Below are 57,671 nucleotides of genomic sequence, written 5' to 3'. Positions count from 1 at the left end.
ATCGGGAGAAGTTCGGCGAATCGCCGTCGGAGACGCTCGACGGCAAGCGGTAGGCGGGGGCTGGTGCGTTGCGTTGCCGGCTGCCGGCTGCCGGCTGCCGGCTGGGTTGGGTTGGGTTGCTGGGTCAGCTGGTTGGCTGGTCCGCTGGTCCGCTGGTCCGCTGGTCCGCTGGTCGGCTGGTCGGCTGGTCGGCTGGTCGGCTGGCCAGCTCGCTGCCCGCCTGCGTCACCGGCGAACCACATCGCATCGCGACGCCGTCTCAACCTTCGGCGGGGCGCGCCAAAACAGACCGTTAGTTGCAGTCGACGCGCAAACGGTGCCGCCTTACACCGCCGGCACGATCATCTCCCGCGCGATCGCGCAGAACGCGGTCGTCGCGGCACTTTCCCCGTGCAGCCGGCGGCTCATGATGATCGGCGACGTCGCCGTGGGTTCCGGCAGCCGCCGGTAGACGACACCCCTCACGCGCACGCCCTCCACGCTTTCCGGCACCAGCGACACACCCACCTGCGCGGCGACGAGCCCGAGCGCCGTCTGCAGCTCGCGCACCTCGTGAACGGCCGCCGGCACCAGCGCGCCGTCGCGCAGCGCGGACAGTTGCTGATCCGCGAAGCTCGGCCGCGGCGTGCTCGGATAGACGATCAGCGTCTCGTTCGCGATGTCCGCCAGCGTCAGCGGCCGTTCCGGATCCGCGAGCGGATGCCCGACCGGCAGCGCCGCGATCAGCTTTTCCTCGATCAGCGCCTCGCGCACGAGCTGGTCGTCGTCGAAGCGCAGGCGGCCGAACCCGACGTCGATCCGCCCGCCCTTCAGCGCACCGAGCTGTTCGAGCGTGAACATTTCAATCAGCGACAGCTCGACGTTCGGCTGCGCCTCGCGAAACGCGCGGATCACGTCCGGCAGCGCGCCATAGAGCGTCGACGGGACAAAGCCGATCACGATCCGCTCCGACAACTGCGCGAGCCGCCGCGTCAGCGGGCCAAGCTCGTCAGCCTGCTCGACGACGCGCTTCGCCTGCGCATAGAACACCCGGCCCGCGTCGGTCAGTTTCAGCGGCCGCGCCCCGCGCTCGAACAGCGGCAACCCGACTTCGTCCTCGACCGCCTGAAGCTGGCGACTCAGCGGCGGCTGCGTCATATGCAGCCGCTCCGCCGCCCGCGTGATGTTCATTTCTTCCGCGACGGCGATGAAGTACCGGAGCTGACGCAATTCCATTTCATGCCTCAAAGGTATGGAAGTAGTCGGAAAGAGTGTTGGACGACGCCGGGCGGGAATTCCTACCATGTGCACCAACAGGAGGAATCGCATGATAGCAACTGCCGCCACCATCGAGCGCATCGAGACGCTGCTCGTCGACGTGCCGACAATCAGGCCCCACAAACTGTCCGTCGCCACGATGAATTGCCAGACCCTCGTGCTGGTCCGCGTTCGATGCACGGACGGTATCGAAGGCGTCGGCGAGGCGACCACGATCGGCGGTCTCGCGTATGGCGAGGAGAGCCCCGAGAGCATCAAGGTCAACATCGACACCTACTTCGCGCCGCTGCTGCAAGGCATGGACGCAACGCGCCCCGGCACCGCGATGGCGCGGGCGCGCAAGCTGTTCCAGGGCAACCGGTTCGCGAAATGCGCGATCGAAACCGCGCTGTTCGACGCGCAGGCGCGCCGCCTCGGCGTGCCGCTGTCGGAACTGTTCGGCGGCCGCACGACCGACGCGGTCGATGTCGCATGGACGCTCGCGAGCGGCAACACGCAGCGCGACATCGCGGAAGCCGAGGCGATGCTCGACGCGCGCCGCCATCGCGCATTCAAGCTGAAGATCGGGTCGAACGCGGTCGACGACGACGTTGCGCACGTGATCGCGATCAAGCGCGCGCTCGGCGAGCGCGGCGACGTCCGCGTCGACGTGAACCAGGCATGGAGCGAAACCGACGCGATCCGGGCCGGCGCACGACTCGCGGACGCCGGCGTGAGCCTCGTCGAGCAGCCCATCGCCGCGACCAATCGCGCGGGGCTGAAACGCCTCACGCAGCTCGCGCGGATTCCGATCATGGCCGACGAAGCGCTGCACGGCCCGGTCGATGCGTTCGCGCTCGCGCAGGACCGCGCGGCCGACGTGTTCGCGGTGAAGATCGCGCAATCGGGCGGCCTGCTCGGCGCGGCGAGTGTCGCATCGATCGCGTCGGCGGCCGGCATCGACCTTTACGGCGGCACGATGCTCGAGGGCGCGGCCGGCACGATGGCGTCCGCGCAGCTGTTCAGCACGTTCGGCTCGCTGAAATGGGGCACCGAGCTGTTCGGCCCGCTGCTGCTCACCGAGGAGATTCTCGTCGAGCCGCTGCGCTACCAGGATTTCAAGCTGCACCTGCCGGCGACGCCCGGCCTCGGCATCACCTTCGACTGGGCCCGCATCGAACGGATGCGACGCGACGCCCGCTGATCCCACTCCACACAACAACCGAAACCGGAGACACAGATGAACAAGCAAGCCATCGACGCCCTGCTGAAGACCTTCGACGACGCCGCGGAAAAGCCCGGCAACCCGCGCGTGCGCGCGATCGTCAACCGGATCGTGAAGGACATCTGCTACACGATCGAGGATTTCGACGTGCAGCCGAGCGAGTTCTGGACCGCGCTCAACTACCTGAACGAAGCCGGGCGTGAATTCGGGCTGATCGCCGCGGGCCTCGGCCTCGAGCGCTTCCTCGACGTGCGAATGAACGAGGCCGAGGAGAAGGCCGGCTTCCAGGGCGGCACGCCGCGCACGATCGAGGGGCCGCTGTATGTCGCGGGCGCACCGGAATCGGTCGGCCACGCGCGTCTCGACGACGGCACCGATCCGGGGCAGACGCTGATCATGCGCGGCCGGGTGCTCGGTCAGGACGGCGCGCCGATCGCGAATGCGCTCGTCGAGGTGTGGCACGCGAACCATCTCGGCAACTACTCGTACTTCGATCAATCGCAGCCCGCGTTCAATCTGCGCCGCTCGATCCGCACCGATGCCGACGGCCGCTACAGCTTCCGCAGCGTGCTGCCGGTCGGCTACAGCGTCCCGCCGGGCAGCAAGACCGAGCAGCTGCTCGACCAGCTCGGCCGCCACGGCCATCGTCCGGCGCACATCCACTTCTTCGTTTCCGCGGACGGATATCGTAAGCTGACGACGCAGATCAACATCGAAGGCGATCCGCATCTGTGGGACGACTTCGCCTTCGCGACGCGCGACGGGCTGATCCCGGCGGTCAAGCAGGCCGAAGGCGCGGAAGGCAAGCCGTATGGTGTCGACGGCCAGTTCGCGCTGATCGACTTCGATTTCTCGCTGCTCAAGGAAAAGCAGGACGTGCCGGGAAGCGAAGTCGAGCGGGCCCGCGCGCAAGCGTGAGCGGCCTTCCCGTTCGACGAATCGATAACGCAAGGAGTACAGGATGCTGTTTCATGTGGAAATGACCGTCCGTCTGCCGACGGACATGGATCCGGTCAAAGCGGCCACGCTGAAGGCCGAAGAGAAGGCAATGTGCCAGCGGTTGATGAACGAAGGAATCTGGCGACATCTGTGGCGGATCGCGGGGCAGTATGCGAACGTCAGCATTTTCGATGTCGAGAGCGTGCAGCAGTTGCATGATGTGCTGAGTCAGCTGCCGTTGTTTCCGTATATGGAGATGGAGGTGCGGGCGCTGTGCCGGCATCCGTCGTCCGTTCGGGACGACGATCGGTGATGCCTGTATGGTCCATGCACCGGTTATCCGGCGCATGGACCACGAAACATGGCGTCGTGGTGACGCCATTCACGCCTGCATTTACGACTATTCGACGCTCGGCAGCGACCGGGAAAACTCGAAGCCGTCACCAACCTGGTCCAGCGTCCAGCGACGCTGCGTATGCAGCTTTACCCATCGTGTACGTTCGCGGTCGTCGGACGCATTTCCGATCGATATCTTGGCCTTACCTGTCGAGTAGTTCACGCTGAGGTTTCGCACGGCGCCCGTATTGCGCATCACCGAGAAGTTGTCGTAACCGATCAGCATGAAATTCCGGTCCTGCCACCGGAATGTATAGGTGGTGGATCCCATTTCCCAACTCCCAGCACTGGCAAAGCGACTCAGCGTGACCCGCAACGCGCCCCGGTCGACAATCACGTTCCCCTCTTCCAGAGCATCCGCGAGACAGGGGGATTCCCGGACCGGTATGAGCGTATCGTTTCGCAACGCGACAGCGTACCGGCCATCCGGCTGCGCAAAGGCAACGACAAGAATGCGCGGATTCGCGTCGAACGGGTTCTCGCACATGCCATCATGCGATACCACGTTCGCCGGATCATTGTCACGTAAGACCAGCACAAGATCGTCGCGGCCATCGCCGTTCAGGTCGCCCTTCGTCTGAAATTCCAGCTTCCAGCCTTTGGGAACGAAACCGTCTGGCGTTCCAGCGAGCGGCGCAATGGATGGAGACGGCACATCTCGAGCCACCGCGTGAGCGGACACGATAACGCCAAGCAAAACTGCCAGCCTGAGTTGTTTAGACAGCGTGAATGGCTTATTCCCGCTCCGAATTGGTTGCATGACTTTCATTTCGACCTATCCCCCGTCATCCGTAATCCATTCGACGTCAAACCGAGACGTAGAGGCTTATCCGGATCAAGCTTCTTTTTCTCGACGACTCGTTTCCAGTCTTCGGCGGCTCCGGGGACGCGGTACAACGCGACGATCGCCACATACTCCGTCTCGCGTTGCATCGGTTGAGACAAGCTCGACGAAGCTCCGGGGTTCATCACAGCCGACATATCCGCTCGCAGATCCTGGGCCAGCACAGTTCGATCGTTCTTCAACAGATCGTCATACGACGCTGCATCGAACGCCTTGCGATCCTTCAGTTGATAGACGCGCACCGCAACCGACGTGGGCCGCCCTACGTCGTCCGGATTCAATGCAGCGCGTGCGGTCAGATCGACATCAAGCACCTTCACCTGCTTGAAAAACACGGCGCGATACGCATTCGACGACGCATCCGACACGGACTGCCAGGCACCACAGCCCGACAGCAGCAATACGGCGGCAGCGGCTGCCGCACTCATTCGATAGAACATGAAGACTCCGGAATCAGATCGTGCGCGGCACGAGATGCGGGTTGGGTTGCGGCGCGGGCAATGCCTCGTAGGCACCCAGGGCAATATCGATCAGCCGTTCGTCGGCAGACGGCAACACCGTCGTCCAGCCGAGACGCGGCGCCGGGCCGGCACGCGCGATCCCGACGGACGGATGCGGAACGAACCGTGACGACACCTCCATCCGCAAATACACATCGGCCTTGATGCCGACATACAGCTGGATGAATGCGATGACCTCTCGATGCAGCCATGCGCCCGGCAGCAGATCCTGAGCTTGCTGCGCATCAGCTGGCCGCAACGTCACGCGCACTGCCCGGCTGCGATACGCGAGACGCCTGCCGAGCACGTAACCGCCACCGAGCCCGGTGCGCTTGCCGTCCGGTAGCCCGCCTGCAGCCGGCTTCGTCGACGTCAACGGTTTCGGCCGACCGGTACTAGTCGTCACCGCCCAGAACTCGTCGACGCGAACCCCGGCCCTCGGCGCGGCAAGCGCCACCACCCCGGCCAGGCCTTCCGACGTACGCGTGCGCTGGATCAGCAGCCCCGACAACGTGAGCATCCGCGAATCCGGCAAGCCTGCCCGCAAAGGCTTGTCGCCCCATCCAAACCCCAGCAGACACAACAGGCTCTGCGAATAATCGTCCACACCGCCGGCCCGAAAACCCTCCGGATAGCGATACTTCTTCCATGCGCGATACAGCAACGTCGCGATGCGGTGATTGAACGGATCGAGAAATGCCTCGACCGCTTCATGCCCCTCTTCGCGCAACGCGATCTCGTCGATCGTATGCGACGGCATCGCGGCATCGACGCCGTAAAGCCCCATGAAGGTGGTGCGTACGGTCGGCGGCGCATCGGGATGCTCGTCGTCGAATTCGACAGCGGCCACCTCACCCGCCGGGAACCCCAGCCGAGGACGCGGCCTGAATCGCACCGGCTCGTGCTCCGGCGTATCGCGCGTACCGAACCCGGGACGTTCGGGCGCACATGCCTCCAAAAGACGACAGAACTGCATGAAAGTCATCTTCGGCGCCCGCTCGAACAGCTTCGCAATCACTGCCGACAGGCCCTGCGACTCCGTGGCTTCAGCACTCATCCAATCGATCGATGCACTCATAGCGGTGCCCGCTGAGCCTTGCTGCGCGGCCACTCCGTCCGCAACCGCGACGGCAGGCTGACGATCGCCAGCTTCGTGAACAGATTGATCTCCGCGTATGCGCCGAAGAACCGGTGCAGCAACTCGCCGAACAGCATCACGTCGCCTTCGCCCGAGAACGCATGCGCATCGAGCGTGACCTCGATCAGCACGCCGCGCTCGACCGCCCCGCCCGACACTTCCTCGATCATTTCCTGCGACACATGCAGGATGCCGGCGAGCCGCCGCCGGTTCAGTTCGTCGTTCGTCCAGTCGTACAGCGCCAAAGCGCCGCGCAGCACCTCCGCGTTCATCATCGACAGGAAGTTGGGCGCGAGATGCGACAGCACACGCCACTGGAAACGATCTTCCGTCGGCGGATGGAGCGGCAACGTCGGCGACACGAGATTGCGCACGCTCGCGACGTTCGGCGTGCTGGCCGCCAGTTCGTCGAGACTCGCCTCCCGCAGCCCCTTGCGCGGCAGCAGTCCGTTCGTGCCCGTCACGCGCAGCGACAGGCTTTCCTCCGGCAGCGTATCCATCGTTTCCCACGCATGACCGCCGAGAATCACCCACATTTCGTGCAGCCCCGATACGCCAGGACGCACGCGTGTATGGAAATAGCGCTCCGGCGCCTCATGCCGCAGCATGCCGCCGCGGTGCCGGAAAGTCGTGAACGGCACGTATTCGTATCGCTCAGCCGTATCGTGATCGAACGTCGCGATCGCATCGACCGAATACGTTTCGACATGCTCGCCCTGATGACCGGCCGGCACGACGCGATACTCGGTTTCGTGATGGTCGATCTCGATCGGCTCGGCATCCAGTTCGAACAGGTTGATCACCGGTGAACAGAACAGTCGCACGTTGTCCGCGCTGAATCGCTGATCCGACGGATAGGCATCCTTCAGAACGATCTCCAGTTCAAAGCGGGTCGATTTTTCAGGCAGCTTCGTGATGTCCAGGCCGCACAGATCGACGAACAGGAATTTCTCGCGGAACGTGAAGTATTCAAGCAGCAACTGATATCCGGAGAACGCCGCATCGGCTTTGGGCCACAGCCGTTCTTCCGTCGAAAATCCCGCCGGCTCGATCGTGACGCCCGGCAGCGGCACGGATTCGCCATCGCGTATTTCCGGAACGCGCCAGTGAATCGCGTCGACCTGACGCGTCAGCGCAAGATGCATCGCGAATGCAGTCGGCAAATCGGCGTTCAAATGCAGCCGCAGCCGCGACAGATCCGTCTCCTTGCGCAGCGCGGATCCTTGCAACGTGAAGCCGAAGCGGATCACTGATCGGCCGTCGTGTCGCACGGCCGGTCCGGCATGCGTGAGCGACACCGGCTGCAGCGCAACCTCCTGCGTGGTCCGGTACAGACATTGCACGGTCAGCGGTGCCGCGCCGCCCGCGCCGCCCGCGGACGGCACGTTGATTGGCGCGGAGCGCACCGGCACGCCAGCCGGTACGACTATCGTTTTCTGCAATTTCTCCGCGAACGGCGTCAGTTCGACGATCGACAGCGAAGGAATCATCCGCAGATAGTGAGGCCACAACAGGCTGACGAGCCCTTCGGTCAGTTCGGGTAGTTCGTCGTCGAGCTTTTGCCGGAGCCGGCCCGTCAGGAATGCAAAGCCTTCGAAAAGACGCTCGACGTACGGATCTCGATCGCCGACGCGGTCGAGATTGAGCAGGCGCGCGCGATCGGGATGCGCCTTCGCAAATTCCTTGCCGGATTCGCGCAAATAGCGCATTTCCGCTTCGTAGTAGCGCAGGATGGGATCGTTGTTGTCCATGGGAATCCGTTACGAAAGGGTCAACGCGCGGGCGGGATCGAGTACCGTGAGTTCCGCATGCAGCTCGCCGATGCGGCGTGCGAACGCCTGCTTGTCGGCGTCCTTGCGGCTGCTCATCGCTTTCAGTGCTTTGATCAGTTGCTGCTTGACCTCGAACGTCAGCGCCGGCTCCCAGCGCATCAACGGCAGCGAACGGGACGTTGCGTCGAGTTCTGCGAGGAGTGCGAGCGCCGCATCGTGACGGCCGGCATGGTCGGCCAGGCGGGCCATCACGAGCCGCTGTAAATAGCGATGTCGATCGGTTTTCATGCCGGGCAGCGCTTCGAGCCACGCAAAGGCCGTTTCGATACCGTCACGGGCAGCCAGTTCGCGAGCCTGGGTTTCGATCTCCGGCCAGTCGCCCGCCGCATCGCTCGCGCTATCCGCGGAAACGGGCAGCGGCGCAACCGTCTCGCCCGCTTCCAGATCGCGCACGACCGCATGCCGGGCAATCCATTCGAGCGTCGTGTCGTCGGCGAACGGCGTGCCGTCGCTGAATGCCAGCCGTTCGATACCCGGCAGTCGTTCGAGAAACAGCGCAAAGTCCGTACGCAGCAATTCGCGCCACGCGTTGTACGGTGTGCCGACGTGGTCGAGCCCAACGTGCTGGAAATACTGCAGGTCGAACCACAGGTGATTCACGCCCTCCATGAACGCACCCTCGACGCGCTCCAGCAACTCGTGCCAGTGCTTCTGCAGAACGAGGCGCTTCATCTGCTGTCGCAACTCGGCGCGCGGCGCCGCCAGACGCGTATGCGACGCGGCATCCGATGGCGGCACGTCGTGCACGGTGTCCCAGCGAATGCTTCGCACGAGCCGCACCGACGGCAAATAGCCGTTTTCCTGATCCCTGAGCCACGCCGACATCGCTCGCGCCTGATCGAGCAGATCGCGCGTTGACGCGATCGGTCCGGCCGAAGTCTTTCCCGCGGCCGTCACAGGCGGCATCGCGACGCCGACATCGACACTGCGTGCAGGCCCTTCCTTTTTCTCGAAGCGGGAAACGAGCGACTGCAGATTCGGGCGAGCGGCATCGGGCCATGCCGCCGTATGCGTCACGAGCACATCGAGCGCGGCCAACGCGCGTTCGAGATCAACCGGCGCAAAGTCACCACGACTATCCAGCGTCTCGATCACGCGCGCAGTCGCGAGCATTTCGAGCGCTGCCTTCTTCGCTTCGTGACGGGCGGGCAAAGCGGCTTCGCCAAACCGGTCGACGAGCGCGGCAGCCAGTTCAAGCCCGTCGGCGAACCCGGCCGGGCCGTCCTGCCGCAGGCGCGCGAACGCGTAGTAGCCGGCGACGCGCAAATCCTTGCCGGTCTCCTTGAGCAGGTGTTCGCACAAGCGGACGATCAGCCCGTCATCGATTCCCGACAGCTTGCCGGCTTCATCCTTCAGTTCGAAGAACGCGTCTTCGTAGCCGGGGTCGCGCCCGCATGCGCAATCGCCGGGTATCGGCGCGACCCATGCGGCCCAGGTATCCGTCCGTGCCTTCCGGAGCGAATCGATGCGGGGCCCCCCGACGAGTGTCTTCACAAAATTGGCAAGCGTCATGGCAGGTCTCAAAAAACGAATACGTCACTCGGCAGCCTGATGGCATGCCCAAACGGACGGGGGGAGGAATCGGAGCGCCCCGACGTGGTCGCCAACGGCGAAATCGCAGCCTTGGGCGTGCTCGTCTGTGTCGCCGGGCCAGGCTCGGCGGTTCGCGCTTTCGCCCGAGCAAGGCCGAGCGCAGTGCGTTGACCGGAGGCCTGCTCCGCCGACGCCCGCATGGTGTCGTCCGGCAAGGGGCTCCCGCCCGGAAGCCCCGGCGGCAACGGCACAGCCGCATGCTTCGCCGCCGCGATCGCCGACGCCGGCAACGGTGGCGGGCCGATCGTCGACACCCGAGGCCCTGCGCTCTGAGATCCCGTCACGAAAACGCGTGTCGGCAACGCGAAATTCCGCAACTGGAGAACGTCGAGCGGACCGCCGCCGGCTTCGCTGCGCAATTGCACCTTGAGCGGAATGCCCTGGCTCGTGTCGGGCGTCCAGGTCAGCAGATAGCGGGCGTTGTCCTGCTGTGTGATATTCGCGCGCTCCAGCAATCGAACGAGGCCGAAACGCCCCTGCGAATCGAGCGCGGTACGCAAGCCGCCCTGCTCCGTTTGCCATTCGATATGCGACAGGTTCTCGAGCGACTGTCCTGGCCATTCGAACGGTGTCCACTCCTGCTTCTGATTGAAGTAATGCAGTTCGCGGCCGGACAGCACGAATCTCATGTCGGTGACGCCCGGCGTCGGCTCGGCCCGCAGTTCATAGCGCACGCGCGCGTCGCCCGACGGAAACAGGACCGTCGATGTGCGCGTGAGCTTGTTCAGACCGTTGAGGAAAGCCGGATCGATCGTCAATGCGCCGGAATCGGCTCCCTGCGCGGCGACCCACCGGTCCCCCTGCCGTTCGACGACACCAGCCAGTTGCGACGTCACGAACTGCGCGATCACGCCGCTGTCCGGACGCATGAAGCGCGCCATCTCGGGTAGCGATGCGTCGTTGTCGGAATCCGCGAACGGATAGCGGCCGCCGAAGGTCTTGTTCCAGTCGGCGAGGATCGCGGTGCGCCACATCTCGTTCAGGCTCGATGCGGCCGGCTGCACGATGACCTGCCATGACTGATCGAACGGCGCGCGGAACAATGCGCCAAACCCGGACCATTGTTCACCGAGGCTCGCAGCGACACGACTCGCGTAATCGCGGCTGTCGGCGATATCGGACGTCTTGCCTTGCAGCACGGATTGCGCGGCCAGACGTGCGATCGCGTCCGGATCCGGGCTGGAGACGATCTGCGATGTCTTCAGGCGCATCGCCGTGATCCGCTCCAGATAGCGTGCCAGGCTCAGGTCGCCGGTTGCTGCCAGCGGGGTGTGCCCCTTGCTGCCGGACGGCGCCCCGGAAGCGAAATCGCTACCGGTCAGACGCAGGATCGGGCCGAATGCGGCGGCAAGCGGCGCCAGCTGAGGCTTGGCCTGCTTCGACGGATCCTTTTCGTCCGTACCGACCAGTTGCTGCGCCTTGCTGATCAGCGTGTCGGACAGCGACTGCGCGTTGGCTCCCGTTCCCGCCTGATACACGATCGCATTCATCAACGCGACGAGCGGCGAGCGTTGCGGATCGCCCAGCAGCGTCAACTGGTCGGCCGTAGCCGACAGCGTCGGTGCAGGTTGCCAGCGCAGGCTATTGAGGAAGAGCGCCCATGCCCGCGCGTAGTCGTCGAAATAGCGCTGACGCAGTTCGGCCTTCAATGTCGACGGAGATGCATTGGCAACCTTGGTGTCGGAGAGTACCCAATCGCTCGCCACATCGCGTTGCTCGCCGGCTTCGTCGATTGCCTTCGAGATTCGCTCTTCCCATGCTGCACGCGTGAATACGCCCGGTACCGTGGCAGTCGTGCCGAACAGGCCCCGGCTCGTTGCACCGCCGGCAGAGGATTGCGATGCCGCGTCCCCGAGCAACGTCGCGAGTGATAGCGGCGGGTATTTCGGCGTCGCTTCGTCGATGATCTGCTGGTAGATTGCATCCCCGGAGTTCTGAATACCTCGGACACCGATGATCGTCTGTCGGGTAGACGCGATCAGGTTGCTATCCGGAACAATCGCCAACGCGGCCTGACTGGATGCAGCGCCACGTCCAACGTGGTTGGCGAAGAACGCGATCGCTTGCTGACGCAGGTCTTCCCAGCTGCCCTTCGACAGCTGCGAATTAGTCGGGCGTTCGGGTGCAGACGTCGCGACAAGTTGCGGGATCAGGAATGCAGCTACTGCCCGCTCGGGTTTGGCGAGCATCATGTAGGCCTTGAGCGTATCGTAAGCGGCCTGTACCTGAGCATCGCCGCCGCTGGCGATTTCCGCGTCGGACAGGGACGCAAGCTGATGCAGCCTCGCGTCGAGCTTCTGGCGAATCGGGCCGACGAGGATGCGGTTCGCGGCACCGGCGTAGTAAGGCCAAAGGGCGTCGAGCAGCGCGTGGTCGCGGTTCAAGCCGAAACGGGCGATCAAAGGCGCACCGGTACGCTGGTGGATTTCGAGCGTATCCATTTCCCGGCCGAGGTCGGTGAGCGTTTGCAGCGACTGCGTCGGGTTCAGGGGCCCGGTGAGCTTCGCAGCCGTATCCGTTGCGCTTCCGATCGTTGCACGGTTGGCGAAACCGGACAGCATCGTGCCGACGAACCCGCAGCCGATCAGGGCGGCCGTTATCCAGGCTGCCGTGATCGACAGTGAAAAGCCGACGCGGCGGCCGTGAATCTTTCGGCTGTGCTCGGCGACGGTATGCCAGATCGTGCGGTGTGACGGGTCGGCCGGTTGCCCGCCATCATTCGCGTCGGCGGGTACTTGCGGTGCCAGTTCCCGTTCCGTGAACAGCGGCGCGAACAGGAGGCCGTGGACTGCGTGCCGCCATGTACGCGACCGCGAGGTTTGCAGCACCAGACCCGACAACACGTTGCGAAAGTTCGAAATGTGTTGGGACAGTTCCGCGGGATAACGGTCGCCTGCATCCTTCGTCACGCGCACGACACCGGAATCGGCCAGGTAGTCGGTGAGGTTCTGCAACGACGCGTCGATTGCTTCCATGCTGACGCGCGCGTTGGACCAGGTGAAACCGATCGCCTCATCGGGACTCGACGTGTCACGGCCGAAATCCGTCACATTGAGCAGATAGACCGGCGCGGCCCAGCGCAACGCGCGCGCGTGGCGCGCCAGCCGCTGCGACAGATTGTCGGTGTCGAACGGCGCATTGGACGAACCGCGTTTACGCGCTATCGCGACAATCGCGTCGACCGGACGACGACGGCGCAAGCGGCGAATCTGGTCGAGCCAGTCGGCATCGAGCATACTGCTCGTTTGCTTCGCGTACAGCAGGACCGTGTCGCCGGTGATCGCAAAGCCGGTGTCGACCAGACCCGGCGCCAGACGCTTCACGAGCGGTTCATCGCCGGCGATCAGCACCCATCGTTCGCGATAGCGCCAGCGCCGGCCGTGGCGATCCTGTAGAGCATTGCGGAGCGCAGCAGCACGGTCGGTTTGTTCCGGTAGTGGGTCTTGATCGTCGTGGTCTACAGACCCTGCGTGCCGGGCGGCGTCGTATCGGGCAAACCAACGGGAAGCTCTCAACGACGCGATCCACAGCAGTACCCCTTCTAAGTACTTGACCAGCAGGACCACCACCAGCATGGCCACACACAGCGAAAGCTCGACGATGATCCGGGTGTCGCGAGACCACCCGTAACGAGGGCCCTCCACCCATACCGCAATACCGAGCGCGAGGAACACGATGACGGCAGCAATACCAATGAAGAGGCCTGCCGGTCGTGTCTTGTTGTCGTTCTTGTCGTCGTTCATGTCTGTTTTCTGCAAACGAGGGCGATCAGATCCTGACCTTCACCGCACAGCACCATTTGCGTATCACCCGTCGTACCGGCACTTTCCGCGGCAAGGGCGACGGCCAGCCAGGGTCCCGCGCCCGAACAATCGCCCACTAACGTCTCAAGTACGTTCCAGCGCATCTCGTCCGAAAAAGATGCGGCTCGCCGAACCGCACCTACGCTGTCATCGGTCAGGCCGTGTGTCCACACCGTGCGCAAACGGTCACGCGAAGCGTGCCCCCAACGGGCAGCGAGTCCGAGCGTCCGGGTGGCAGCATCGAACGAGTCTTTGGCAGGACGATGCAGCCACAGCCCGAAGGAATTTACCTGTGACGCAAGTCGCGAGTGCCCCACGAGCAGGGCCACGCCCGCCTCTGCTACACCTCCTGACAGGACAGCACTAATGGCGTCGCGAAGTTCAACGGCGATGAGCAGGTGAACCGTATTGACGTCCGGCTTATCGAGCCACGTATCCGCTCTAAAAAGCGAGGACGCATGCTCACCCTGCTTCAGGTCGATCTTTAGAGAAGGCACCCGTTCAGCAATCGATTCCCGTATGCGCGTTTCGACCGCCTCGGATTTCAACCTGGATTGATGATGAAACTCGACCTGGAGCTTCGTTCGCTGCGGAAGAGCGCTGAGTTGCGGCAGGAGAGCGTCGAGCAGACGTTCAATCAGCCACGTACATACAGCATGATGGCGGGCATGTTCCGCAACTTCGTTGCCGGGGTGAAAAAGCTGATCGGGGATATCGAGCCAACGTGCATGGACTTCACTATCCGCGACTGCACCACTTGGCCGTGTCGAAAGTTCGGTGCCGTTCAGAATGCCCTTGAGCGAGTTCTCCGAATCATCCACGGCAAAACACCACGCATGACCCAGTATCGCCAATGGTCTGCTCGCTAATGCAAGTCGTGCGTGTTCTGCCTCATCGCTGACGCGGTTCGTCGCAATCGCCTGATTGCGACGGACGTAACCGTAGCCTAGCCAGGCGAAGAGCAAAAAAGCCCAAGCAAGAAGGGGATAACCTGCGATGCAAAACCAGAACCATAGCGTGTTGGTCGGAAGACCCGCAGGCCAAAGCATGATCGTCAGACCAGTTCCCGCGCCCAATACGAGCGCCAGCAGGATCGTCCAGACAATCATAGAGATCTGAGGTGGAGGCGGGACCTCCCCCCGTGGCGGCACGCGATTGAAATCGACAGGCATCGCTTACCGAACCCGGGCTCCGCTGGACGAGGCAATGAGTTTCGCCCCACACCGCGTGTGATCGCCGTCGCGCGACAGCGGCGTGGTGCCATCCCTCATTCCGCTGCCTTCGACGATTTCGTTGTCGCCGTGGATTGGGCATGAAACCTTGTCGCCGATACGGGCGGCCCGCCGACCCTTCACCTTGATGCGATCGGAGCCGGTCAGAATCGTGCCGCCGTGGCTCGTTGTGTCACCTTCATATGCGAGATTTTTCACCTTGAATACCTGGATAAGAAATTAAAAATCGAAGATTCAATTACCTGTGGAGCACGCATTCACATCTTCACAATGAATCCATCTCTCGATAATGTTTCCGTTCTTCTGACGACACCTTAACGCCATAAACCCCTGCGACAAGCTAGATTTATTCACCAATACTGAATCACCTTGCACAAGGTAGGATCTGGTAACTGATGATTTATCAGGTTTTCCATAGAGATATGCCGTCTTGGAAATCACTGCATGGACGGCCCAGGCGCCCGACTCAACTGGCGCTACGTGGATAGATGTGCCACTCCGGTCACCACTCAGGATCTTCTTCAGTTTGGCGGCGTTTTCGGCGTCTTCATCCCCTCGTAATTGGACAAGTAGTTTCGAATAAGCGCTTCTGTTACCTGCATTCGGTGGGTCGCACGCGAGCAGATTGTCAAATGTGGTACCTTCCGCCAGATAGGCTAGGATTGGCGGCTGTGAAACTTGGTATCCACTTTTATATTTCGATGCGTGCGCATCAATTGATCTATACTTCTCTCTAGTCATTGTTTGACAGGTTTGCCCAGTCTACTTCGCCAGTATTTCTTAACATCAGAAGCCGTTCTATATCTAAATTTCGACTCCGTGCCTTGGGCATATCCCTCAATTCCGGTCATTGAGTTGTCTTCAGAGATGCACCTATTTTCAACTAACATTCCATCGTTATTAAAGAAATAGGCGTACACCTGATAGAGTCGCCCATAAGTACCATCGCCGCGATTGTTTATATCCCATGCAACAATGGAGAACACATTAACGCGACCATGAATAGCCATAAAAAATATCGACTCAACTGTCGGCACCCCTCCTTCAATCGAATATCGAGCGAATTCAATTTTTCTACACCCACCCTTTATCGGTCGATAGAAATCAAGAACGAGCGGATATTCGGCCGTGCCGTTTTCGATGGAAACTCTCGAATTCCCTTCCAACACCGACGCATCAAACACATTTTTCTTAGTATTTGCCGGCGGGCAACCCGAGATAGCTTCAACTCCATATGCGTTAAGCGAGAGAAAGAGCGACATCACGCTCGCCACTAACAACCTAGAAATAAACATTTTACGCCACCTCCTTTTGTAGCCCAAGAATTGGCGCCACGTTGTTGTAGGCTGTTAAGCGCTCTGAATAGCCGATCTTCCCGCCGTTTACCGCTTTCGAAACCGCGAGGACATTCCCAGAATCCGCAATTCCGTTAACATTTTTAGTGACGGCCCAGTAAACAAAAGCAGATTCGATCCCATACTCCAAATCGCTAAGAACGAGATCTGGATTTTCCACGAAGTCACGTTGATCATCCGGGAAGCGGCGATTATGCTCATCCGTAAGCATCATGTAGTTGCTTTTAAATGTCGTCTGTATAAGACCTCTGCCGCGATATTTATACCCGTCTCCGGACTCCTCGTTTCCATTTTTATATCGATCAGCATAAACATAGCTGGCAAGATTTTTTGGATTACTTTCGTACTTGCTTGTTTCAGTCCACAATTTCTCCCGCCGCCGACCGAAATTGCAAACAATATCGCCTGATACTTCGCTATACACTTCCTTGCCTTTGGGAGCAGGATTGCATCCGAAAATCTCCTTCATTCGCTTTGAAGGATATGAAAGTCCTTCTTCGATATTCTTAAAACTACTCTCGACGGCGATTTGTGAGAGAAAATGAGCAATTCTCTTTGGCGTAGTGACCCGATATCCTTTCGCGTACTTATTGAGTGCAGGAAGGATCTGCCTATGATAATTTTGACTGCCACGTGGATCAACTGCCGCAAGCATCTCAAGTGTGATAATTTCCAGTTCGGGTGAAAAATTCGCGATTAAGCCAATTGGATTGACATGGAATACATCGGGGGCAGGAAAACCTGGGACATGGGCCTTCAAGTCATCCCACCATGCAAGCTTATCGATCCGCTTCTGCTCTTCCTCGTGCTGCGGCTTGAGGCCCGTCTGCTTCTCCAGTTCGGCGATCAGCTGCTTCCACTTCGACGGATTCGCCCACTCACTTTGGTGCTTGACGATCAGCCGGGATGCCGCCAGCATCAACCACGGATACCCGTCGCGCTCCGTTCGCGACAGCGTGCATAGTTCGTCAGCCGCTTTCTTGCCATCGCCTTTCGTGAACAAAGCGTCATACACCTTGAGCATCAATGGGCTAAGATTCGAACGCGAAGAGACGTCGGCAACGTTGGCGCCGCTCGCATAATCAACCCACTTCGGGGTTGTTGCAAAGATCGTATGCGCCGGATCATGGGCGTCCGCCAGGCACTCGAAGTCGATCCACTTCTGCGCAAATTCCCGCGTCACCCGGCCGCTCGGGTGGTTGAAGTCGCAAACCCAGCCGTCGATTTGTTGACCTTGAGCATTCACACCCTCGACGTGCCACCAGTTCACTGGGTAGCCTGGATTGGGGTTTGGCTTCGGCTCGGCGACTCGTCGTTCTGATTTGCGTGCCAGTTCGGCAAGCGAATACACCTGAACTGTGTCAGTCTTTCTTGACTGCGGGTCAACTCCAGGAACCAATTTCTTGTCCTGGCGTTGATATAGCACCGTACCCGGTGCAACCCGAAGAATCGTCGGCTCGGAGGGCAGGCCCAATACCGACCAGTCTTCCTTGTGCGAACCGTGTTGATTGACCCACGCTCGACCTTGCTCGAGGAACGACTCGATACCGTCGTCACAGAACACCTCGATGTGCGCCATCCTTGTGCCGGACGTGCATTCGTTCAGCGAATCGTAGCGACCGAGGTGGCCGATCGGGTCGCCAGCTTTGAGCGGGATCCCGCCTCTGATTCCTCGTGAATCTCCCGACTGACCAGTCTGTTCTATCGTGACGATCACCCGGTCGAACATCGAATCCTCGATGACCTCCTCGACGGTTGGTCCGCCGTTCTCTTGGCCCATAAAAACCCAGCCACCAACGGCGCGGACCAGCTCGGCATAGCCACCGGCTTCGGGTGGAACCAGTGATGCTCCGTGCAGATCGGTTACTTGGCCCCAGTTCTTCTCCCGCTTGCCGATGCTAACGCTTGCCCCCTGCGGCAGGATGCCAACGATCTCGCCACGTGGGTAGCTTTTACGAACCCGTAACCCTTGCTGCGACGAATCCGGAACCTGACCGTTTCGACCAGACGAAGGTTTGTCCTGCGCATGCTGAGTGACCCGCCACTGCCGCGGCCAGTACGCCGGCTTGCTCCGCTTCGGGAAATTGGCGTAGTCCTCCAATGACATCAGGTGCATGTACAGGCTGTAAAACGTCAGCTTCGCGCCCTGTGGGAACTCCATCGTGTGCTGCACGAGTGCGAAGCCGGTACTGTACGGTGCCTGAACCGGTGATTCACTTCCCGCCCCACCGATTTCGCTGATCGGATAGGTCTTGTTGGCGCGAAATGCAATCAGTGTGCCGTCGGCGATGCAGCGCAAGCCCGCGTCAAGATCGAGCGATTGTCCGGCGCACGCCTCCGTAACGTGAATGCCGCCATGCCACATTCCCTTACGGCTCACGAGATACGCCCCTGACGGCTCACGTTCGGCAAGCAGGCGATAGATTTCGTGCTCGCCTGTGAATTGCACGGAAGCGTCGGTCTTTCCCCTTCCCTTTCGCAGGAATGGAAAGGCGAACGGTAACGGCTTCAGCTTGGCCGGTGCCGGCGTGGGGGATTGTGGCTTCTTCGGTGGGGGTGGGTTTGCCATGGTTGTTCGTTATTCCGAAAATCCGAAGTTCGTTGCAGTCTGCACGTCGCTGACGGGCGCCGCGGCCCAAGTCGGAAATTTGAAACTACCGCCGTCAGGGTCGTCGATCGTCAGATTTCCCTTGGCCTCGATTTCTCCGGCCGGACTCCCGAGGATGATCTTGCCGCCCGACAACTTGATGTAAGCGCCCGATCCATCGCCGAGCGTGACACCTTTGCGGCCGGTGATGATTACTTCGCCATCCGACGAACTGACTGCCATGTCCTGCATCGACATCAGTTCCATCGCGTCGGACTGTGCCTGTACCTGGACCTTGCCCTTCGTGGCAAAGATTCGAATCCCGAGCTTTGCCGCAAAAAGCGAGATCGCCTCGCCGGCCGCTACCGCGATACGCTTCATCACGCCGATGTCGAGCCCGTCGCCGGCGGTCACGAACATTTGCTTGCGGGCGGCAAGCTGCATCTGCTGACCACTGACAATCCCGACGCCATCGGGAGCTGTCGCAACAATGACGGGTTTCTGAAGCTGCTTGAGCTTTTGCTGGATCAGTACGCGCTGTTGATCGATGTCAGCCTGCAGCGCTTTCGCAGCGTTCGCCGAGTCGTTAAGCGCATTCAGGATTTGTTCGGCCTGCTCGAGCGTCGTGTCGGCGTCCTGCATGTCGAGCTGCTGTCCCGCGGCGCCGGGCTGTCCCTCCGCAGTCACCAACACACCCTTCGATCCCCGAATTGCCGCTGGCCCGTCGGTGCGCAACTCGACACCCCGCCCGCGATCCTTGCGATCTCCGTCGACCATGTGACCGAGGTTCAGCTCACTCGCCTCAAACGGCGTCGTCAGATGGACGTGCTCTACACCTTCCTTGTCTTCCATCCGCAGTTCATTCTGCGCGGCGGTTCGGATCAGATTCCGGGTATGGTTCTGACTGGTGACGAGATCGGGATGCAGGCTGTCGTGCATGGCCCCGACGATCACGGGTCGGTCAGGATCCCCCTGCGTGAAGACAACCGCCACCTCCGCACCGTCAATCAGCGGGAAGTGATGCCCATAGTTGTCGCCGCAATACGGTTTCGCGAACCGCACCGGCCGGCTGGTTCCGCCCGGGCTCCACTCATCGAGATCGAACGGCAGCTTGATCACATACCAGCCCTGCTCGGTCAGGTACGCGTATTTGTAATCGCCAGGTGACGTAATCCGGGCCGGCAGGATACCGTCAATGATCGGTTGCTCGATCGATGCAACCGGCGTGCGCCATACGCGGTCTGACGGAATCCCCTCGAAGGTCACCCAGTACGATTGGTCGCGCCCGCCTTGCGACTCCACCGCCGTGACGAAAATCCCGTGCTTCGCATCGACCGAATGCGGCGCCAGCCGCATGACTTCGCCCGCCTCGAGCCAGAACGGATTTCCGGTACCTCTGAAGGTGATCTGGTTGGTCAGGTATTCCTCGTGGCGCCGACGGGCGACGCTCTTGCCCTCTTCCGGCGTCTCGTAGTGCTCGCCCCACTGGTAATCGATGCCGCTCGTCGTCTTGTCGTCGCGTGCGGCATTTTCCTCGACTAGCAGCGACACACCCGCCTCACGGTGCTTGTAATCGTGCAACCGTACGGCTTCCGGCACGCGCCGAGTCCGCTTCTCGAGCGTCTTGATCGCGTCCATGCCCGAACTCTCGAGCCCTGAGTCGCGCCGGTGCGACACGGTGCGCTGCTTGCGCGCATAGGCGTCCAGATCGTCGCCAAACACGAGCACCGCATAATCCTTCTGCTGCTCCCAGCGAAACCAGAGCCCTTCCTCGGCGCAGATTCGCTGAATAACGGAAAACGTCGTTTCGTGATACTGGGTCACGTACTCGCGGCGCTTGTACTGACCGCGCAACTGGAACTGGAAATCGACCCCGGCCCGGTAGCCATAATGGCGCAGCGTGTCGGTCACGATCTCCTCGATCGACTGCTTCTGGAACAACCGGCTCGTCACGCCCCTGTTCAAATCAGCGAGCTTGGGCTCCAGCCGGACCCGATAGTGTGTCTGATCGGCCGAGGTGTCGAGCTCGTCGAACTCCGTGATGACGCCGTGAATCGTATAGGCCGGCGGCATCTTGCTGAATTGCTCCGTGTTCTCGCCGAACATTCTGCGCAGATAGTCCATGTTCGGATCGACCGGCGCGACGATGAATTTTGCCGGGCGACCGACCACCTGATCCATTGGAATACCGACCACCGGGCTCGTGAATTCGATGTCGTAGCGGTACAACTCGCTCACGGCGTCCCGGCCCGTGAAGCTGAGCACGGACGTCGGCGCCGGGTGCGGCGCCAGCTTCAATTCATAAGCCTGCGTAGGCAAAATCATCGACATGGACTCTCTCGGTTGTGCAAACACGCGGCACCACCGGGGCAAACCTCACCACCCCGGCGGCTCGCAGAACAGCGTCAGATCAGTTCTTGGACTTAGGCATCTGCGACACGAGCGACAGCCCGATATCCATCCCTTCGACCTGGAAGTGCGGGACGATGAACAGCTTGATCCGGAAGAAGCCCGGGTTGTCCTCGATGTCCTCGACCGTGACCTTCGCCTCGCGCAGCGGATGCGACGCCTGCAGCTCGTCACCCGGATCCTTCATCTCGGTCACGAGCCCCTTGATCCAGTTGTTCAACTCGAGCTCGAGCAGACGACGATCCTTGGTCGTGCCGATGTTCTCCCGCTGGATCAGCTTCAGGTAATGCGCGATGCGCGACAGCAGGAAGATGTACGGCAGCCGTGCGTTGATGCGGCTGTTCGCGGTCGCCTCCCTGGTCTCGTACAGCGCCGGCTTCTGCGCCGAGTTCGCGGAGAAGAAGCACGCGAAGTCGTGGTTCTTGTAGAACGACAGCGGGATGAAGCCGAGATTCGCGAACTCGAATTCACGCGTTTCGGGGATCAGCACCTCGGTCGGGATCTTCGGCTGGTGGCCGGTGCCGAGGTCGTACAGGTGAACCGGCAGATCCTCGACCTTGCCGCCCGCCTGCGGACCGCGGATCTGCACGCACCAGCCGTTGCTCACGAAGCTGCGCACCATGTTCGCCGCGAACGCGAACGACGCATTCATCCACAGGTACTTGTCGTGGTCGGGGCCCTTGACGGCCTCCTCGTAGTTGAACGCCCGCACCGGCGCCGTATCCTTGCCGTACGGCAAACGGCCGAGCACACGCGGCATCGTCAGGCCGACGTAACGCGCATCGTCGGTATCGCGGAAGCTCTTCCACTTGATGTACTCGGCGCGATCGAAATAGTTGCCGATATCCTGGATCGCGGCGACTTCCTCCATCGACTGCTTGCCGAAAAACGCCGGCCCGACCGAGCCGATGAACGGCATGTGCGCGGCGGCCGCGACCTTCGAGATGTTGCGCAGCAGTGCGACGTCCATCGGCGAATTCGCGAACTCGAAGTCGCTGATCATCGCGCTGATCGGCTGACCGCCCGGCGTGTCGTATTCCTCGATGTACGTCAGGCGGTACAGGCCGCTCTGGATCAGTTCCGGCGTATCCTCGAAGTCGCGCTGCAGCGCGTCCTTCGACACGTCGAGCACTTCGATGCGTGCGTTCTTGCGGAAATCAGTACGACTCACGAGCATCTTCAGGCCGCGCCAGCGTGCCTCGAGCGCCTGGAATTCCTGCGTATGCATCACGGCGTCGAGCTGGCGGCTGATCTGCCGGTCGATCTGGCCGATATGGAAATCGAGCAGCGACTTGTCGAGGCGGTCCACCGGCTGGCTCGCGTTCGCAACGAGTTCGAGGAATGCGCCCATCCCGCGCGCGATGCGCTCGTCGGCCGACGCCTCGGACAGCATGTCGTTGTCGCGGAACGCCTCGAGCGGGCGCGCTTCGCTGACGGGCTTCAGGTTGATCTTGCTGCACAGCGACGCATAGACGCTGTCGATATCCCCGTGCGGGGCGTCCAGCACGACGGTCTCGCTCGCGCCGGCGTGCTGCGTTTCAGTGGATTTCATGGCGTGTCCTGTCTGCGATCGAATCGCTACGATGTTGCGGAATGCGCTGAACGCGCGTTTTGCCCAGCGCGTTTCACGCATGCCCTTCCGGCTGCGTCGCGGCGGTCGCGATCTGCGCGAGTTCACCTCGCAGCTTCGCGGACAGGCGATCGTCCTTCAGCACCTTCTCGAACTCGCGACGGAACGTGCCGTTGTCGAGCAGGTTCGATTTCAGGTCGCGCAGCAGATTGCGCATCGCGAGGAGCGCCTGCAACTCGGGAATCTGGCGCGCGACCTGCTCGGGCGCAAAATCCTTGATCGAGCGGAACGACAGGTTGACGGGCAGCTCCGAACCGTCGCCGGCCAGCGTGTTGTCCGCGGCGATCCTGAGATCCGGCGCATAGTCGGCCAGCACGGCATCGAAGTTGTTCTTGTCGATGTTCACCTTCTTGCGCTCGGCGAGCGGCGCCTGCTCACGGCCGGCACTGAAGTCGCCGGCGACCAGCAGCTTCAGGGGCAACTCGACCTTCTTCTGCGCTCCACCCGTATGCAGGTCAAGCGTGATCGACACCCGGCTCTTCGGGATCTCTCGCTGAAAGCTATCCAATTCGTTCTCCTTATCTCAGGAAGCTTGAAGACTCCGCGACACGCACCCGCAAGTCATGGGTGCATCGCCGTCCGTACCGCCCATGCCAACCCCGCAACGTGCATCGACGAACGGCCCATCCGGATATTCGCGGCCCGATATCCGACTCAGGCGGCAGAAAATATCACGCTCTTTGTCAGCGAGTAAACCAGAAACACGGAAAATTGAAAATTAACGACACAAGGTTTTTTCAAATAAGACTAGTCCGATTCTCTGACGCATTCCGGACACGCCGTCCGAATTCCACACGCCCAGCCATAAATCACTATCAAACAAATTCACAAAAATCTCACAACCAATTGATTTTCATGAGATTTCCACAAAAAAACACGGGGCACAAAATCTCAATAAAAACCCCACTCGACACCGCTGGCACCGAAGAAACACCCCACACCCAATAAATCTCAAAATAAACACCCCACTTATCTCAATTTATTAGAGACACTTCCCAACAAATTCGAATAAACCGGGGTATACGAAATCAGAAAACGATGTATAGAATCAGCGCCTCATAATTCCTACATCGGTATTGACCACACCATGCGGATCGACAAACCGCTCTGGCATGAAGGGCTGATTCTTACGCAGCAGCATTTCCAGCAGCATGAGCGCTGGAACGCGTTCGCGCTGCAACAACTGGCGTCGGCCGTCGCCGTATCGCCATGGGGAACGCTGAACGTCGACATCGACGAGGAGGCACTGCCCTCCGGCCGCCTGAAGCTCGCGCGGCTGCAACTGCGTTTCCCCGACGGCACGCCGATCGACACGGCCATCGCCGACGCGTTGCCGCCGGCGCGCGACCTCGTCGGCGAAATTCCCGCCGATGCCCAGACCGTCGACGTACTCGCCGCGCTCGCGCTACCCGACGCGAACGGCAGCAACTGTCGCTTCGACGAAACGGCGCTGGCCCGCCCGCGCCGCGCGTATCGCGAGTTCGTCAAGGTGACGGACCTGAACGGCTCGGCCGAGACCGAAATTGCCGCCGAGCGTCACGCCGTCCGGTTGCTGTTCGGCTTCGAATCGCACGCCGACGACACGGCATGCGCGATCGCACGCCTGACGCGCACGACGAGCGGGCAGTTCCAGGTCGATCGCCGATACGTCCCGCCCTGTCTGGCGCTATCCGGTCACACGCTGCATATCGAGCGCATTCGACGGATCGCCGACATCCTCGCCGCCAAAAGCGCGCTCCTCGGTGCGCGCCGCAGCGAGCGCATCGAGCAGGTGGCCGAGTACGGCGTCGCCGATGTCCAGCTCTTCTGGCTCCTGCATTGCATTCATCAGGCGTGGCCGCAACTGCGCTTCCTCGCGTCGCATCCGGGGCAGCCGACCGATCGCCTGTACCAGGTGCTCGCCCAGTTGGCCGGCTCGCTGATCACGTTCTCGACTCGCGTGTCGCTGACCGACATTCCGCCCTACGACCACGCGAGCGCCCATGACGTGTTCGCAGCGCTCGAATCGCTGATCCGCGATCTGCTCGACGCGATCATCCCGTCACGCGTCGTCTCGATCGGGCTCTCGCATACGACGCCGACGACCTGGGTCGGCCAGTTCCGCGACGAGCGCATCGTCGAAGATGCCGCGGACTGGTATCTGTCCGTCAATGCCGCGTTGCCGGCGTTCGAGCTGGTCGAACAGTTTCCGCGCCTCTGCAAGATCGGCGCACCGGACGACGTCGAGCACATCGTCAATTCCGCCGTGGCGGGAATTCCGCTCAAAGCCGTGCAGCGGGTACCCGGCGCCATACCGGTCCGGCTGGACAACCACTATTTCGCGCTTGATGCGCACGACGCCGCGCATGCACGGATGCTCGCCGCGCGCGCCTGCCAGATCTATCTGCCCGCGTCGATTCCCGACGCGTCGCTCGAACTTTATGCGGTGCTGCGCTGATGAATGCCGTCGCCTCCATGCGTCACGAAACCGCGCTGCTTGCGCACGATCCCTCATCCGGTCATGCACAGCGATCTTCGATGCGCGCGCTGCTGCGCGATACCGCGTTGCTCGTCACTCACCTGTCGAACGGCGGCGAGGTCGACAATGCCGCAAGCCTGCGTGAGCAGTGCCGCCTGCTGGTCGCACAGTTCGCGACCGCGCTCGATGCGCAAGGCATTGCCGTGGACGTACGGGACGACGCCATCGTCGCCCAGTGCGGGCTGATCGACGAAGCCGCACTGCGGCACCTGCCGGCTTCCGACAAGGCGAACTGGGAATCCACGCCGCTGCAGGTCGAGCGATTCGGCACGCACGATGCAGGCACGCGCATCTACGAGCGGCTCGACTACCGGATGCGCGAACCCGCGCCGAACGTCGACCTGCTCGAATGCTACGCGGCCGTTCTCGGCCTGGGATTCCGTGGCCGGTATGCCGCTCGCTCGGGGCCGTCCGCGGGCGCCCATGATGGTGAGGCGAAACGTCAGGCACTGATCGCCGCGCTGGTGGCGCAGATCGATCAATTGCGGCCGGCGGTCCGCCCGGGGTTCGTCACCGATCGCTCCAACACGCGACTGCTGGACCGGCTCAGGCATGTGTCGCCATGGGTTATCTCGGGCACGGCATGCGTCATCGCGATACTCGTCTGGTTCGCGTGGGATCGTATCCTCGATGCCGAACTGGCCCAACTCGTCCAGCAAGCGAAACGGCCGTGAGTTCGGGCACCATGCTCCCAACGGCGGCAACCCGCGCCGATTCCAATGCGGCACGCGCGGCGTTGTCGGGCCTGGGCTATCCGCTCCGCACGGTCGTGACGCTGTCCGCGGCACTGGCACTGGCCGTCGTCGGATGGGTTGTACCCGTCGAGCGCGGCGTCATGTGGGGATGGATGGCGATCGTCGTCACGCTTTCCGCGCTGATCGTCTGGCTGCATTCGCGCGGATTGACGCGCGCCCGGGAACGAAACGTTCATGTGATTGCACAACTGGGCGCGGCGACCGCCGACCTGCCCGTCACGCTGCGCACGAAAATGCCGCTCGCTCTCGTCACCGGCGACGATCTGTCCGCGTTGTTCGATCGCGATACGGCCATGTCGCGTTTCGTGCATGTCGGCGACGGCGCGATCTGGTTGCGAGCCAACCGCCCTCAGGATCTTCCCCGGCTTGCCGTCGCGGTCCGCCAGTGGCGGGACGGTCACGCGCCGGATTGTGTCGTGCTGGCGGTCGCGCCGGGCCTTCATGCGAACGACGACACGCTATCGCAGTCGCTGCGCGTGATCCGGCAGGCCGTTGCTGATGCGTCCCGCATGCTCGGCGCGGCGCTGCCGGGCTATGTCGCCATCTATCAGCGGCTCTCGAACGCAAACGCCGCGGCGACGCCGCCGGCCGTCGAATCGGCGGTCCGGTGGTATGGCATGTCGACCGGATCGGCCATCGTCGACATGCATCGCTTCGATACCGCGATCGACGCAGCCGAGTCGGATGCCCTCCATGCCGACGGGAGCCCGGCGGTCGCGGCACGCGCCGCCGGCGTCGCATCGATGATCGGATGGACTCGACGCGTCGTGTTCGACACGCTGACGGATCGACGCCAGCCCGCATCGCCCTGGCCGTTGTTCGGCGCCGGCTGGATCGACCACGGCCCGGCGAGCGGCCCCGGCCAACCGTGGGAACGTGAAGTCCGCAGCCTGACAGGTATCGCCCCGGCCGCACTGCCTGCGTCGTCGACGCCATGGCCATTGCCGCAACCGCTGATCGATGCGATGCCGCGCCGATCGTGGCGGTCGCCGCGCATCACCGCCGCCGCGCACGTCATCGCGATCGTCGCCTGCGCCGCAATCGCCGCCATCTGCGGAGCCGCAAAGAACAACGATGCGTTGATGACCCGCATCGGCGAGCACCTCCAACACTACAACCGTATCCCCGCCACGCACGACGCGGCCAAACGCGACGCCCTCCGCATCCTTGCGTCGGACCGCGATCAGCTCGACCGATACGCACGGGTCGGCGTGCCGCTCCGGCTGTCGTTCGGCACCTATCGCGGCGCACCGCTGCTGCCCATCCTCAACGACGCAATCGCGTCGTACGAACCGCCCCCGCCGCCGCCCGCCGTCGTCACACTGGACAGCATGTCGCTGTTCGACAGCGGCAAGGCAAGGCTCCGAACGGGCACCACGCGCGCGATGGTCGATGCGCTCGAACTGATCAAGGCCCATCCGGGCAAACGCGTGCTCGTTGCGGGCTACGCGGACGATCAGGGTCGGCCCGATCGCAATCTGAAACTATCGATCGATCGCGCGTCGGCCGTGCGCGACTGGCTCGTCGAAGCGTCCGGCATCCCGCCGACACGGTTCGCGATCCAGGGCTACGGCGATACGCGGCCGGTTGCCGACAACGCCACGCCGGAAGGGCGGGCGAAGAATCGTCGGGTCGAGATCACGCTCGTGCCCGATACACCGGTGCCTGTCGTCCCGACCGGCGCCGCGAAGTAACACGCGTTTGGGTTCCCGGGGCAGTCGCCCCGGGGTTATCAGCGCCGGAATCCGGTTCCGGCGATTCGCAGTACGAAGAAGAAGGAGTGAACAAATGGCAATTCCGGCCTACATGTGGCTCAAGGACGACGGTGGCGCGGACATCAAGGGTTCGGTAACCGTGCAGGATCGCGAGGGTAGCGTCGAACTGGTTGCGTTCGATCATGGCGTGCACATTCCGACCGACGGCAATACGGGCAAGCTGACCGGCACGCGCGTGCACAAGCCGATCACGCTGACGAAGGAGACCGACGCGTCGACGCCGTACCTGTACAAGGCCGTGACGAGCGGCCAGACGCTGAAGTCGGTCGAGATCAAGTGGTATCGGATCGACGACGCGGGCAAGGAAAAGGAATACTTCAACACCAAGCTCGACAACGTGAAGATCGTCGCGGTGAAGCCGAAGATGCTCGACATCAAGAACCCCGACTACGAGAAGCACAACCATCTCGAAGACGTGGAACTGCGTTACGAGACGATCACGTGGTCGTACAAGGACGGCAACATCATCCACAAGGACACCTGGAACGAACGTTCCTGATGGATTGACCGGCTGGCGGAATCCGTCGCGCTTGCGCGGCGGGATTCCGCTCCTCCGGGCGCCCGCCCCCTTCCTTTCCTGATCCGATACCGACATGACGCCGCCGCTCCGGGACGCTTCCCATCTCATTCGCCGCCTCAATCCCCACTGCACGCGCGCACTCGAAGCCGCGGCGAATCTTTGCCAGACCCGGCTCGCGGACGAAATCGCGGTCGAGCACTGGGTGCTGAAGCTGATCGAAGCCGACGACGGCGACATTCCCGCGCTGCTGCGCCACTACGACCTCGACATCGACGCCGTCTGGGATGCGATGATCGACGTGATCGAGCGCATGCCACGCACGTTGCGCGGCATGCCGGCACTGTCGCGACAACTCGCCACGGTGCTGGAGGATGCGTGGGCGCATGCGATGGCCGACGATCCCGACAACTTGATTCGTTCCGGGCACCTGCTGCAAGCGATCGTCGACGCCCCTCATGTCCTGCGCACCCAGCGTGCGTGGCCGCTGCTGTCCGTCTCCAGCGCGCAGATTCGTCGCGTGCTGCCCCGGCTCGGGCGGCGCTCGTGCGAAAACGCAGTTGACGAACCCATATCGGTACCCGAAGCCGACTCGGCCGGCGATCTGCGCGCAACTGGAACACCGACGTCGGCCGCCGCGGCACACCCTACCCCCACGCGCGCGATCGAGCACGACGCACTCGCGCGCTACACACTCGACCTGACCGAAAAGGCGCGTCGCGGCGAGATCGACCCCGTCTTCGGACGCGACCGCGAAATCCGGCAGATGATCGACGTGCTCGCGCGCCGCCGCAAGAACAATCCGATCCTGGTCGGCGAACCGGGCGTCGGCAAGACCGCGCTTGTCGAGGGGCTCGCGTTGCGCGTGATCGACGGCGGCGTTCCGGAAACGATCCGCGGCACCCGCATCCTGACGCTCGATCTCGGCTTGCTGCAGGCCGGCGCCGGTGTAAAGGGCGAATTCGAGCAACGGCTGAAGAACGTGATCGACGAGGTGCGAGCTTCGACGACACCGATCCTGTTGTTCATCGACGAGGCGCACACGTTGATCGGTGCCGGTAACGCGGCAGGCGGCGCCGATGCCGCCAACCTGCTCAAGCCGGCGCTCGCACGCGGCGAGTTGCGCACGATCGCGGCCACCACGTGGGCCGAATACAAGCAATACTTCGAACGCGATGCGGCACTCGAACGGCGCTTCCAGGTCGTCAAGGTCGACGAGCCGGACGATGAAGCAGCCTGCCTGATGCTGCGCGGGCTCGCCGGCCGCTATGCAGCCCATCACGAGGTTCACATCCGCGACGAGGCGATCGTCGCGGCCGTCCGCCTGTCGCGCCGCTACATTCCGGCGCGACAGTTGCCGGACAAGGCCGTGGATCTGATCGATACGGCAGCCGCGCGCGTGCGGATGGCACTCGACGTACCGCCGGCGGAACTGCAACAGGCGCATGCGGCGCTGGCGGCGCTCGAGCTGGAACGCGCGGCGCTCGATGCGGACGCCCGCGCCGGCATCACCGACATCGCGGAACGCCGTGCCGCGATCGATACGGAGCACGACGCGATGCGCGACACCGCCGACACGCTGCTCGGTCAGTACGCACGGGAGCGCGAACTCGTCGATGCAGTGCGCACGCTTCGTGGTGCGGCCGACCCCGCGCCTGATCCGGCTGACGTGATCAATGCGATCGATGCACTGGCGAACGCTCAAGGAAAGTCGCCGATGATCTCCCCCGACGTCGATGCGCAATCGATCGCGCGCGTGGTCGCCGAATGGACCGGCGTACCGGTCGGCAATCTCGTCGAGGACGAACTGCGGAGCCTGCTCGCGCTCGAGTCGACGCTCGCGACACGCGTGATCGGGCAGAACGATGCGATCGGCGCATTGGCGGAGAGCCTGCGCACCGCCAAAGCCGGCCTGAAAAGCGAGCACGCGCCGCTCGGCGTATTCCTGCTCGCCGGGCCGTCCGGTGTCGGCAAGACCGAGACGGCGCTCGCGCTCGCCGACGTGCTGTTCGGCGGCACTGCGGCGCTGACGACGATCAATCTGTCGGAGTACCAGGAAGCGCACACGGTATCGCAGCTCAAGGGTTCGCCGCCCGGCTATGTCGGTTACGGCCGCGGCGGCGTGCTGACCGAAGCCGTGCGCCAGCGTCCGTACAGCGTCGTGCTGCTGGACGAAGTGGAGAAGGCGCATCGCGACGTGCTCGATATTTTCTATCAGGTGTTCGACCGCGGCACGATGCGCGATGGCGAAGGGCGCGAGATTGATTTCCGCAACTGCGTGATCGTGATGACGTCCAATCTCGGCAGTGCGCAGATCGACGACGCGACGGCCGAAAACGCGTCGATCACGCAGGTCGCCCTGCGCGAAGCCATTCATCCGCAGCTGGTCGCGCATTTTCAGCCGGCGCTGCTCGCACGCTTCGAGACGCTCGTCTATCGGCCGCTCGATGCCGCGGCGCTTGCATCGATCGTGCGGATCAAACTGGACAAGATTGCCGAACGCCTGCATCGGCAACACGCCGTCACGCTAACGTGCGACGACGATCTGATCGAATCGATCGCGCAGCACTGCGTGTCGCGGGAATCCGGCGCACGCGGCGTCGATGCGTTCCTGAACCAGCGCGTGCTGCCCGTCGTATCCCGTGAGCTGCTTGCCCGGATGGCAACGGGTGTCACGACATCGACGATTTCTTTGACAGCCGGTATGGCCGGCACTCTGACAATTAGCTTCGATGATTCAACCACGCGATGATCTCTGACGTCTCAACGATAAGAGAGCACGATTATTCCGGTTCGCGTTCAACGGAAATATCCATGGAATTTCTTCTTATTTTAGTTTTGGTGTGGCTATACAATGCATTCAGACTAATAAACCTTCCCTGCAAAGTCGTTCGCAGGCGCTGGAATTCTCAAGATATCTGGACTTTCGTGTCGCTCGGTCGACTGTTCCGCTTAGCCCTGGTCTATTTCATTACGGCTCCGATTCCGCTTCTTATCCTCTGGTTAATTATGGCGGCCGGCGCCAGCGGCGGCCCGATTGGAGGCATTTCGGAATCTACTCAGTTGGCGGCATGGGTTGCACTCTGGATTTTCCTGTTTGCCGCATCGGTCGCGTTGCTGCTGTCCTTCTTTCGACTACTCCGCATCCTTGTCGTAAAAAGCATGTCTAAAGCCAGTAAAGAGAACTGACCATAACGGAAGAGATAGCGACACGATGACCGCCGGCCCCTCCCTCTACGACATGCTGCTCGGCCAGATCGGCGGCGAGCCGATCGGCGCCTACGACGACCGGACACTCGAATGCCTGAGCGTGCAGCAGAACGTGCGCCGCATTCTCAATACGCGGGCCGGTGCGCTCAAGCACCTGCCCGACTACGGGTTGCCCGACCTCACGAACATCTACAAGGCATTGCCCGCGTCGGCGCATCTGCTCAAGCAGCAGATGGAAGCCACGCTATTGAAGTACGAGCCGCGCATCCGTTCGATCCACGTCGGGATCGTCGACAACCGCGATCCCGGCATCCTGGTCAGCTTCGAAATGACCTGCCACCTGAAGAACACGGGACTCGTACGCTTCGGCACCTACTTCGAACCGCCGGGCCGCCTGCGCATCGAACGGCGCATCGACCGGCCGTGATCGCACACCCTCACTGCTCGTGCGCGAGGTGCGCGGCAAACCCCACCTTCTCCGGCGCGATCCCGGCCTTCAGCGTCAGCGCCGGAATTTCGTAGTCCCCTGCATTCTGCCGCCGGAACGGAATCGGCCGTGCGGTCCACAGTTCGTCGAGACGCTTGCCGAGCGCCGCGCGCGTTTCGTCGAAGCGCACGTCGTTCATCCGTCCCGTCCGATAGATCACGAACGGCGGCAGCACGTCGAACCCCGGGTAATACAAAATTCCGTGCTGGATCGGAAACAGCACGTCGTCGATCGGCCCGTTGATGCCGCGTGCGCTGTAGTGCGACTCCCAGCCGCCCGTCGTGACGATCACCATCGCACGCTTGCCCGCCAGCGAGCCCTCGCCGTAACGGTCGCCCCAATGCTGGTCGGAATGCTCGCCGACGCCGTACGCGAAGCCGTACGCATACACACGCTCGACCCAGCCCTTCATGATCGCCGGCATCGAGAACCACCACAGCGGAAACTGCAGGATCACCGCGTCGGCCCACTTCAGCTTGTCCTGTTCGCGCGCGATGTCGTCGCGCTGCGTGCCCGTCTCGAACGCACGCTTCGAATCGAGCGCGGGATCGAAGCGCGCGTCGGGCGCACGGTCGGTCACGTCATGCGCGTCGAACGCGGCCTTCCAGTTCATCGCGTACAGATCGGTCACCTGCACGGTATGGCCGGCCGCTTCGAGATGCTCGACCGCGAAGTCCCGCAACGCGCCGTTGAGCGAGCGCGGTTCGGGATGGGCATAGACGATCAGCACATTCATGTTCACTGCTCCGTTGATTGAATGACTGCAGGATGCCGGCGCCAACGGTATATTGGAAATGAATTCCCGATATTCCAGGTATAGCCATGAACAATCTCAGACGACTGGACCTGAACCTGCTGGTCACGCTCGACGTGCTGCTCGCCGAGCACAACGTCACGCGGGCGGCCGAAAAACTGAACATGTCGCAGCCGTCGGTCAGCGTGCAGTTGCAGAAACTGCGCGACCTGTTCGGCGATCCGCTGCTGCTGCCGGGGCCGCGCGGGATGCGGCCGACCGCCCGCGCCGAAACGCTGCGCGAGCCGCTGCGGGACGCGCTCGACGCGCTCGAGCGGGCGGTGCTGACGGCCACGCCGTTCGATCCGGCGACCGCGACGAACACGTGGCGCGTGGCCGCGACCGACTATGGCGAATCGACGATCGTCCTGCCCGCGCTGAACACGTTGCGCTCGGCCGCCCCCGCTGCGCGGCTCGCCGTCGTCGAACTCGTGCCGCCGCGCATCGAGCAGGACGCGGAGCGAAACGGCATCGACCTGGCCTTCCATATGACCGAAGCGTCGCCGGAAGGCATGCGGCGCCTGCCGCTGTTCGTCGAGCGATACGTGCTCGTCGGCCGCGCCGGTCATCCAAAGCTGAAGCGGCGCCCGACGCTCGCGCAGTTCGGCGCGCTGGAACACGTGATCGTGTCGCCCGACGGAGGCGGCTTTTTCGGCGTGACGGACGAAGCCCTCGCGAAAGCGGGCGCGGCGCGGCGTGTCGTGCTGTCGGTTCCGCATTTCCTGTTCGTGATGTCGGCCGTCGCCAGCACCGATCTCGTCGCCATGCTGCCGGAGCGGCTGGTCCGCAACACGCCCGCGTTACGCGTCGTGGAAGCGCCGGTCGAAGTCCCCGGCTACGAGATGTCGATGCTGTGGCACGAACGCGTGCATCGCGATCCCGCGCATCGATGGTTGCGCGAGACGATCGCCGCGTCGCTATGAATCGCTCGCGGCACGAGCGCAACCGCACTTTCCATCGTCCGAAACGGGCCGCGGCACACGCGTATTCATTCAGGACTTGAAACCGCCCCGAACACTGTATATATTTACAGTGCTTTTGCACCATTTGACCCGAATTCCGTCACCCATGACGGACGGACTTTTGTGAGGCGACCATGTTCCAGTCATCCGCATTCGATCCCGAGCAACCCGGCTTCAACCCCGGCCACTTCGAGCGTGCCGCGCAGCGCGCGGTCGTCGATCTGCAGCGTGTCGTCGGCGGCCCTGCGCAGCGCGCGCTCGGCCTGCGACGCCGCACGCATCCGGCCGCCGTCCGCACGATGAGCTGGCAGGCGCTGCTGAACGTCGAGGAACTCGCGTTCTCGAACGCCGGTTTCCTGAGCCGCAACGATCCGACCGTCGTCGACGCGTTCATCCGCCTGCGCGACAGCCGGCTGGTCGCGGCGGACGTCGAGGAGCCGGTCGACTGGCGTCGCGACGACGACGACCTGCCGGCCGTCTACCTGATCGTCAAGGCGATGCTGGAAGCGGAAGAGGAGGAACGGGCCGAAGCGGCCTGACGCACGCAGGCCGGTGGCCGGTGGCCGGTGGCCGGTGGCAGATGGCAGATGGCAGATGGCAGATGGCAGCGTGCCGGAATCGTCGCGTCGCATGGCGCGCGGCACATCGATTCCGCGCCGTCGGCGTGCCCCGGCCTGACGAATCATCGGGCGGAAAACCGCGCGCCGTCGCGCAGGCAAGGCACCGCCGCGCGACGCGCGCCGTCCCGAAACCCGGAACGATTGCCCGTTACAGCCGCGCGGCGAGACGCGAACCCTGATCGATCGCACGCTTCGCATCGAGTTCGGCCGGCAGCTCCGCGCCGCCGATCAGATGCACCGACCGTCCGGCTGCCTGCAGCGGCACCAGCAGCGCGCGCTGCGGTTCCTGCCCCGCGCACAGCACGATCGTGTCGGCTTCGATCAGTTCGTGATCGGTGCGCTGTTCGCCGTACGACACGTGCAACCCGCGCGCATCGATCAATTCGTAGTTCACGCCGCCGATCATCTTCACCTGCTTCATCTTCAGCGTCGCGCGGTGAATCCAGCCGGTCGTCTTGCCGAGCCCCTTGCCGAGCGGCGCGGCCTTGCGTTGCAGCAGCGTCACTTCGCGCGCGGGCGCCCCGACCTGCGCGCGCGTCACGCCGCCGCGCGTCGCGGCCGGATCGGTCACGCCCCACTCCGCTTTCCACTCTTCCAGATCGAGCGTCGGCGATTCGCCGTCCTGCACCAGATACTCGGCGACATCGAAGCCGATGCCGCCCGCGCCGACCACCGCGACACGCCGGCCGACCGGCTGCCTGCCGGCGAGCACGTCGATATAGCTGAGCACGTTCGGCCCGTCCTGCCCGGGAATCTTCGGGTCGCGCGGCGCCACGCCGGTGGCGAGCACGATCTCGTCATAGCCGCCCGCGATCAGGTCGCTCGCGTCGACGCGGCGGTTCAGGTGCAGGTTCACCCCGGTCAGCTCGACCTGGCGGCCGAAGTAACGCAGCGCTTCATCGAACTCTTCCTTGCCCGGGATCCGCTTCGCCATGTTGAACTGGCCGCCGATCTCCGCGGCCGCGTCGAACAGGTCGACGTGGTGGCCGCGCTGCGCGAGCACGGTCGAGCACGCGAGCCCGGCCGGCCCCGCCCCGACGACCGCGATGCGCTTCGGCTGCTGCACTCGCGTGTAGACCAGTTCCGTCTCGTGGCAGGCACGCGGGTTCAGCAGGCATGACGCGATCTTGTTCTTGAATGCGTGGTCGAGACACGCCTGGTTGCAGCCGATGCAGGTGTTGATCTCGTCGGCGCGGCCCTGCGCGGCCTTGACGACGAACTCGGCATCCGCGAGCAGCGGACGCGCCATCGACACCATGTCCGCGCAGCCGTCCGCGAGAATCTGCTCGGCCACTTCGGGCCGGTTGATCCGGTTGGTTGTCACGAGCGGGATGCCGACCTCGCCCTTCATCTTCTGGGTCACCCACGCGAACGCGCCGCGCGGCACCGACGTCGCGATGGTCGGCACGCGCGCCTCGTGCCAGCCGATCCCCGTGTTGATGATGGTCGCACCCGCGCGCTCGACGGCCTTCGCAAGCTGCACGGTCTCGCGCCAGTCGCTGCCGTCCGGAATCAGGTCGAGCATCGACAGCCGGTAGATCAGGATGAAGTCGCGCCCGACCGCTTCGCGCGTGCGCTCGATGATCTCGATCGGCAGGCGGATGCGGTTTTCATACGAGCCGCCCCACTGGTCGCTGCGCTTGTTCGTATGCATCGAGATGAACTGGTTGATCAGGTAGCCCTCGGAGCCCATGATCTCGACGCCGTCGTAGCCGGCCTCGCGCGCGAGTTGCGCGCAGCGGACGAACGCACGGATCTGCCGCTCGACGCCGCGCGCGCTGAGCTCATGCGGCGCGAACGGCGAGATCGGCGACTTGATCTTCGACGGCGCGACCGCGAACGGGTGGTAGCCGTAGCGGCCGGTATGCAGGATCTGCAGCGCGATCTTGCCGTCGTCCGCATGCACGGCGTCGGTGATCACGCGATGGCGCCGCGCGCCGGCGGACGTCATCAGCGTGCCGCCGAACGGCTTGGTCCAGCCGGCCACGTTCGGCGCGAAGCCGCCGGTCACGATCAGGCCGACGCCGCCGCGCGCACGTTCGGCGAAATAGTCGGCGAGCCGCGGCAGCGTCTTGCGGCTGTCCTCGAGGCCCGTGTGCATCGAGCCCATCAGCACGCGATTCTTCAGCGTGGTGAAGCCGAGGTCGAGCGGTGCGAGCAGGTGGGGAAAGGGGGTCGTCATGATGAGTCTGCCGGTAAGCGATGGGTGTCATCGTAGGCGCGCGCCGCCTTGAACGTGAGGGGGCAAACAGCCATAATGCTTGTCATTTCCGGCCAAATCGACATGACCTCCCCGTCACGCAAGGATCACCTCGGGCTCCGCCGGCCGACGATTCCGGTCGCCTATACGCGCCTGCTGCTGCAGGCGCTGGCCGCGCGCGGCGTCGATCTGGCCGCGGTGCGCGCAGGCACCGGGCTGCGCGACGCGGTGTTGGCCGAACCGGACGCACGCGTCGCGCCGTCGCAATGGGGCCGGCTCGTGCTCAACGCGATCGAGATCGGCGGCGATCCGGGCATCGGGCTCGCATTCGGGCTGCTGCTGAAGCCGACCGTGCACGGCTTCCTCGGCTATGCGACGCTGACCGCGCGGGACATTCGCGACGCGCTGGTCGTCACGCAGCGCTACTTCCGGATGCGCAATCGCCAATATCGTCTGACCTACGCGGAGGACGAACACGGCGCGACACTCGAACTGCACGGCGTGCAGGCGAGCCCCGTGCTGCAGCATCACGTGATGTTCGAGTTCGTGCTGACCGGGCTCGCGCAAAATATCTCGCAGTGGTCCGGGCGCGCGTCGCCGCCGATCGCGTTGCGCTTCGCGTGGCCGGAGCCCGGCTATTTCGCGCGTTATCGCGACCAGTTGCCGCCGGTCGAATTCGGCTGCGCGGCGAATGCGCTGTGGATCGCGCGCGACGTGCTCGACTGGCCGCTGCCGCTCGCCGACGAAGTCGCACATCGGCAGGCGCTCGTGCAGGTCGAACGCGAGTATGCGCAGGTACGCCAGGAGGAAGGCGATCTGGTCGAGCGCGTGCGCGCGGAACTGGCGCGCACGGCCGGCGACTATTCGAGCCCGGAGGCGCTCGCCGACGCGCTGCTCGTGTCGACCCGCACGTTGCGGCGCCGGCTCGAGGAAGCCGGGTCGAGCTACCGGCAACTGCTCGACGAAGCGCGGTTTCGCGATGCAAAGCAGTTGCTCGCTGCCTCGGACCTCGACCTGAAGACGATCGCCGAGCGGCTGCAATTCACCGACCCGGCGAATTTCACGCGCGCATTTCGACGGTGGGCCGGGCAGACGCCAAGTGCCTATCGGGAGGCGGCCGGCGATCCGGCACGCGAATAAGCGGGAAGGTCAGCTGCCGACGTCAATCCGCGCGCCGCCATCGCCTTCGAGTGCCTCGATCCGCACCTCGCCGGTCGCCGCGACAATCGCGTCATACACGTCGTCCGTCACGCAAACCACCGGCACCGCGATCGCATACAGCTCCGCCGCCACGATCGCGCCGATCGAGATGATCAGGTCGCGCTCCTTCAGCACGATCCCGACCGGCCCCGTGCCGTTGCGCACCGCTTCCGCGAGCACGCTGCTGCTCGAACTCGAACCCTTCGCGTGCGGCATCACCATGATCCGGCCGGCCAGGCTCGCGCCGGCCTGCGGATGCCCGCGATCGACGATCCGTCCCGCGCCCGAATCGTAGCCGCCCCAGAAGCTGAGCGGCTTGTCGAGCACGATCGTGTTCGCGCATGCGCTGCCCGGCACGAGCGTGTCGCCCGTCAGTTGCCCCATCGTTGCTTCAGTCATCGAATCGCACCTTTCCTTCGAACGCGGAGCGCACGCACTCGCGCATGCTGCCGTACGCGACCGTGACGCCGATGTTCGCGGGCGCATACGACGCCCACTTCCCCGAGTTGGTCATCACCAGGCCCGACAGCTGTTTCATTACCGGCGTGATGTACGTGCAGGTGTCGACGACGATCTGGACGCCGCGCGCGTCGAATTTGCCGGCGAGCCCGAGCTCGTCCAGCTCCCACAGGATGAAGCGGCTCGTGTTCACGTAGAAATCGCACTTCGGCTTGCCGTCGAACTGATCGAGCAGCGCGTCGAGCGTGCGGAATTCGGCCAGCGAAAAATGCGGCGTGCCGAGCGCGACCGCGACGAGCGCATCGCCGGCCGCGCCATGATTCAGCGTGCGGCGGATCTCGTCGAGATCGGCCATCGCGACATCGACCGTTCGCTGCGCCGCTTGCCCGTGCAACGCGGCGTCGAGCGTCGGCGCCTCCGGGGTGACGCCCACCGCATGGAACAGCGCGACGGCCCCGCTCGATGCGGCGGCCGCGCCAAGCGCCTTGAGTTCGTCTTCCGTGGTGTCCGCGGGCAGCCCGACGATCGCAGGCACGATCGCGCCCGCGATCCTGCCGATCAGCAACCCGAGCGCCGCGAAATAGATGTCGCGCGACGGCCGGTTGCGGAAGTCCGGCGCGTTGAATACGATCCGCGCCGCGCGATTCGATTCGACGTGCAGGCCCGCATACGGCGCACGCCCCGTAATCGCCGCGGCCAGATCGAGAAAGTCGCCATAGCGGCTGGTACGCGCACCGAGCACCGAATTCGCGAACACGATCGCATTGGATTCGGCCCACGCGATCTGCTCGCCCAGGCGCGGACGATGCTTCAGCTGATACGGCGCGCATGTGAAGCTCGATTCGCAGCCGAGCTGCAGATGCGCATCCATCAGCCTGCGGGCGTCGCGCTCGATCGTGCGATCGCCGTGATACAGCTCGGGATGGATCAGGTCGAGCGACCCGACGTTCAGCGTGGTCGGCACCGCGACTTGCGCGCCGGTGTCGACGAAATACTCGACGAAGTCGAGGCTCGTCTGGCCGTGGTAAAGGCAGCCGTCGATATGCGCGGACGTGATGTCGATCAGGTGCGGCGCCGACATGACCTCGGCCGTGCGCGTGACGATCCGCATCGCGCGTGCGACGCCGTCGCCGAATGCGCCGCGCAACATCGCGTCGTCGCGCTCGCTCAACTGCAGCATGGGGGGTGCTCCTCGTGTCTCGTCCGGCGGGTCCGGATCGCTTTTGTCATACTACCGCGCGTTGCGGTTATCGCTGCGCCGTCACGCTGAACAGCTCGTCGCGCAGCGCCTTCGCCCGGTCGCGGCCGAACTGCGTCTCGAACTCGTCCTGCGCGGCCTGCCACGCGGCTTTCGCCTGCGCGTAGGTGCGCTCGCCGAGCTTCGTCAGGCTGAGCGCGTGCGCGCGTGCGTCATGCTCGGACGCGGCCGCGGCGACGAATCCGTCGCGCTGCAGCGGTTTGAGCGCGCGCAACAGCGTGGTGCGGTCCATTACCAGCGTATCGGCAAGCTCGCTCATCACCAGGCCGGGCCGGCGCGACAGGTTCGCCATGATCGAGAACTGCGCGGGCGTGACCCCGACCGGGGCCAGATGCCGCTCGTAGAGTTGCGTGACGAAGCGCGCCGCCTGGCGCAGCGCGAGGCAATTGCAGGCTTGGGCGATCTCGATATCGTTCATGCTTGGCAATTTATATGTGCATATGCATAAAGTCAATGTACACTCCGCCGTAACATGGCCGGGCCGGCCGCTTTCACCGCGCGCCGCCATCGCCGCGAGGAGACGAACATGGACTACATCGACAAGCTGCGGATCTTCCGGTCGGTGGTGGAAATGCGCAGCTTCACGCGCGCCGCCGACATGCACGGCCTCGCGCGGCCGGTCGTGTCGCGGGCGGTCGCGGATCTCGAGGCGCGCTTCGGCAGCCGCCTGCTGCACCGGACCACGCGCCAGGTCTCACTGACCGAAACCGCCGAGCGCATCTACGAACGCTGCGCGGCCGTGCTCGACGAACTCGACTCGCTGGAAGCGCAGGCGCAGTCGCACACGCGCGAGCCCGAGGGGCTGCTGCGCCTCGTCGCGCACACGACGGCCGCACTGAACCGGCTCGTGCCGCTGATCGCCGGCTTCAAGGCCGCGCATCCGAAGGTGCGCCTCGACGTCACGCTGACCGAGCGCCCGGTCGACCTCGTCGGCGAAGGCTACGACATCGGCATCGTCGTGCCGTACATGCTGACGAGCGAAACGACCGTGGTGCGCCTGGTCGAACGCATTCCGGTGGTGATCGTCGCGACGCCCGCGTATCTGCGCGCGCATCCGCGTCCGGAGACGCCGGCCGCGCTCGCCGATCATGCGTTCGTGCCGCTGTCGCCGTCGCTGCGCCGGCCCGCGCTGTCGTTCCGCGTCGACGGCGACACGCTGACCGTGCCGTTGAGCTTCGACATCTCGTCGAACAGCCCCGTCTTCAACCGTGAAATGGTGATGCACGACTTCGGCATCGGCGTCGTGCCGAGAACGCTCGTCGAGGCCGAACTCGCGTCGGGCGCGCTCGTGCAACTGCTCGAAGGCGCCGATCTGGTCGACGCGTTCGTGGAGATCAAGCTCGCTTACGCGAACCGCGCGCTGCTGCCCGCGAAGGTCAAGGCGTTCATCGACTACACGGCCGCGTATTGCGATCACCAAGGCCGGATTGTTCCTGCCGCAGCCTGATCCGGCGCAAAAACGCGCCGTCCGGCCGCCGATTGGTACAGCCACGACACCAATCTGATCGCGCCCCGACCCTCGCTTCAGGCCGCCTCGCCACCTAATATGTGCACATGCACACGACCACCCTCACCGATGACGATTGCTTCGCGATCCGGCAGGCCGCGCGGCGAATCTCGCAGTTCTACGAGCGCTATCTGTCGCGGGCGGGCGTCACGCCGTCGCAGTACAGCATTCTCGCGCTGCTGCGGGAGCGTCCGGGCCTGACGATGGCGACGCTGTCGGCGGTGCTGGTGATCGAGCGCACGGCGCTCCTGCGCGCGCTCAAGCCGCTGATCGGCGCGGCGCTCGTGACGGGCCGGATGGAGCCGCGTTGCCGCCGCCAGACGTTCGCGCTGACCGAGCACGGCGAAGCCCGGATCGCCGACGCGCATGTGCACTGGCTCGCCGCGCAGCAAGCATTCGAGCAGCGGTTCGGGTCGACCCAGGCGGCCCGCCTCAGAGACGAATTGTTTCGGATCACGCACAACCTGCCGGAGCGCTAGCCCCTTTCCCGATCGATGCGACATCGTCGATCGTTTTAATAAGTGCATATACATAGGTGAATCGATGGAAACGACCCAAGCCGCTGCTTCCCGTGAAGCAGCCACAATCGACCCGCCCGCGAAGCAGCAGCGCCGCGTGCCGTGGATGCGCATCGCGGTGGGCGCCGTGGTCGTCGTCGTGGCCGCGGCCGCGCTCGACTGGCTGTTCGTGCTGCGCTTCCAGGAAAGCACCGACGATGCGTATGTCGGCGGCGACGTCACCGTGCTCGCGCCGAAGGTGAACGGCTTCGTCGACAAGATCCTCGTGACCGACAACCAGCGCGTGAAGGCCGGCGACGTGCTCGTGCAGCTCGATGCGCGCGACTACGATGCGAAGCTCGCGCAGGCCGACGCGGAAGTCGACAGCGCGCGCTCCGCGGTGACGGAACTCGAAGCGAAGCAGCAGCTGCAATACGCGGTGATCGGCCAGCACGCGGCGGACCGCAATGCGTCGTCGGCCGAGCTCACGCGTGCGTCGTCCGACCGCGTGCGCTACCGCGAGCTCGTCAAATCCGATGCGGTGTCGAACCAGATCGTCGAGCGCGCGGATGCCGACTATTCGAAGGCGGATGCGGCCGTCGCCCGCAGCGACGCCGCGCTGCTCGCGTCGAAGCGGCAGCTCGACGTGCTCGGCGCGCAGCTCGCCGATGCGCGGGCCCGCGTGAACACGGCGCTCGCCGCGCAACGCGTCGCGGCGCTGAACGTCGAGTACACGACGATCCGCGCGCCGGTCGACGGCTACGTCGGCAACCGTACGAGCCGCGTCGGGATGCTCGCGAATGTCGGCGTGCCGCTGCTGACGGTCGTGCCCGCGTCGGGGCTGTGGATCGACGCGAACTTCAAGGAAGACCAGTTGCGCAAGATGCGCGCGGGCGATCGCGTCGACGTCACGCTCGATGCGTCGAGCACGCGCCTGCACGGCCGCGTCGACAGCCTCGCGCCCGCGACCGGCGCGACCTTCAGCGTGCTGCCGCCCGAGAACGCGACCGGCAACTTCACGAAGATCGTCCAGCGCGTGCCGGTGCGCGTGCATCTCGATCCGCAGCCGGGCATCGAGCAGGTGCTGCGCCCCGGCCTGTCCGCGGGCGTGACGGTGCACACCGACCACGCGAACTGAACCGGAGCCGACCATGACCACCGCGTTTTCCGGCGACCCCGCGTCGCAACCGACGAAGCAGCGCGTCTTCGCGTTCGCGCTGATGTGCGTCGGCTTCTTCATGGCGACGCTCGACATCCAGATCGTCGCGTCGTCGCTGCGCGACATCGGCGGCGGCCTGTCCGCCAGCCAGGACGAGCTGTCGTGGGTGCAGACGGCCTACCTGATCGCCGAGATCATCGTGATCCCGATGTCGGGCTGGCTGTCGAAGGTGATGTCGACGCGCTGGCTGTTCACCGCGTCGGCGGTCGGCTTCACGATCACGAGCATGCTGTGCGGGCTCGCGTGGGACATCAACTCGATGATCCTGTTCCGCGGGCTGCAGGGCGCGCTCGGCGCCGCGATGATCCCGACCGTGTTCACGACCGCGTTCGTGCTGTTCCCGGGCAGGCAGCGGCTGATCGCGTCGACGACGATCGGCGCGCTCGCGTCGCTCGCGCCCGCGATCGGGCCGGTGATCGGCGGCTGGATCACCGATCAATGGTCGTGGCACTGGCTGTTCTACCTGAACCTCGTGCCGGGCATCGCCGTGGCCGTGCTGGTGCCGCGCTACGTGCATATCGACGAACCCGACCCGAGCCTCCTCAAGCGCGGCGACTATCTCGGCATCGCGCTGATGTCGGGCTTCCTCGGCTGCCTCGAATACGTGCTGGAGGAAGGCCCGCGCAAGAACTGGTTCAGCGACGACGCGATCGTGATCTGCGCGTGGATCTCCGGCATCTGCGGCTTCCTGTTCATCGTGCACGCGCTGACCGCGGACGATCCGGTCGTCGACCTGCGCGCGCTCGTCGTGCGCAACTTCGGGATCGGCAGCCTGCTGTCGTTCGTGACGGGCATCGGCATCTTCGTGACGGTGTTCCTCACGCCGCTGTTTCTGTCGCAGGTGCGTGCATTCAGTTCGCTGCAGATCGGCATCGCGCTGCTGTCGGTCGGCGCGTTCCAGCTGCTCGCGCTCTGCGCGTATGCGTTCGCCGCGCGCTACTTCAGCATGCGCGCGCTGCTCGTGTTCGGGCTCGTCTGCTTCGGCCTCGGCTGCTACCTGTACACGCCGATCACGCACGACTGGGGCTGGCGGGAACTGCTGCTGCCGCAGGCGCTGCGCGGCATCGGCCAGCAGTTCAGCGTGCCGCCGATCGTAACGATGGCGCTGGGTTCGCTGCCGCAGTCGCGGCTGAAATCGGCGAGCGGCCTGTTCAACCTGATGCGCAACCTGGGCGGCGCGATCGGCATCGCGGTGAGCGCGACGATCCTCAACGACCGGCTGAACTTTCACTACCTGCGCCTGAACGAGCACGTGAGCGCCGGCGAGCCCCAGGTCGCGTCGCTGCTCGATCGCCAGGCCGCGTACTGGACCTCGGTGGCCGGCAACACGCTGGATACCGCCCAGGCCGGCCTCGCGAACCTGCACCGCCTGATCTATCGCGAAGCGCTGACGCTCACCTACGCGGATGCGTACTATGCGCTGTCGCTGTGCTTCATCGTCGCGCTGATCGCCGTCGCGTTTTCCCGTCCCATTACCCTGAACGCGCCGCCGCCGGACGCGCACTGAAGCCGAGGTCATCGTCTTGACGTCCTCACCCGCCTAAAGGCAGGTGATTCCCACACCTGGCGATGCACGTCCGCATCGGAGAATGTTCACAGCAGCGTTGGTATCTCGATCATGCTCGACACCACATTCACTGCAGGCCCACTCTCTTACTCGCAGCCCCGCGATACCTTTCGGCCGCGTCGTGCTGTCTCTCGACCCGCACGCCGAACAGGGCTGGGTGGAACCGCTTTCGTCGACTTCCTCGAACGTGGCTCCGTGCGCGATCGCTTTGTAGCGGAGCTTGTTTCGGAAGGACGACCAGGACGCGTCGTAGACGCTTTTCGCCATCCTGGTTCTGGCAAGTTTGACGGCCGACACGTTGCCAACCGCGATGTAATCGAAACGCCGCACCAGATCGAGCGCGAGCTTGTGCTGGAAATCGGCACGGGCATTCGCCACCTTGGCGTGCAGCTTCGCGATATGTCGCTTGTGCTTTCGCGCCCGTTGCGCTTTCGCCAGTTTCTCCGCCGCGCGTCGGCCGAATCGGTCATTGGGCAGCTTCTCGCCCGTCGAAAGTGTGGCAAAGTCTTTCAGGCCGAGATCGATGCCAACACCGGAACGGACCGGGCGGGCCTGCACATCGGGCATCTCGATCACGATGTTGAGAAACCAGTTGCCGCGTGCATCCTGCGCAAAGTTGGTCCCGTCCTTGATCTTGCCTTCGGGAAGCGGTCGGCTGTTGAACACGCGAAACGTGTTGCCGGCGAAACGGAACGCGTCACCCTCGCGCTTCAGGTCACGGCCCTTCAGCGGCACCCAGCCCAGCGATTTCCTGCCGCGATAGCGCAGGTAGGGTCGACGGCGCTGACTGCGCGACTTCGCGTATTGCTCGCACGTTGCATTGACCGTGCCGGAGTGAATGCCGAGCGCCTTGCTGCTCCCCGTCGTCAGCACGTTCAGATCGAATCCCGTCGGCCACTTCTTGCTCCACTTGAGCGCGTGCTTCTGCGTGTCATTGCAGAAGTTCCAGACGTAGTTCACCGCACGGCTCTGCTTGTTGAGCAGTCCGTTGAGCGACTTCACGCGGTAGCGGTAGACAAGAATCATGCCGGTGATCCTAACCCGTGGAAGAAGCTGCCTGTCAACAGCACGCCTTTCCTTCCCGCCATCCGCCCCGAAGGAAGTCCCCTTGGGGGAAATGACGGGGTTTCTCGGAGCAAATTCTGATGAAAAAGCTACTCGTCGCGCTGGCCGTCAGCGCGTTCGCCGCCGGCTGCGCGGTGCAGCCCGCGCAGCATCCCGCGCTGCACGATTCCGTTCAATCGCTCGCGCCCGCCGCGTGGGACACCGACGTGCCGCGCGCGGACATCGACGCTGCCGCGTGGTGGGCGCGGTTCCACGATCCCGTGCTCGACCGGCTGATCGCGACCGTGCTCGACGGCAACCTCGATCTGCAGGCCGCCACCGAGCGCGTGAAGCAGGCGCAGGCGCTGACCGTGCAGAAGCGCGCGGCGCTGCTACCCGAACTCGACGCGACCGCGCATGCGTCCGACGCGCGCCAGAACACGCCGCCGCCGCTCGGCTACGTGCGGCAGGCCGGCATCGGGCTCGCGCTGAGCTGGTCGCCGGACGTGTTCGGCGGCGAACGGCTCGACCTGCTGGCCGCGCAAGCCGAGCTGGTCGGACAACAGCATGCGGAAGATGCGATACGGCTCGCGCTCGCGGCCGATGCGGCGTCCGCGTACGTCGACCTGCGCTGGGCGCAGCAGGAACTGAAGATCCTGCAGGACAACGCGGCGATCCGTCAGCATGCGCTCGAGCTCACGCGCAAGCGCCAGGCGTTCGGACTGTCGACGGAACTCGACGTCACGCGCGCGCAGAACCAGCTCGATGCGCTCGAAGCGCGGATTCCGCCGACGCAGGCGCAGATCGCGCATCAGCTCAACCTGATCGCCGTGTATTCGGGCCGCACGCCCGAGTCGGTCGACCGGCTCGTGCTCGCGCAGGGCGGCGCGATTCCCGCGCCGCCAGCCGGGTCGCCCACCACGCTGCCTTCGCAGGCGCTGCTGCGACGGCCCGATGTGCTCACTGCTTACGCGCAGGTCGAACGGCGCGCGGCGCAGGTCGGTGTCGCGAAGGCCGAGCGGTATCCGAAGTTCTCGCTGAACCTGGCAGACGGGATTCTTGCCGCGTCGTACCTCGGGTTGCCGACGCTGACCGACAACCTGTTCAGCGCGGCGTTGAGCGCGACCAGCCCGATCTTCAACGCGGGGCGGATCACGGCCGACATCACGCAGAGCGAAAGCCGGATGCGCGAGTCGGAACTCGGTTTGCGGCAGACGATGCTACAGGCGCTGCGGGAAGTCGAGGATGCGCGCGCGAACCTCGTCAGCAGCGATGAAGCGACACGGCGGCTCGACAGCGCGCTCGCGGCGTCGGACAAGGCGCTCGGGCTGGCGAATCAGCTCTACAAGGGCGGCGCGACGGATTTTCTGGATGTGCTGTCCGCGCAGGAGGTGTATCTGCGGGACTCGGATGCGCTCAATCAGGTGAGGCGCGAGCATGCGCTGGCCGCGGTCGCGTTGTATCGGTCGCTTGGCGGTGGATGGAGCAGGAACGATGCGGCGGGCGGGACGGACACGCAAGCCGTGGCCGTCGCCGTCGTCGCGAAGGACTGACCGCGGCCACCCTGCGACGCCGGCGCCGTGGCCCGTGCATGCACGGGGTGCCGGGCCGGCGGCGCGATCAGCCGGCGTCGGGCCACCGGTATCCGATCACCTCGCTCAGCGGATACGCGAGTTCACGCACCTCGTCCAGCTGATTGCCGCCGAACAGATGCACGTGCTCGTCGTCATGACGCAGATAGAACCCGACGTGACCTTTCCAGCTCGCGGGATCGTCGCGCGTCAGGATCGCGATGCAGCCGTACACCGGGCGCTTCAGCGGGCGCCCCCACTCGAGCCACGAACGCGCGAGCGCCGACCCCGTGCCGCGAATGCCGGCATGCGTCATGCACCAGTTGACGAACGACGAGCACCACGAAATCTTGTCGTCATAGCCGACGAGATTCGTGTGGTTGTTGTATTCGACGATGCGCGGATTGATGCTGCCGGGCGGGAAACGGCGGATGCCCAGCTCGGCCAGCGCGACGGACATCCACGGCGGATGACCGGATTGCGGATTGCCCTCGGAGTTCGATCGGATCACGACGGTCTCGGCTTCGGTGGTCGGACGGAGGGTTAATCTTCGCATGAATGTGGCGGCGTGATGCCACCGCTTCGTGAACAGCCCGCGATACCCGGCCGCCATCGTCGAACCGATTTCCGACATAGGCGCGAACAATGTGCCGGATTTTTTCGCCTTCGTGCGAATTCCGGATTCGGGACGCGAGCCATTCCGCGAGATCGACTACCATCTGATCAATCGTCGATCTCCAGAACACCTCCTCCGGAAAGGGGCCACGCGCCATGACTACCCGCTCAGACGGCACCTTGTCGTCCGGCATCGCCGACGCGTCGAACCAATCAAGACAGGGCACCGGTGCACAGCCGCGCGTCATTACGCTACCGGCGCATCTTCGGCAGATTCCATCGTGTGATGGAATTCCCGACCTGTTCAATACCTATCTGATCAATATCGGCTTCCTGCTGTTTTTCGGCACGATGTTCGTCGGGCTGCTCACCGCGCCATTCGGCAATGCGTCTTTCGCGCGAGGCGGCTTCATTGGATTCGTTTTGTGGCTCGGCATATTGGGCTGCCTCGCATGGGCGGTGGTCATCGTCATTCGGGCCATGAGGAATACTGGCGGCTGGTTTCATGTGGATGCAACCGGCTTCCGATATGGCATCGGCAAGCGCTCGAATGCGGCAGCCCTGCAGCAGGAACGGCACATCGAATGGCATGAAGTCGTACCCAGCGAGGACCTGCGCTGCGACGTCGAATACGACACGGCATCCCGAGTGGCCATGAGGCCGGCGAGTTTCCAGTTCTGGCGACGCGGTGCCAAGCGCGAACCGGCGACGCGATTCACGCTGCGCACGAGTCTCGTGGATTACGACGCCGACAGTGCCATCCGCTGCGTTCGCTTCAAGAATCATCACGAACTGCTCGTCGCGCTGCTGTGCGGCCTGGCGCATCAGGGGCTGCGTTTCAATCCGGGGACGTTCATCGCCGCCGGGATTCACCCTGAAACCTGGCAGCCGCTCGCAACAGCACGACGCCCGGCCATGATCGCTTTTTCGATCATCGCGCTCGGGCTTCTCGCCTTCTGGGCATGGGGGCGCATGTCGCTGCCCTTTTCGCTGGCGATCCTGATCGTTTCCTTCGTGTATTACTGGACCGAGGGCAGGTACGCTTTATCGCCAGATATCAAGCACTATCCGCGCGATCCGATCGTGTTCCGCATCGACGACGACGCTCCGGCTAACGACGCGAAATCGTAACGGACGGGGCGGCCGGGCGCGAATCGCGTCGGTTTGCCCGCCGCCATTCCGAGACTGCTCCGCATCGCGCCGAAGCAGCCTCGTCGCCCCCCTTCCCCTCACTCCACCGTCACCGATTTCGCGAGATTCCTCGGCTTGTCGATATCCGCACCGCGCAGGCACGCCGCGTGATAGGCGAGTAGCTGCAGCGGCACGACGTGCAGGATCGGCGACAGCAGCCCGTAGTAATCCGGCATCCTCAGCACCGACACGCCGTCGCCGTTGTCGATCCGCGTATCGGCATCGGCGAATACGTAAAGCTGACCGCCGCGCGCCCGCACCTCCTGCATGTTCGACTTGAGCTTCTCGAGCAGCGCGTCGTTCGGCGCGATCGTCGCGACCGGCATCGTGTGCGTCACGAGCGCGAGCGGCCCATGCTTCAGCTCGCCGGCCGGATACGCTTCCGCGTGGATATACGAAATCTCCTTGAGCTTCAGCGCCCCTTCGAGCGCGATCGGGTAATGCAGCCCGCGCCCCAGAAACAGCGCATTCTCGTGCCGCGAGAACTCCACCGCCCAGCGCTCGATCTGCGGCTCCAGCGCGAGCACGTCCTCGAGCGCGTCCGGCAATCGTCGCAGTTGCGTCGCATAGCGGGCGAGCTGCGCATCGTCGACATAGCCGCGCAGCCGGCCCAGCGTCACCGCGAGAATGAACAGCGCGACGAGTTGCGTCGTGAACGCCTTGGTCGACGCGACGCCGATTTCCGGGCCCGCGCGCGTCAGGAACCGCAGGCTGGTCTGACGCACCATCGCGCTGGTCGGCACGTTGCAGATCGCGAGCGTGTCGACATGACCGAGCGCCTGCGCGTACTTGAGCGCGGCGAGCGTGTCGGCGGTCTCGCCCGATTGCGACACGCTGACCACCAGCGTATTCGGCAGCGCGAGCGCGTCGCTGTAACGGTATTCGCTCGCGATCTCGACCTGCGCGGGCAGGCGCGCGATCGTCTCGAGCCAGCGGCGGGCAGTGAGGCCGGAATAGTGGCTCGTGCCGCACGCGAGGATCAGCACGTTGTCGATCTGCTCGAACGCCCGCGCAGCATCCGGGCCGAAGGCCGCCGGATCGAACAGCCCCGCATCGGGAATGGTCGCGGCCACCGCCTGCGGTTGCTCGAAGATTTCCTTCTGCATGAAATGCCGGTACGGCCCGAGCTCGACCACGCCCTGCGTCGACGAGACGGTCTGGATCGGGCGATCGACCGGCGTGCCGCCGCGCTCGAGAATTCGCACGCCGCCCGGCGTCAGCTCGACGATGTCGCCTTCCTCGAGAAAGATGAAGCGATCGGTGATGCCGGCGAGCGCGAGCGCGTCGGACGCGAGAAAGCATTCGTCGTCCTTCAGGCCGACGACGAGCGGCGAGCCGACACGCGCGCCGATCAGCCGCTGCGGCTCATGCTTGCTGAACACCGCGATCGCGTACGCGCCGTGCAGCTGCGACGTCGCATCGCGCACGGCAGCGAGCAGGTCGCCGCGATACTTGCTGTGGATCAGGTGGGCGACGACCTCGGTGTCGGTCTGGCCGTCGAATTCGTAGTGCTCGTCGGACAGTTGCCTGCGCAACGCTTCGTGATTCTCGATGATGCCGTTGTGCACGAGCGCGATTTCGTCGCGCGAGAAGATCGGATGCGCGTTGCAGGTTGCGGGCGCGCCATGCGTCGCCCAGCGGGTATGCGCGATGCCGGTGGTCCCGGACAGCCCGGCGCTGCGCACGTGCGCGTCGAGATCCGCGACGCGCGACACGCTGCGTTCGCGGCGCGCGTGGCCGTCGACGACAGTCGCCACGCCGCATGAATCGTAGCCTCGATATTCGAGGCGGCGCAAACCTTCGATCAGAATCGGAACGATGTTCCGTTGCGCAACCGCGCCGACGATGCCACACATGAAACGCCTCCTTCCCTTTGTCCGTTCATGAACCGTGAGCCGGACCGTGCGCCATTGCGTCAGCGCGATCCGGTCACCGTGACCTCCGCCGTCGTCAACCCGCATTTGGCGGGCACGAGCGGGTCGGTCATCCTGCTTTCGAATGCCAGGTACAGTGCCTCCTCCAGTACATTCCAGTGCGCGCCGTGACGGTACGGTCCCGAGCGCGCATACCAGCAGGCGACGGTGCTCCAGTCATTCATCTTGTATGCGACCAGCGCGATCAACCCCCACGGGAAATCGGAGCCGGCGAGTTGCGTCCAGGTCTTGCCGTACTTCTGCATCCACTGCGCATAGATCCTGTCGTTCGACTGGTCGGGCACCTGGACGCCCGACAGGAGCGGGAAAATCTGCGCGACTTTCGACGGATAGAAGCTCGCGTCGCTGATCTTCTGCGTGCTCGCGCGAAAGCCGGATTGCGTGCCGCGCCAGAACACCTTCACGATCGCCGACGCCAGCCGGTCGGCGCGCTGGCTCCACGGCGCCGCATGCGCGGCGTCGGCGCGGCGCACGTAATACGCGGCGAGCGCCTGGAACGCGCTGTGCACCTCGACGTTGTCCATCAGCAGCGCCACCTGCGGCGACGACGAGATCTGATAGACGCCGCTCGTCTTGTCGAGCAGCGTATCCAGGTGCGCGCCCGCGCGGTTCAGGCTAAGCTCCCACGCGGCCGGCATCCCGTCGGGCGGCGCGAAGCGCGCGAGCAGTTCGATCCAGCTCGCCATCATCGCGTCGTCCGCGTCGGCTTCCGCGCACCGGTTCGTCAGCCCGTCCTTCACGCAATAGCGGTCGAAGCCGCCGTCCGGACGCTGGCGCGGCAACAGCCATGCGATCCATGCAAGTGCCGATCGACGGGCGTCCATCCGCGTATCGGCCGCGGCAAGCAGGGCCTTCGCCGCAAAATAAGGATCGATGCCGGCCCCGTTCAGGCGCACGGTGATCGCGCCGTCCGGGCGTTGATACAGCCCGTTGAGCCGGAGTTCGGCGGCGCCCGCGTGCAGCACGGAGCAGCACGCGGCGACGCAGCAGGCAACGCGCCACGCATGGCACCGCCTGACGGTGGCCGCCACGCATGCGCGTGCGGCCGGGAAAAGCGCGGGCCAGTTCATGATGTGGGGCTCCTGCGCGGTAGTCCTGCGCAATCGTCGGACGCGGCGTTGGCCGCGTCGCGTCCGGCGAACAACATATCGACGGTGTGGTTCGGGGCACCTGGGTGCGCGTGGCACCGAGTCGTAGTCGGAACGATGTCCCGTTGTGCGGCCGCGCCGACGATTCCACATATGACGCGTCTGCCTCCCGGTTCCGTTCATGGACCGGCGCCGTCGCGCCAGCGCGATCCGGTCACCGCTCTCTCCGCCGTCGGGACACGCGTGTCACTCCTGAAACTAGCAAGGGGCGAGCCATGAATCGCCGCGCCCCGTCCGGCAAGGGCCCGTGAGTACTCGATCGACACGCTGCGGATCCGGATCGCATGTTTTTGATTCACCGCCGAATCAACGGTCGCGCTCCGGCGGGGATCCCCCTTGCAAGACACGAGCACCGCGCGCAGCGCCATTCCGGGAAGCCAATCGCTGCGGACAGGCTATCCATCGCTACTGTCGGGCAAGTACCTGTGCGCCTCGCGTTGCAGATCGACAGCCATCGCGCCGATATGTCAGCCCGCTCCGGGCGGGCGTTTCAGATGCGCAACATTTCGCACCCGCCGAGTCTGACGATGCGCACGACGCGATGCCTCGGGGAAATCCTTTGTGCGGAAACAATGCAGGAGAGCAGACGATGTCCTGCCCATTCCTATACAGAAATCGCGTCTCAAAGTGACTCATGGGATCCGCAAGGTCGCCCGCGCTTGGATCGGCAGCGCGTCGCGCGACGCAAGCTGCCGTGCTTCCAATGACGTGACCGGATCGATGTCGCGAACGGTCGGATGTTTACTCGCGTCGGGGCAGCGCGCGGCGCTCGCGCTCGTAGCAATTGTGAAACGTTCCGCGGCAATCCGCGTTTGCGAAGCGACGCGGGCCCGCTCGCAGGGCCGCTGGTTTGAATATTGCTCTATCCGTAGCAGGGACAGGTACCCGTGCGCCGCGACGCGGTGACGTACGCAACCTGACCGACAGACGTCGCGATCAACACATCGAGGAAAGCTCATGACGTGATTGACGATGCAAGGTGCCGGCCAGCGTGATCGCATGCGGGCATGGGACGACTCGCCTGCACGGATGCCCGACGCCAGGCGCCGGGTCCCCCGGCGCGAAGAAGCTCAACGAGGATAACGATGAAAAAGATCTTGCTTGTGTTCGGGACTCGGCCGGAAGCCATCAAGATGGCGCCGCTCGTCCGCGCGCTGAAGGCGCGCCGGGATGTCGACGCCAGGGTATGCGTCACCGCCCAGCATCGGGAAATGCTGGATCAGGTCCTGACGTTGTTCGGCATCAAGCCCGACTACGATCTCAATCTGATGCGTCAGAGCCAGACACTGACCGACGTGACGACCGGCATTCTTCAGGCGATCGGAGTCGTTTTCGACGACTTCCATCCTGACGTCGTCCTGGTGCACGGCGATACGACCACGACACTGGCCGTGAGTCTCGCCGCGTTCTACCGCTATCTGCCGGTCGGACACGTGGAAGCGGGTTTGCGCAGCGGCGACATCTGGTCGCCGTGGCCGGAGGAATTGAATCGCCGCGTGACCGACGCGGTGTCGTCATGGCATTTCGCACCGACCGGTCAGGCTCGCGACAACCTGTTCAGCGAAGGCATACCGGTGGGTGCGGTCGTGATGACCGGCAACACCGTGATCGATGCGCTGCACGACGTCAAACGGATGCTCGATCACAATGCCGAGCTCAACGACACGGTCGCCGCGCACTTTCCGTTTCTCGAACCGTCGCGTCGCGTCGTGCTGATCACCGGCCATCGCCGCGAAAGCTTCGGCGAGCCGTTCCGGCATTTCTGCGAGGCGCTCTGCGCGCTCGCGAACCGCTATCACGATGCGCAGTTCGTCTATCCGCTGCACATGAATCCAAACGTGCGCGAGCCGGCGCGCGCGCTGCTCGGCAGCGTGCCGAACATTTATTTGATCGATCCCCAGGAATATCTTTCATTCGTATTCCTGATGTCACGCGCGCATTTCATCATCACCGACTCGGGCGGCATCCAGGAGGAAGGGCCGGCGCTCGGCAAGCCGGTGCTCGTCACGCGCGACACGACCGAGCGTCCCGAAGCGATCCAGGCCGGCACTGCGCGGCTCGTCGGCACGGATCAGGAACGGATCATCTGGGAGGCGTCGCGACTGTTCGACAGCGAGCGCGCGTATGAGGAAATGTCGCACGCGAGCAATCCGTATGGCGACGGTCATGCAAGCGAGAGGATCATTCATGCACTGATGCATATTCCGGGGGCGACCGCGAAGACGACGAGCTTTTCGACGGGCGCCGCGGAAATGCCGTTCAACCCGCTCACACTGGGGTTGCAGGCGTTGCGCTCGCGTTGACATTGGACGGCATGCCGACGGTCGGCGACGCGTGACGTCGCCGGCCGTCATTCGTCACACGTGAACCACCGTCCATCGCCGTCGAATCGCACCGTACAACCGGCGAGCGCCGCCGTCCGCTATCGGACCACCGCATCGGCCATCGATTGCGCCTGCGCAATCAGCCGCGGGTAACTCCGCTGGGACGCCACCTGTTTGGCGAAACACGCCTGCCGCGCGTCCTCGGGCACGCGCGCCGCGCTGCACGCCGCGATCGGGCGCAGCGTCACGCTCTTCCACAGGATGTACACCCGTTGGCCCTGCCGGACCGACACGGCCAGCGTGTTCGGCCCCTCCGGCACGCCGTCCTGGCTTTCGCCCAGCAGCAACGCCTTCACGACGCCGTCGGCCGGCTGCCGCTTGACGGGCAATTCGGCGAAGCGAAACGCCGCGGCGTCGTCGCCGAACACGTTCGTGTAAAGCGTTTCATGGTCGAACATCGCGGCGACATCGTCGGTCGGCTTGATGCCGGCATCCGCGTTACTCGCCCACGCCTTCAGCAGCGCAACCGTCGTCACGACGAGATTCGTCTTGCCGTCCTCCGACTTGAAGGACAACCCGTCCGGCCCCGGCGGCATCCCGTCGACGGGGCCGACACTCTGCACGGTGCCCTCCGACTTCGCGGCAAACCCTTTCGCCCGGACCGTGCCGATCAGCTTGGCGAGCCGTGCATTCACGTCGGCCGTGTACTGCTTGTCGAGGGCCGCCCGATCCTCCATCCGCGCCGCCGCCAGGCTCGCCGCGGCCTGGTTCCGATAGGCAAGATACGACTCCGCCGGCGATGCGATCACCTTCGCCCCGACCGCGGCAAGCAGCGCCGCGACCACCACCACCCCCGCCCCGATCTTCAGTCTTGATATGCGCTTCATTTTTTATGACGTTACCGAACCCCGCGCCGACAGCGAAAACGGCTGCCGTCATCCCGCGACAGCCGTCCCTCAGAAACGCTTCATTCTAACGTCGCGCGCGCTTCATTCATCTACCTTGAATGCCGATACCAGTCGCGTCAGTTCCGCCGCCTGCTGCTTCAGGCTCTCCGCGGCCGCCGCGCTTTCCTCGACCAGCGCCGCATTCTGCTGCGTCATCTGATCGAGCGACTGCACCGCGTCGCCGATCTGGTCGATGCCCGCGCTCTGCTCCAGGCTCGCCTCGGCGATCTCGCTCATCATCGCGCTGACGCCCTGCACCTGCGACACGACATCGCGCATCACCTTCCCCGCCTCGCTGACGAGCCGCGAGCCGGTGTTCACCGTGCCCGCGCTGTGCTCGATCAGTGCCTTGATCTCCTTCGCCGCCTGCGCGCTGCGCTGCGCGAGGTTCCGCACTTCCGCCGCGACGACCGCGAACCCGCGCCCCTGTTCGCCGGCCCGGGCCGCCTCGACCGCGGCATTCAGCGCAAGGATGTTCGTCTGGAACGAGATGCTGTCGATCATCACGATGATCTCGGAGATCCGTTGCGAAGCATCGCTGATCTGCTCCATCGTGGACACGACTTCACCGACGACCTGCCCGCCGCGCGATGCCGTATCGGATGCGCCGGTGATCAGCTTCGCGGCGGTCGTCGCGGTTTCGGTGTTGTTGCGCACGACTGCCGTGATTTCCTCCATCGACGAAGCCGTCCGCTCGAGGTTGCTCGATTGCCCTTCGGTGCGCTCGCTGAGATCCGCGTTGCCTGACGCGATCTGCGCGGAGCCGGTCGCGATCGACGCGGACGCCGCGCGGATCCGGTGGACGAGCGTCGACAACGACGACACGAAGCGGTTGAACGCGTCCGACAACTGGCCGATCTCGTCCTCGCTCTCGACCGTCATCCGGCGCGTCAGGTCGCCCTGGCCGCTCGCGATCTCCGACAGCAGCGTCGCCGCGCGGCGGATCGGCGCGGCGATCGCGCGCCCGACCAGCCAGATCACGACCAGCGCAACGCCGAGGCCCACCACCGCGGCGACCAGCGCCGCGCTGCGAATCGCGCGCGTCACGGGGCCGAGCAGTTCGGCCTGCGGCACCTCGACGACCACGTACGCATTCAGCTCCGGAATGAACGACGTCGCGATGAAGCGCGCACCGCCGTCGCCGTCGTAGCTCAGGTGTGCATACGGCTTGCCGGCCAGCAGCGTCGACGACGCGTCGCCAGGCAGGCCCGGTTCGTCCTTCAGGAAGTGCTTGCCGTCGATCAGCGACGTGTCGCGATGCATCATGATCGCGCCATCCGGCCGCACGAGGTACGCGAACCCGGTCTCGCCGATCCGGTACGCGGCGATGCCCTTCGCGAGCACATCGACGGACAGGCTCATGCTGGCCGCGCCGATCGGCGTGCCGTCGAGCTCCACGCGGCTGTTGATGAACATCATGTAGCCGCCGAGCGTGACTTCGCGATCCATGTTCACGTCGAAGGCCTTGCCCGCCGCGAGGAAGTTCGTCAGCCACCGATCCTGGTCGGTGACCTTGCGCTGCAGGCCGCCTTCGTTGTAGTAGTTGCCGCTCTTCACCGACACCCACTGCACGGATGCCGCCTTCTGCTCGTCCTTCACGTTCTTCGCAAGCTGGATCCAGTTGCGCGTGCCGGCGTCGGGCTCGCCGTCGGCTTCCCATTGCAGCAGGAACGCATCGCGCGCGAGCTGGCGCGACGCGGCGATCGGTCCGGCCATCTGCCGCTGCACGTCGGCGCGGATGCCGCTGACGGCCGTCGGCAGCTCTTCGCGGACGACGCGATCGCGCACCGCGTGACCGATCAGGCGGACGCTCAACCCGCTCGAGATCGCGACGAACACGAGCAGGCAACTCGTCATGCTGAGAATCAGCTTGTTCTGAATGGACAGCTTGCGCCAGAAATGCATGGGGAACCCTCGATAACCGCTCGGTCTGAGCCAGCTTGGGTTATCGGCAGGCACGCGCGAAATCGCATCGCCGATTTCACATGTCCGTCATGCGGGATCCGATATGTCGTCGCCGGGCGGGCGTGGCGGCCCGCCGCGCGTCGTGCGTCGTGCGTCGTGCGTCGTGCGTCGTGCGATCAATATGCGACGAAGATCGTCACCCGGCGGTTGCGCGCCCGCGCGGGCGCATCGTCGCCGGCGACGAGCGGCTGCGTGTCGGCTCGCCCGATCGCCGCGAGCCGATGGGGCGCGACGCCGCGCTCGGCCAGATAGCGCACGACGCTGCCCGCCCGCGCGGATGACAGCTCCCAGTTCGATTCGTATTTCGCGTTCGCGATCGGCGCGCTGTCGGTATGCCCCTCGACGAGTATGTCGCCGGTCGCATGCTCGCTCAGCGCCCGCGCGATCTCGCTCAGCACCGGCGTCGCGTCGGGCAGCAGGCGCGCATCGCCGACGTTGAACAGGATCTTCGCATCGATGCCGATCTCGATGCCGTGCGGCGCCCGCACGAGCGAGATGCGGCCGTTCGTCTTCAGCGCATCGAGCGAGGCCAGCCACGCCGGCGCGCGCTCGGGTGTCGCAGGTGCGGCCGCAGTCACACTTGCCGCACCGCCGTCGTGCCGCGCGAGGGTCTGATATCGCGCATCGAGCGCGTTGTATTTCGCGAGCTGCAGCACGTACAGCGCGAGA

Annotated in this window: 47 protein-coding genes (2 of these 47 cut by a window edge); 21 read left to right on the top strand and 26 right to left on the bottom strand. The window is 64.2% G+C overall.

Features of this window, described 5'->3' with window-relative positions; all coding sequences use genetic code 11:
- Positions 1 to 53, top strand: partial view of an anthranilate 1,2-dioxygenase regulatory protein AndR gene (gene andR, locus LMA02_RS18975; RefSeq protein ID WP_228909361.1) — the 3' end only. 907 nt of this gene lie to the left of the window's left edge; only the last 53 of its 960 coding nucleotides appear in the window; its start codon lies off the left edge, out of view; its stop codon occupies positions 51 to 53.
- A 271-nt stretch (positions 54 to 324) separates the two neighbouring features.
- On the opposite strand, the gene LMA02_RS18970 is transcribed toward andR, so the two are convergent.
- Positions 325 to 1,215 carry a LysR family transcriptional regulator gene (locus tag LMA02_RS18970; protein WP_228909356.1) on the bottom strand — a complete coding sequence of 297 codons (891 nt, stop codon included), beginning with the start codon at positions 1,213 to 1,215 and terminating at the stop codon, positions 325 to 327.
- Positions 1,216 to 1,306: 91 nt separating this feature from the next.
- Here LMA02_RS18970 and LMA02_RS18965 point away from each other — a divergent pair, with 91 nt between their 5' ends.
- Genes LMA02_RS18965 through catC form a run of 3 tightly spaced genes read left to right on the top strand, consistent with a single transcriptional unit; the run spans position 1,307 to position 3,713 of the window.
- Positions 1,307 to 2,440, top strand: coding sequence for a muconate/chloromuconate family cycloisomerase (locus LMA02_RS18965; RefSeq protein WP_228909354.1), 1,134 nt, complete (start codon positions 1,307 to 1,309; stop codon positions 2,438 to 2,440).
- 36 nt (positions 2,441 to 2,476) lie between these two features.
- A complete protein-coding gene (gene catA / locus LMA02_RS18960) occupies positions 2,477 to 3,379 on the top strand; it encodes a catechol 1,2-dioxygenase (protein WP_228909352.1) in 903 nt (300 codons plus the stop codon).
- Positions 3,380 to 3,422: 43 nt separating this feature from the next.
- The gene (catC, locus tag LMA02_RS18955; RefSeq protein WP_228909350.1) at positions 3,423 to 3,713 is read left to right on the top strand and encodes a muconolactone Delta-isomerase; all 291 of its coding nucleotides are present in this window, start codon (positions 3,423 to 3,425) and stop codon (positions 3,711 to 3,713) included.
- A gap of 87 nt (positions 3,714 to 3,800) precedes the next feature.
- On the opposite strand, the gene LMA02_RS18950 is transcribed toward catC, so the two are convergent.
- The 13 genes from LMA02_RS18950 to tssB all read right to left on the bottom strand — a co-directional run bounded on the left by LMA02_RS18950 (position 3,801) and on the right by tssB (position 23,227).
- Entirely contained in the window at positions 3,801 to 4,565 is a 765-nt protein-coding gene (locus LMA02_RS18950) for a hypothetical protein (RefSeq protein ID WP_228909343.1), read from the bottom strand.
- Positions 4,562 to 5,080: a type VI secretion system lipoprotein TssJ gene (tssJ, locus tag LMA02_RS18945; RefSeq protein WP_228909341.1), complete on the bottom strand. Its 519-nt coding sequence runs from the start codon at positions 5,078 to 5,080 to the stop codon at positions 4,562 to 4,564. The genes LMA02_RS18950 and tssJ overlap by 4 nt, the downstream gene beginning before the upstream one ends.
- 13 nt (positions 5,081 to 5,093) lie before the next feature.
- Positions 5,094 to 6,197, bottom strand: coding sequence for a type VI secretion system baseplate subunit TssG (gene tssG / locus LMA02_RS18940; protein ID WP_416378689.1), 1,104 nt, complete (start codon positions 6,195 to 6,197; stop codon positions 5,094 to 5,096).
- 17 nt (positions 6,198 to 6,214) lie between these two features.
- Positions 6,215 to 8,029: a type VI secretion system baseplate subunit TssF gene (tssF, locus tag LMA02_RS18935; RefSeq protein ID WP_228909336.1), complete on the bottom strand. Its 1,815-nt coding sequence runs from the start codon at positions 8,027 to 8,029 to the stop codon at positions 6,215 to 6,217.
- Positions 8,030 to 8,038: 9 nt separating this feature from the next.
- Positions 8,039 to 9,622, bottom strand: coding sequence for a type VI secretion system protein TssA (tssA, locus tag LMA02_RS18930; RefSeq protein WP_228909334.1), 1,584 nt, complete (start codon positions 9,620 to 9,622; stop codon positions 8,039 to 8,041).
- An 8-nt stretch (positions 9,623 to 9,630) separates the two neighbouring features.
- Positions 9,631 to 13,446, bottom strand: a complete 3,816-nt coding sequence (locus tag LMA02_RS18925) for an ImcF-related family protein (RefSeq protein ID WP_228909332.1) — start codon at positions 13,444 to 13,446, stop codon at positions 9,631 to 9,633.
- A complete protein-coding gene (locus tag LMA02_RS18920; protein ID WP_228909329.1) occupies positions 13,443 to 14,615 on the bottom strand; it encodes a hypothetical protein in 1,173 nt (390 codons plus the stop codon). Before LMA02_RS18920 ends, LMA02_RS18925 begins: the two co-directional genes overlap by 4 nt.
- Before the next feature lie 66 nt (positions 14,616 to 14,681).
- Positions 14,682 to 14,936 carry a PAAR domain-containing protein gene (locus tag LMA02_RS18915; protein ID WP_228909328.1) on the bottom strand — a complete coding sequence of 85 codons (255 nt, stop codon included), beginning with the start codon at positions 14,934 to 14,936 and terminating at the stop codon, positions 14,682 to 14,684.
- Positions 14,937 to 15,475: 539 nt separating this feature from the next.
- Positions 15,476 to 16,000 carry a hypothetical protein gene (locus LMA02_RS18910; RefSeq protein ID WP_228909326.1) on the bottom strand — a complete coding sequence of 175 codons (525 nt, stop codon included), beginning with the start codon at positions 15,998 to 16,000 and terminating at the stop codon, positions 15,476 to 15,478.
- Positions 16,001 to 16,034: 34 nt separating this feature from the next.
- A complete protein-coding gene (locus LMA02_RS18905; RefSeq protein WP_228909324.1) occupies positions 16,035 to 18,662 on the bottom strand; it encodes a glycoside hydrolase family 19 protein in 2,628 nt (875 codons plus the stop codon).
- Positions 18,663 to 18,671: 9 nt separating this feature from the next.
- Positions 18,672 to 21,011, bottom strand: a complete 2,340-nt coding sequence (locus LMA02_RS18900; RefSeq protein ID WP_228909322.1) for a type VI secretion system Vgr family protein — start codon at positions 21,009 to 21,011, stop codon at positions 18,672 to 18,674.
- Positions 21,012 to 21,090: 79 nt separating this feature from the next.
- Positions 21,091 to 22,641, bottom strand: coding sequence for a type VI secretion system contractile sheath large subunit (gene tssC / locus LMA02_RS18895; RefSeq protein WP_006750267.1), 1,551 nt, complete (start codon positions 22,639 to 22,641; stop codon positions 21,091 to 21,093).
- 73 nt (positions 22,642 to 22,714) lie between these two features.
- Positions 22,715 to 23,227 carry a type VI secretion system contractile sheath small subunit gene (tssB, locus tag LMA02_RS18890; protein WP_006750268.1) on the bottom strand — a complete coding sequence of 171 codons (513 nt, stop codon included), beginning with the start codon at positions 23,225 to 23,227 and terminating at the stop codon, positions 22,715 to 22,717.
- Between the two features lie 579 nt (positions 23,228 to 23,806).
- Between tssB and tssK the strand changes: the two genes are divergently transcribed.
- From tssK to tssE, 7 genes are all read left to right on the top strand, one after another.
- On the top strand, positions 23,807 to 25,156 hold the full coding sequence (tssK, locus tag LMA02_RS18885; protein WP_228909321.1) for a type VI secretion system baseplate subunit TssK: 1,350 nt from the start codon (positions 23,807 to 23,809) through the stop codon (positions 25,154 to 25,156).
- A complete protein-coding gene (locus LMA02_RS18880) occupies positions 25,156 to 25,911 on the top strand; it encodes a DotU family type IV/VI secretion system protein (RefSeq protein ID WP_416378712.1) in 756 nt (251 codons plus the stop codon). The genes tssK and LMA02_RS18880 overlap by 1 nt, the downstream gene beginning before the upstream one ends.
- Positions 25,912 to 25,922: 11 nt before the next feature.
- Positions 25,923 to 27,686, top strand: a complete 1,764-nt coding sequence (locus LMA02_RS18875) for an OmpA family protein (protein WP_228909316.1) — start codon at positions 25,923 to 25,925, stop codon at positions 27,684 to 27,686.
- A 94-nt stretch (positions 27,687 to 27,780) separates the two neighbouring features.
- Positions 27,781 to 28,266, top strand: a complete 486-nt coding sequence (locus LMA02_RS18870) for an Hcp family type VI secretion system effector (RefSeq protein ID WP_006750272.1) — start codon at positions 27,781 to 27,783, stop codon at positions 28,264 to 28,266.
- Between the two features lie 94 nt (positions 28,267 to 28,360).
- Positions 28,361 to 31,036, top strand: a complete 2,676-nt coding sequence (gene tssH, locus LMA02_RS18865; protein ID WP_228909315.1) for a type VI secretion system ATPase TssH — start codon at positions 28,361 to 28,363, stop codon at positions 31,034 to 31,036.
- Positions 31,037 to 31,098: 62 nt separating this feature from the next.
- A complete protein-coding gene (locus LMA02_RS18860; RefSeq protein ID WP_228909314.1) occupies positions 31,099 to 31,473 on the top strand; it encodes a hypothetical protein in 375 nt (124 codons plus the stop codon).
- A gap of 25 nt (positions 31,474 to 31,498) precedes the next feature.
- The gene (gene tssE, locus LMA02_RS18855; protein ID WP_228909313.1) at positions 31,499 to 31,921 is read left to right on the top strand and encodes a type VI secretion system baseplate subunit TssE; all 423 of its coding nucleotides are present in this window, start codon (positions 31,499 to 31,501) and stop codon (positions 31,919 to 31,921) included.
- Between the two features lie 10 nt (positions 31,922 to 31,931).
- On the opposite strand, the gene LMA02_RS18850 is transcribed toward tssE, so the two are convergent.
- Entirely contained in the window at positions 31,932 to 32,717 is a 786-nt protein-coding gene (locus LMA02_RS18850) for an NAD(P)H-dependent oxidoreductase (protein WP_228909311.1), read from the bottom strand.
- Positions 32,718 to 32,803: 86 nt separating this feature from the next.
- On the opposite strand from LMA02_RS18850, the gene LMA02_RS18845 reads away from it, so the two are divergent.
- Positions 32,804 to 33,697, top strand: a complete 894-nt coding sequence (locus LMA02_RS18845) for a LysR family transcriptional regulator (RefSeq protein WP_228909309.1) — start codon at positions 32,804 to 32,806, stop codon at positions 33,695 to 33,697.
- Between the two features lie 173 nt (positions 33,698 to 33,870).
- Entirely contained in the window at positions 33,871 to 34,275 is a 405-nt protein-coding gene (locus LMA02_RS18840) for a DUF2471 family protein (RefSeq protein WP_006750278.1), read from the top strand.
- Between the two features lie 229 nt (positions 34,276 to 34,504).
- On the opposite strand, the gene LMA02_RS18835 is transcribed toward LMA02_RS18840, so the two are convergent.
- Complete coding sequence (locus tag LMA02_RS18835; protein ID WP_228909307.1) at positions 34,505 to 36,538, bottom strand: NADPH-dependent 2,4-dienoyl-CoA reductase; 2,034 nt, start codon at positions 36,536 to 36,538, stop codon at positions 34,505 to 34,507.
- Between the two features lie 75 nt (positions 36,539 to 36,613).
- Here LMA02_RS18835 and LMA02_RS18830 point away from each other — a divergent pair, with 75 nt between their 5' ends.
- A complete protein-coding gene (locus LMA02_RS18830; protein WP_228909305.1) occupies positions 36,614 to 37,696 on the top strand; it encodes an AraC family transcriptional regulator in 1,083 nt (360 codons plus the stop codon).
- A 9-nt stretch (positions 37,697 to 37,705) separates the two neighbouring features.
- On the opposite strand, the gene LMA02_RS18825 is transcribed toward LMA02_RS18830, so the two are convergent.
- The 3 genes from LMA02_RS18825 to LMA02_RS18815 form a co-directional block, all read right to left on the bottom strand.
- Complete coding sequence (locus tag LMA02_RS18825) at positions 37,706 to 38,155, bottom strand: aconitase X swivel domain-containing protein (protein WP_228909301.1); 450 nt, start codon at positions 38,153 to 38,155, stop codon at positions 37,706 to 37,708.
- Positions 38,148 to 39,395 (bottom strand): aconitase X, encoded by a 1,248-nt coding sequence (locus LMA02_RS18820; protein ID WP_228909299.1) that lies wholly within the window; start codon positions 39,393 to 39,395, stop codon positions 38,148 to 38,150. The genes LMA02_RS18825 and LMA02_RS18820 overlap by 8 nt, the downstream gene beginning before the upstream one ends.
- 67 nt (positions 39,396 to 39,462) lie before the next feature.
- Positions 39,463 to 39,891 carry a MarR family winged helix-turn-helix transcriptional regulator gene (locus LMA02_RS18815; protein WP_228909298.1) on the bottom strand — a complete coding sequence of 143 codons (429 nt, stop codon included), beginning with the start codon at positions 39,889 to 39,891 and terminating at the stop codon, positions 39,463 to 39,465.
- 108 nt (positions 39,892 to 39,999) lie between these two features.
- Between LMA02_RS18815 and LMA02_RS18810 the strand changes: the two genes are divergently transcribed.
- The 4 genes from LMA02_RS18810 (at position 40,000) to LMA02_RS18795 (ending at position 44,203) form a co-directional block, all read left to right on the top strand.
- Entirely contained in the window at positions 40,000 to 40,920 is a 921-nt protein-coding gene (locus tag LMA02_RS18810) for a LysR family transcriptional regulator (protein WP_228909296.1), read from the top strand.
- A gap of 107 nt (positions 40,921 to 41,027) precedes the next feature.
- Positions 41,028 to 41,459 carry a MarR family winged helix-turn-helix transcriptional regulator gene (locus LMA02_RS18805; protein WP_166722165.1) on the top strand — a complete coding sequence of 144 codons (432 nt, stop codon included), beginning with the start codon at positions 41,028 to 41,030 and terminating at the stop codon, positions 41,457 to 41,459.
- Positions 41,460 to 41,523: 64 nt separating this feature from the next.
- Positions 41,524 to 42,615: an HlyD family secretion protein gene (locus LMA02_RS18800; protein ID WP_228909294.1), complete on the top strand. Its 1,092-nt coding sequence runs from the start codon at positions 41,524 to 41,526 to the stop codon at positions 42,613 to 42,615.
- A gap of 13 nt (positions 42,616 to 42,628) precedes the next feature.
- Entirely contained in the window at positions 42,629 to 44,203 is a 1,575-nt protein-coding gene (locus LMA02_RS18795) for a DHA2 family efflux MFS transporter permease subunit (protein ID WP_228909293.1), read from the top strand.
- A gap of 33 nt (positions 44,204 to 44,236) precedes the next feature.
- On the opposite strand, the gene LMA02_RS18790 is transcribed toward LMA02_RS18795, so the two are convergent.
- Complete coding sequence (locus tag LMA02_RS18790) at positions 44,237 to 45,289, bottom strand: RNA-guided endonuclease InsQ/TnpB family protein (protein WP_228909291.1); 1,053 nt, start codon at positions 45,287 to 45,289, stop codon at positions 44,237 to 44,239.
- A 119-nt stretch (positions 45,290 to 45,408) separates the two neighbouring features.
- Here LMA02_RS18790 and LMA02_RS18785 point away from each other — a divergent pair, with 119 nt between their 5' ends.
- On the top strand, positions 45,409 to 46,860 hold the full coding sequence (locus tag LMA02_RS18785) for an efflux transporter outer membrane subunit (protein WP_228909290.1): 1,452 nt from the start codon (positions 45,409 to 45,411) through the stop codon (positions 46,858 to 46,860).
- A 67-nt stretch (positions 46,861 to 46,927) separates the two neighbouring features.
- Here LMA02_RS18785 and LMA02_RS18780 read toward each other — a convergent pair whose 3' ends face one another.
- Complete coding sequence (locus LMA02_RS18780; RefSeq protein ID WP_228910052.1) at positions 46,928 to 47,338, bottom strand: TIGR02594 family protein; 411 nt, start codon at positions 47,336 to 47,338, stop codon at positions 46,928 to 46,930.
- 311 nt (positions 47,339 to 47,649) lie between these two features.
- Here LMA02_RS18780 and LMA02_RS18775 point away from each other — a divergent pair, with 311 nt between their 5' ends.
- Complete coding sequence (locus LMA02_RS18775; protein WP_228909288.1) at positions 47,650 to 48,624, top strand: hypothetical protein; 975 nt, start codon at positions 47,650 to 47,652, stop codon at positions 48,622 to 48,624.
- Positions 48,625 to 48,722: 98 nt separating this feature from the next.
- Here the strand turns inward: LMA02_RS18775 and glmS are convergent, their stop codons facing one another.
- Together glmS and LMA02_RS18765 are read right to left on the bottom strand one after the other, a co-directional pair.
- Positions 48,723 to 50,540, bottom strand: coding sequence for a glutamine--fructose-6-phosphate transaminase (isomerizing) (gene glmS, locus LMA02_RS18770; RefSeq protein WP_228909286.1), 1,818 nt, complete (start codon positions 50,538 to 50,540; stop codon positions 48,723 to 48,725).
- 59 nt (positions 50,541 to 50,599) lie between these two features.
- Positions 50,600 to 51,688: a hypothetical protein gene (locus LMA02_RS18765; protein ID WP_228909285.1), complete on the bottom strand. Its 1,089-nt coding sequence runs from the start codon at positions 51,686 to 51,688 to the stop codon at positions 50,600 to 50,602.
- A 1,163-nt stretch (positions 51,689 to 52,851) separates the two neighbouring features.
- Here LMA02_RS18765 and wecB point away from each other — a divergent pair.
- Positions 52,852 to 54,069: a non-hydrolyzing UDP-N-acetylglucosamine 2-epimerase gene (gene wecB, locus LMA02_RS18760; protein ID WP_228909283.1), complete on the top strand. Its 1,218-nt coding sequence runs from the start codon at positions 52,852 to 52,854 to the stop codon at positions 54,067 to 54,069.
- Positions 54,070 to 54,188: 119 nt separating this feature from the next.
- Here wecB and LMA02_RS18755 read toward each other — a convergent pair whose 3' ends face one another.
- The 3 genes from LMA02_RS18755 to LMA02_RS18745 form a co-directional block, all read right to left on the bottom strand.
- Complete coding sequence (locus tag LMA02_RS18755; RefSeq protein WP_228909282.1) at positions 54,189 to 54,977, bottom strand: hypothetical protein; 789 nt, start codon at positions 54,975 to 54,977, stop codon at positions 54,189 to 54,191.
- Positions 54,978 to 55,079: 102 nt separating this feature from the next.
- Positions 55,080 to 56,942, bottom strand: a complete 1,863-nt coding sequence (locus LMA02_RS18750; protein WP_228909280.1) for a methyl-accepting chemotaxis protein — start codon at positions 56,940 to 56,942, stop codon at positions 55,080 to 55,082.
- Between the two features lie 176 nt (positions 56,943 to 57,118).
- Positions 57,119 to 57,671 carry the 3' portion of an OmpA/MotB family protein gene (locus tag LMA02_RS18745; RefSeq protein ID WP_228909278.1) on the bottom strand. The gene runs 134 nt beyond the window's last position, so the window shows 553 of its 687 coding nt (coding positions 135-687); its start codon lies off the right edge, out of view; the stop codon is at positions 57,119 to 57,121.

This window comes from Burkholderia sp. B21-005, assembly GCF_020843965.1.
Classification (GTDB): Bacteria; Pseudomonadota; Gammaproteobacteria; order Burkholderiales; family Burkholderiaceae; genus Burkholderia; species Burkholderia ambifaria.
The sequence above is the reverse complement of the archived record's forward strand: the minus strand, read 5'-3'. Positions and strand labels throughout refer to the sequence as shown.

Bases quoted from the DNA above. Each gene is read 5' to 3' on its own strand.
- catA (WP_228909352.1), top strand. From the start codon at position 2,477: ATGAACAAGCAAGCCATCGACGCCCTGCTGAAGACCTTCGACGACGCC.
- LMA02_RS18830 (WP_228909305.1), top strand. From the start codon at position 36,614: ATGCTTGTCATTTCCGGCCAAATCGACATGACCTCCCCGTCACGCAAG.
- tssK (WP_228909321.1), top strand. From the start codon at position 23,807: ATGCGGATCGACAAACCGCTCTGGCATGAAGGGCTGATTCTTACGCAG.
- LMA02_RS18880 (WP_416378712.1), top strand. From the start codon at position 25,156: ATGAATGCCGTCGCCTCCATGCGTCACGAAACCGCGCTGCTTGCGCAC.
- tssC (WP_006750267.1), bottom strand. From the start codon at position 22,641: ATGAAATCCACTGAAACGCAGCACGCCGGCGCGAGCGAGACCGTCGTG.
- tssE (WP_228909313.1), top strand. From the start codon at position 31,499: ATGACCGCCGGCCCCTCCCTCTACGACATGCTGCTCGGCCAGATCGGC.
- tssJ (WP_228909341.1), bottom strand. From the start codon at position 5,080: ATGTTCTATCGAATGAGTGCGGCAGCCGCTGCCGCCGTATTGCTGCTG.
- LMA02_RS18790 (WP_228909291.1), bottom strand. From the start codon at position 45,289: ATGATTCTTGTCTACCGCTACCGCGTGAAGTCGCTCAACGGACTGCTC.
- LMA02_RS18825 (WP_228909301.1), bottom strand. From the start codon at position 38,155: ATGACTGAAGCAACGATGGGGCAACTGACGGGCGACACGCTCGTGCCG.
- LMA02_RS18780 (WP_228910052.1), bottom strand. From the start codon at position 47,338: ATGTCCGTCGCGCTGGCCGAGCTGGGCATCCGCCGTTTCCCGCCCGGC.
- LMA02_RS18765 (WP_228909285.1), bottom strand. From the start codon at position 51,688: ATGAACTGGCCCGCGCTTTTCCCGGCCGCACGCGCATGCGTGGCGGCC.
- LMA02_RS18815 (WP_228909298.1), bottom strand. From the start codon at position 39,891: ATGAACGATATCGAGATCGCCCAAGCCTGCAATTGCCTCGCGCTGCGC.
- LMA02_RS18900 (WP_228909322.1), bottom strand. From the start codon at position 21,011: ATGTCGATGATTTTGCCTACGCAGGCTTATGAATTGAAGCTGGCGCCG.
- LMA02_RS18845 (WP_228909309.1), top strand. From the start codon at position 32,804: ATGAACAATCTCAGACGACTGGACCTGAACCTGCTGGTCACGCTCGAC.
- LMA02_RS18925 (WP_228909332.1), bottom strand. From the start codon at position 13,446: ATGAACGACGACAAGAACGACAACAAGACACGACCGGCAGGCCTCTTC.
- LMA02_RS18755 (WP_228909282.1), bottom strand. From the start codon at position 54,977: ATGAAGCGCATATCAAGACTGAAGATCGGGGCGGGGGTGGTGGTGGTC.
- LMA02_RS18965 (WP_228909354.1), top strand. From the start codon at position 1,307: ATGATAGCAACTGCCGCCACCATCGAGCGCATCGAGACGCTGCTCGTC.
- tssF (WP_228909336.1), bottom strand. From the start codon at position 8,029: ATGGACAACAACGATCCCATCCTGCGCTACTACGAAGCGGAAATGCGC.
- wecB (WP_228909283.1), top strand. From the start codon at position 52,852: ATGAAAAAGATCTTGCTTGTGTTCGGGACTCGGCCGGAAGCCATCAAG.
- LMA02_RS18950 (WP_228909343.1), bottom strand. From the start codon at position 4,565: ATGAAAGTCATGCAACCAATTCGGAGCGGGAATAAGCCATTCACGCTG.
- LMA02_RS18800 (WP_228909294.1), top strand. From the start codon at position 41,524: ATGGAAACGACCCAAGCCGCTGCTTCCCGTGAAGCAGCCACAATCGAC.
- LMA02_RS18875 (WP_228909316.1), top strand. From the start codon at position 25,923: ATGCTCCCAACGGCGGCAACCCGCGCCGATTCCAATGCGGCACGCGCG.
- LMA02_RS18750 (WP_228909280.1), bottom strand. From the start codon at position 56,942: ATGCATTTCTGGCGCAAGCTGTCCATTCAGAACAAGCTGATTCTCAGC.
- tssG (WP_416378689.1), bottom strand. From the start codon at position 6,197: ATGAGTGCTGAAGCCACGGAGTCGCAGGGCCTGTCGGCAGTGATTGCG.
- LMA02_RS18835 (WP_228909307.1), bottom strand. From the start codon at position 36,538: ATGACGACCCCCTTTCCCCACCTGCTCGCACCGCTCGACCTCGGCTTC.
- LMA02_RS18785 (WP_228909290.1), top strand. From the start codon at position 45,409: ATGAAAAAGCTACTCGTCGCGCTGGCCGTCAGCGCGTTCGCCGCCGGC.
- tssH (WP_228909315.1), top strand. From the start codon at position 28,361: ATGACGCCGCCGCTCCGGGACGCTTCCCATCTCATTCGCCGCCTCAAT.
- LMA02_RS18970 (WP_228909356.1), bottom strand. From the start codon at position 1,215: ATGGAATTGCGTCAGCTCCGGTACTTCATCGCCGTCGCGGAAGAAATG.
- tssA (WP_228909334.1), bottom strand. From the start codon at position 9,622: ATGACGCTTGCCAATTTTGTGAAGACACTCGTCGGGGGGCCCCGCATC.
- LMA02_RS18795 (WP_228909293.1), top strand. From the start codon at position 42,629: ATGACCACCGCGTTTTCCGGCGACCCCGCGTCGCAACCGACGAAGCAG.
- LMA02_RS18850 (WP_228909311.1), bottom strand. From the start codon at position 32,717: ATGAATGTGCTGATCGTCTATGCCCATCCCGAACCGCGCTCGCTCAAC.
- LMA02_RS18775 (WP_228909288.1), top strand. From the start codon at position 47,650: ATGACTACCCGCTCAGACGGCACCTTGTCGTCCGGCATCGCCGACGCG.
- LMA02_RS18870 (WP_006750272.1), top strand. From the start codon at position 27,781: ATGGCAATTCCGGCCTACATGTGGCTCAAGGACGACGGTGGCGCGGAC.
- LMA02_RS18920 (WP_228909329.1), bottom strand. From the start codon at position 14,615: ATGATTGTCTGGACGATCCTGCTGGCGCTCGTATTGGGCGCGGGAACT.
- LMA02_RS18840 (WP_006750278.1), top strand. From the start codon at position 33,871: ATGTTCCAGTCATCCGCATTCGATCCCGAGCAACCCGGCTTCAACCCC.
- glmS (WP_228909286.1), bottom strand. From the start codon at position 50,540: ATGTGTGGCATCGTCGGCGCGGTTGCGCAACGGAACATCGTTCCGATT.
- LMA02_RS18805 (WP_166722165.1), top strand. From the start codon at position 41,028: ATGCACACGACCACCCTCACCGATGACGATTGCTTCGCGATCCGGCAG.
- LMA02_RS18860 (WP_228909314.1), top strand. From the start codon at position 31,099: ATGGAATTTCTTCTTATTTTAGTTTTGGTGTGGCTATACAATGCATTC.
- LMA02_RS18910 (WP_228909326.1), bottom strand. From the start codon at position 16,000: ATGTCGCTCTTTCTCTCGCTTAACGCATATGGAGTTGAAGCTATCTCG.
- catC (WP_228909350.1), top strand. From the start codon at position 3,423: ATGCTGTTTCATGTGGAAATGACCGTCCGTCTGCCGACGGACATGGAT.
- LMA02_RS18820 (WP_228909299.1), bottom strand. From the start codon at position 39,395: ATGCTGCAGTTGAGCGAGCGCGACGACGCGATGTTGCGCGGCGCATTC.
- LMA02_RS18905 (WP_228909324.1), bottom strand. From the start codon at position 18,662: ATGGCAAACCCACCCCCACCGAAGAAGCCACAATCCCCCACGCCGGCA.
- LMA02_RS18810 (WP_228909296.1), top strand. From the start codon at position 40,000: ATGGACTACATCGACAAGCTGCGGATCTTCCGGTCGGTGGTGGAAATG.